Origin of the sequence: Achromobacter pestifer (genome assembly GCF_013267355.1) — a bacterium.
GTDB classification, from domain to species: Bacteria; Pseudomonadota; Gammaproteobacteria; order Burkholderiales; family Burkholderiaceae_B; genus Achromobacter; species Achromobacter pestifer_A.
Genome location: NZ_CP053985.1, coordinates 2,422,068 through 2,476,560, shown reverse-complemented (window position 1 = coordinate 2,476,560; position 54,493 = coordinate 2,422,068). Strand labels below are relative to the sequence as shown.

Here is a 54,493-nt window from a genome sequence, read left to right as displayed (position 1 = left end):
TCGCAGGCGCTGCGCGACCATTGCGAGATGGCTATGCCCTCGCCCAGCGCGGCGGCGCGCGCCAGCGTCGCGGTGGAACTGGACAGGGTGCGGAAGACGGAGAAATCGGCCGGGGCCGAAGCGACGGTAGCCATATGAGTGGAATGCTACTGCGATCTCGCGCGCGACGCGCTCGCGCGAGGAAGAAAACCGCAAGAACCGGCAATCGTCGCAGACCGGAACCGCGCACACTGGGCTCCCTGGCGGTTTTCTGGACCGCCGTCCCGTGTCCCTGTTTCAGCCCTGTCGCGCATCGCATCGTGAATCTCTTTTTGTATTTCCTCACTGTCGTTATCTGGGGCACCACCTGGATCGCCATCAAGCTGCAGCTGGGCGTGGTGGCGATCCCCGTCTCCATCTTCTACCGGTTCGCGCTGGCCGGCCTGATCCTGTTCGCGGCCCTGGCGCTGACCCGCAAGCTGCAGAAAATGGACCGGCGTGGCCATTGGCTGTGCGTGGGTCAGGGCCTGTGTCTCTTCTGCCTGAACTTTCTGTGCTTCTACACGGCGACTCAGTGGATCCCCAGCGGCCTGGTGTCGGTGGTGTTCTCGGCGGCGACGCTGTGGAATGCGCTGAACGCCCGCCTGTGGTTCGGCACCCGCGTCGCGCCGCGCGTGATGATGGCGGGCGCGCTGGGTTTTTCCGGCTTGGTGCTGCTGTTCTGGCCAGAACTGGCGGGGCAGGAGGCCAGCCATGAAACCCTGCTGGGCCTGGGCTTCGCCCTGCTGGGCACGTTCTGCTTTTCGACCGGGAATATGCTGTCGTCGCTACAGCAGCGCGCCGGCATCCGGCCCTTGACCGGCAACGCCTACAGCATGCTCTATGGCGCAGCCATCCTGCTGGCGGGCTGTCTGGCGGCGGGCCTGCCGTTCGAATTCGATGCCTCGGCCTCGTACGTGGGCGCCCTGCTCTACCTGGCCATTCCCGGATCCGTGGTTGGCTTCACCGCCTATCTGACGCTGGTGGGGCGCATGGGGCCGGCGCGCGCCGCCTACTGCACGGTGCTGTTCCCGGTGGTGGCCCTGAGCGTGTCCACCTTTGCCGAAGGCTATCAATGGACGGCGCCGGCCCTGTTGGGCCTGGCGCTGGTGATGCTGGGCAACTTGCTGGTCTTCACGAAGTGGACGCCGTTCGCGCGGCGCGCGGCGGCTTGAGGGCGGCCAGGGGGCGGTTCACACAAAAAGGATGCTTGCGCAGGCCAGCTATCGGGCCAGGGCGCGCAGCCCTTCGAGCAGGCGGTCGATTTCCGCGTCGCTGGTCAGATAGCTGACCGAGGCCCGCGCAATCTGCGTCAGGCCGCGCGCCTGCATGTCCAGCGGGGTATAGGGCACGCCATTACTGCCGATGGTGATGCCCTGCGCCACCATGGCGCGTTGCACGGATACGGCGTCCTGGCCGGCCAGGTTGAAGGACACCAGACCCGAGCGTTCGCGGCCCTGGTCCAGCACCGTGATGCCGGGGATGGCCGCGAGCTCAGCCCGCAGGGCTTGGGCCAAGGCGTCGATGCGCGCGCGGATGGCCGGCAGGCCGATGTCCAGGGCTTCCTGCAAGGCGTTGGCCAGGCCGCAGCGCAGCGCCAGCGAGGCCTCGGCCGATTCCAGGCGGGCGGCGTCCTGACGCAGCATGGGCTCGCCGTCCACGCCCAGGGGCGCGGAATGGGTGTCGACGAAGGCGGGCGTGAGCTGGTCCAGGAAGCCGCGCCGCACATACAGCAGGCCGGTGCCGCGCGGACCGCGCAAGGCCTTGCGTCCAGCCCCGCTCAACACGTCGCAGCCGATCTGCGCCACGTCCACCGGCAACTGGCCGATGGCCTGCGCCGCATCCACGAAATACGGGATGCCGTGGCGGCGCGCCACGCTGCCGACGGCGGCGGCGGGATTGATCAGGCCGCCATTGGCTGGCAGCCAGGTCAGCGCAATCAGGCGCACCCGTTCGTCCAGCATGGCCTCCAGCGCCTGCGCATCGACGCAGCCGCTATCGTCCGAAGGAATGGTCTCCAGGGTGGCGCCGGCACGCTGCGCCCTGAGCCGCATGGTGGCCAGATTGCCGCCCCATTCGTGGCGGCCCACCAGGATGCGGTCGCCGGCGCGCCATGGTTCCAGCGCCGCGAAAGCCGCGCCCCAGCCGGGGGAATTGCCGCCAGTCAGCGCGATTTCCCCAACGTCTGCGTTGAGCAGCCGTGCCGCAAGCACGCGCGCCTGCTCGGTCAGCTCGCGCGAAGCCACGCCGGCTTCCATCGGGCCTTGCGTGGCCTCGCGTTGCAGATGCGCGTGGATGGCTTGCAGCGTGGAGGCCGAGGGCAGCGATGAGCCGGCATGATTGAAGTGGACGGTGGTTTGCGCGCCGGGAGTCTGGGCGCGCAGCGCTTCCACGGCGCTCGGGGTCAAGGAGGCGGACATGGCTGCTCCGGCAGGGATCAGGCTTGCGTGAGCGCGATGACGGCTTCGATCTCCACCGCCACGCCCTGCGGCAGGGACGCCACGCCGACGGCGCTGCGCGCATGGCGGCCGGCGTCGCCGAAGACCTCGACCATCAGGTCCGAGGCGCCGTTGGCGATGGCGCTCTGGCGGTTGAATTCCGGGGTGCTGGCCACGAACACGCCCAGTCGCACCACGCGGGCCACGCGGTCCAGCTTGTCGCCGGTGGCGGCGGCGATCTGCGACAGCAGGCCCAGCGCCGACAGGCGCGCCGCTTCCACCCCATCGGCGTCCGAAACCTGGTCGCCCAGGCGGCCCAGATAGGCGGCCTTGCCGTCCTTGCGGGAAATCTGGCCGGAGATGTACAGCAGATTGCCTTCCTGCACGAAGGGCACGTAGTTGGCGGCGGGCGCGGCCGCGGCTTCGAGGGTCAGGCCAAGTTCGGCCACGCGGCCGGAGATCGAGCGGGTCATGAGGGACTCCAGATTTGGAAAAGAAGGTCAAGCCTCATGCTATCGGCCGCTGCCGGCCCTGACCAATCAATTTTCGCGCAGTACACATGAGTAAAACTAATGTGTGTCGTCTTGGGTCTGGGCTTCGTGCAGCAGCCAATCATGGAAGCGTTGCGCGGCCGCGCCGAGCGTGCCGCGCGGCGTCACGAACCACCAGCCGATACGGGGAGCCTCCAGCGCGGCGTCTGGCAAGGCTTCGACCAGCGCGCCGCTGGCGAGCTGGGCGCCGATCAGGCGGTGGCGGCCCATCGCCATGCCCTGCCCGGCCAACGCAGCCTCCACCACGATGTTGTAGTCGTGCAGGCGCACGGGCTGCACGCCGCCCAGGTCCACGCCATGATGCCGCGCCCAGGCATCCCACTCGAAGGGATGGCGGGCATGCGAGGCCAGCAATGGGAATCGCAGCAGATCCTGCGGTGTGCGTGGGCGTTTCCTGCCCGCGATCAGCGCGGGCGCGCAGACGACCGACAGCCGCTCCGCCATGATCAGCCGCGCCCGCACGCCGGGCCAGACGCCGCGTCCGTAGCGGATGGCGACGTCGACCTCGCCGCCCGCAACGTCCGCCAAGCCGATGTCGGGCTGCAATTGGAGATCGATGTCGGGATGCGCCGCGGCAAACGCCGCCAGGCGCGGCGCCAGCCAGCGCGTGGCGAACGAGGCCAGCAGCCCCACACGCAGTGTCTGCCGCGCTGTTTCGGGCGCACGGATCTCATCGGTGCCTAGGCGCAGCAGCTCGAAGGCCGCGTGTACGCGGTCGTAATAGGCCTGGCCCGCCGCAGTCAGCGCCACGGCGCGGGTGCGCCGCTCGAACAGCGCCAGGCCCAGTTCGGCTTCCAGGCGCTGGATATGGTGGCTGATGGCGCTCTGCGTCACGAAGAGCTCCTGCGCCGCCAGGGAAAAGCTCATGCGCCGCGCGGCCGCTTCAAAAGCGCGCAGGGAAACCAGGGCAGGCAGGGATCGCGCGGAACGCATGGAGACAGGCGAAGTCGTGATGAGGGAATGCGCATCATCGTACGCCGCGCGCGGCCCGGCAAACAGGCCGTGTGCGCCGCGTCCAAATGCAAAAGGCCCGCAACAAGTTGCGGGCCCTTCAGTACTGCATTCTTTGGCTCCCCGAGCTGGGCTCGAACCAGCGACCTGCGGATTAACAGTCCGTCGCTCTACCGACTGAGCTATCGGGGAACAGGTAGAGGGGGCGAATTATGCACAAAAAAACGGAAGAATGCAAAACGGGGTGGGCGTGGCAGTTCCGCGTGCTGGATATCTGCCTGTCATGCCAGGACGCGCGTGTGCGTACACCGGCTGCTTGCTGTACTGAATTGCTATCCAAGCAGGGTCAGGCAGGCGCCATTCTTTGCAGTGCAGACGGCGGGCCGGCTTCCTCGATGGCTCCTTGCCGGATACCCGTGCTTCCACTGGTAATGGCGCGCAATCCGTAGTCCGTAAGCGTCAGCTCCCGGACCTCCATTACCGCGCCGGGCTTTGAAATGAGCCGGGATCCCTTGAAAAAGGTTTCGGGCAACTTTCTGGGAGCAGTGTTCATATCAATACCTTTTCGTGACAAAGTCGCTGATGGCCTTGGCGCCGGCGCCTACGATTTCCGCGACGTCGTTGCGTTCGAAAAGTGCACGATCGCTCGAGTCCAGGTAGATCACGCCTATGGGATGCTGGCCTGAACGGTCCAGGACGGGCACGGCCATAGCCGAATAGCGCCCAGGTCCGAGCCGGCGGGCCTGGGCCGCGGTACAGCCCCATTCACGCACCAGCTCCGAACGGAGTTGATCTTCCGTTCTGTGCTGGCTGGACATCACCAGCGGTGCCTTGCTCCGGACAGCCCTACCCGCGATGCCAATGTGCACGGGAAACGTTCGTCCTGCGCCCTCGCCGCCGGAGCCCGCGTAGTTGATGATCTGCTCGATTTCTTGCGGTTCATGGATGGGAGGAACGACCCGGTGGAAGGTGGTGCGTAGGTCGGTTCCACACTTGCGCTTGTCGCACCATTCGGCAAGCATGGTGTGCATCGTGGAGACCGCTGCATCGAGACCTTCGTGGACGGTGTCCGGTCCATCCATGTCGTCTTCGGCGCGTGCAGCAGCCACGCGAACCAGCGCAGCCAGAATCAGCCAGACGCTCGTGGCGGCCGTCAGGCCGAACATCCAGGGTTCAAAGAGCGGTTCGCGCCAGCTCTTCACAGCGGCGGTTCCGGCGACGAGGAGAGGCGGGCCGTTGAACAGGACTTCTCTAGGCCACCTCTTTTGCCAGAGGCGCTTTTGCCGCACTCCGGGGAGATGATTTGTCTGCATGGGGAACCGCGCCTCCTGAGGCCAGAACTTGGCGCGATTGTAGGCAGCGAGTTCGCGGAAAGGCCGGTTTTCGGGATACGGGACCGCGTAAATAGGACAAAGCGCAATGGGCTGGCTCGGCCCCAGGCTTTCCGTTCCTGAAGCAGGCAATAAAAAACCCGCGCCGTCATAGTCGGAGCGGGTTTTCAGACCGTCCGTGGACGGATCTGCATTTGGAATCTGGTGCCGGTGAAAGGAATCGAACCCTCGACCTTCTCATTACAAGTGAGCTGCTCTACCAACTGAGCTACACCGGCGCTGCGTGCCGGGGCACGCGCAGGGTCTGCATTGTAATGAAAAAAATGCAGACCTTGCGTGGGCGCCTTATTTGACGATGGTCAGGCGCGGACGCTTGGGTTCGTCGTCGTCTCCGCCGTCGTCGCCGGGGGCGGCGTCAGCGTCGGAGCCTTCGGGCGCGGCGGTGACCGTCGCGCTCTGGGCGCCCGCTTCCGGCGGCTCGTAGGGCTGCACTTCGAAGCCCATGCCGGCGCCGGTTTCGCGCGCGTAGATGGCACTGACGGCGCCTACCGGAACGTAGACGTTTTCGGTCACGCCGCTGAAGCGGGCCTGGAATTCGATGAATTCGTTGCCCAGCGTCAGGCGGTTGGTGGCCAGCGTGCCCACGTTCAGCGTGATCTGGCCATCGCGCACATGGGCGACGGGCACCATGGTGTGCTCGTCGACCTGCACGGTGATGTAGGGCGTGTAGCCGTTATCGGTGCACCATTCGTGCAGCGCGCGGATCAGGTACGGTTTGGTCGAAGTTTCACCCATCACGCAACAGCCTTAGCGACGCATCACTTTTTCCGAAGGCGTCAGCGCTTCGATGTAGGCCGGACGCGAGAAGATGCGTTCGGCGTACTTTTGCAGCGGAGCCGCATTCTTGGGCAGTTCGATGCCGTAGTGGTCCAGGCGCCACAGCAGCGGAGCCACGGCCACGTCGAGCATGGAGAATTCCTCGCCCAGCATGTACTTGTTCTTCAGCAGCATGGGGGCCAACTGGGCCAGGCGGTCGCGGATGTTCTGGCGGGCGTTGGCCAGCTTCTTCTCGTCGGGCTTGGCGCTGCGGTCTTCCAGCGTCGAGACGTGAACGAACAGTTCCTTCTCGAAGTTGTAGAGGAACAGGCGGGGGCGGGCGCGCATGACCGGGTCGGCGGGCATCAGCTGCGGGTGCGGGAAGCGCTCGTCGATGTACTCGTTGATGATGTTCGACTCGTACAGGACCAGGTCGCGTTCGACCAGAATGGGCACTTGACCGTACGGGTTCATCACCGAGATGTCTTCGGGCTTGTTGTACAGGTCGATGTCGCGGATCTCGAAATCCATGCCTTTTTCGAACAACACGAAGCGGCAGCGTTGCGAAAACGGACACGTGGTTCCGGAATAGAGCACCATCATGGCGGTAAGTCCTTTATTGAAAAACGAAAGGCCAGCGCCTTAATCTAGCAGGCGCTGGCCCCAATTGCCAGGCGGGATAGGCGTACAGCCCTATCCGCCGATTCCGTCCCTATTTTTAATAAGGGACGGATAAACCTGGCGGGGCGTTGCGGTTAGCGCACGTGTTTCCAGTACGAGGCATTGAGGCGCCAGGTAACCAGGAAGAACAGCAGCAGGAACAACATGACACCGACGCCGAGACGGACGCGGAATGTCTGGACGGGCTCGGCCATCCAGGACATGAACGCGGTCAGGTCGGCGACGTCGTTGTCGTATGTTGCGACTTGGGCCGGGTTGGCGGCCTTGAATTTGGCATCGAAGGTGGCATGGCCGTGGTAGTTGGCTACCGGTTCGGCCTTGACCGTGGAAAAACCCTGTGCATCGTACACCGTGGTGACGCGTTCCCAGGTTTTGGGGGCGTCGCCCTTGCTTTCGACCTCGTGCATGGCGACGGTCGTGAGCTCGCGCGGACCCTGCACTTCCCAGAGGGCGTGGGGCATGCCCACGGCCGGGAAGACCAGGTTGTTCCAGCCCGTTGCGCGCGACGTGTCGCGGTAGAAGGTGCGCAGGTAGGTGTAGATGTAGTCGGCGCCCGAGGGGCCGGCGTTCACGGATTTGGCGCGCGCGATCACGGACAAGTCCGGGGGCGTCGTGCCAAACCACTGCTTGGCGTCCTTCGGGGTCATGGCGACATTCATCATGTCGCCGACCTTTTCGCCGGTGAACAGCAGGCTTTCCTTGATCTGCTGGTCGGTCAGCCCGATGTCCTTGAGCTTGTTGTAGCGCATCGAGGATGCGCTATGGCAGTTCAGACAGTAGTTGACGAACAGCTTGGCTCCGTTCTGCAGCGACGACATGTCGTTGACGCGGTACGGGGCCTTGTCCAGGGGATAGCCGCCTCCGGCGGCAAGGGTAACGGTACACGTGAGCATCAAGGCCACGGCACCAATCAGCTTCTTGATCATGGTTAATCCGTTATCTGGTGGGCTCAGTGGGCGTGGAACGTGACGCGCTCGGGCACTTTCTTGAAGGTGCCCAGGCGGCTCCATACCGGCATCAGGAAGAAGAATGCCAGGTACAGCAGCGTGCCGATTTGCGACGTGATGTTCAACGGCGGACTGGGCGGCTGCGTACCGATGTAGCCGAGCACCAGGAAGTTGACCATGAAGATGCCGTAGATCCATTTGTGCCAGGTGGGGCGGTAGCGGATCGACTTGACCGGCGAATGGTCCAGCCACGGCAGGAAGAACAGGATGACGACCGTGCCGCCCATGGCGACCACGCCCCAGAACTTGGCGTCGATCGCGCGCAGCAGCACGGCCACGACGATCAGGATGCCGGGGACGGCGATGCGCATGAAGCCCTTCAGGTTGCTCTTGACGAGCAGCGCGATGGCGCCCAGCACGGACGCGCCCGCCAGCACCCAGGTGAACTCGTCGGTGGTGGCGCGCAGCATCGAGTAGAACGGCGTGAAGTACCAGACCGGGGCGATGTGCGGAGGCGTCTTCAGCGAGTCAGCAGGGATGAAGTTGTTGAACTCGAGGAAGTAGCCGCCCATTTCCGGCGCGAAGAACACGATGAACGCGAACACCAGCAGGAAGCCAGCCACGCCCATCAGGTCATGCACGGAGTAGAACGGGTGGAACGGGATACCGTCCTTCGGGCGGCCGTACTTGTCCTTCGGGCCTTGCTTGATCTCGATGCCGTCCGGGTTGTTCGAGCCGACTTCGTGCAGCGCCACCAGGTGGGCCGCGACCAGGCCGACCAGCACCAGCGGGATGGCGATGACGTGGAAGGCGAAGAAGCGGTTCAGCGTGGCGTCCGACACGACGTAGTCGCCGCGGATCCAGATGGACAGCTCAGGGCCGATGAAGGGAATGGCCGCGAACAGGTTCACGATCACCTGCGCGCCCCAGTAGGACATCTGGCCCCAGGGCAGCAGGTAGCCGAAGAAGGCTTCCGCCATCAGACAGAGGAAGATCGCGACGCCGAAGATCCACACCAGTTCGCGCGGCTTGCGGTAGGAACCGTAGAGCAGCCCGCGCAGCATGTGCAGGTACACGACGACGAAGAACATCGACGCGCCGGTGGAGTGCATGTAGCGCACCAGCCAGCCCCATGGGACTTCGCGCATGATGTATTCGACGGACTGGAACGCGCGTTCGGCGTCCGGCTTGTAGTGCATGACCAGGAAGATGCCGGTCACGATCTGCAGCACCAGCACCAATAGGGCCAGTGAGCCAAAGAAGTACCAGAAGTTGAAGTTCTTCGGTGCGTAGTACTCGGACAGATGGGCTTTCCAGGTGGAGGTCACCGGGAAGCGCCGGTCCAGCCAGCCCAACAGGCCTGTCGTCTCGACGGTTTTCTCGCCAGCCATGTAACGGCTCCTTCTCTCACGTGGCGTAATGCGGATTTACTTACGTAATTCGGGAAAAAAGCGCGACGCGCGCGTCAGGCCTTGTTGTCTTCATCGACGCCCACGATGATGCGGGTGTCGCTGAGATATTGGTACGGCGGGACTTCGAGGTTGTCGGGCGCGGGTTTGTTCTTGTAGACACGGCCGGCCAGATCGAAGGTGGAGCCGTGGCAAGGACAGAGGAAGCCGCCCTGCCAGTCGGCGCCCAGGCCGCCACCGCCGCCCGTCTCGAAGTGCGAGGTGGGCGAGCAGCCAAGGTGGGTACAGATGCCGACGCAGACGAAGAGCTCGGGCTTGCGCGAGCGGCCTTCGTTTTCGGCGTATTTGGGCGTGAAGCCAGGGCGCTTGGAATCAGGATCGGCCAGCAGGGCGTCCTGGGTCTTGAGACCGGCAAGCTGTTCAGGAGACCGGTGGATGATCCAGACCGGTTTTCCGCGCCATTCAACCGTCTTCATGGTGCCGACGGGAATATCGCCGACGTCCACTTCAACGGGAGCTCCGGCCGCGCGGGCTTTTTCGGAGGGAGAAAACGTGCTCACAAGCGGCACTGCCGTTGCGACACCTGCTACGCCACCCACAGCACAGGCGGTGGTAACCCAGAAACGTCGCGAAGGATCGGGTGGCAGGTTGGGATCAACCGCACCGTCATCGTCGTGCACCAGCGTATCCTGACTCATCTTCCTATCCTTGTTGATGCGCCCGCTCTACGAGTAGCATCACTTCTGCGGCATCGGGTTCGCGGGAATATGTAACAACATAGCAACCGCGTATTATAGCGCCAGCCCACTCACGGGCGTATCACGAAGGGAGTGCTTTTATGAGCAAAGCGACGGGTTTCGTCAAAGAATTTCGAGATTTCGCTGTTAAAGGCAACGCAGTGGACCTGGCGGTCGGTGTCATCATCGGCGCGGCGTTCGGCAAGATCGTCGATTCGCTGGTCAGGGACATCGTCATGCCGCTGGTCAACTTCATACTCGGCGGCTCGGTCGATTTTTCGAACAAGTTCCTGGTCCTGTCGATGCCGGCCGGCTACAACGGTCCGATGACTTTCGCGGAACTGACGAAGGCGGGCGCCAACGTATTTGCGTGGGGCAACTTCGTCACCATCATCATCAACTTCGTGTTGCTGGCGTTTGTGATCTTCTGGATGGTCAAGGCCATCTACAAGGCCCGCACCAAGGCCGAGGAAGCGCCGGCACCCGCCGCGACGCCGGAAGACGTGGCGCTGCTGCGCGAAATCCGCGATCTGCTCAAGAAGCCCTGATCCGACGCTGCCGCAGGCCCGGGATTCGCGCAAGCGCGGATCGGGGCCGCGGCTGGCGGACGTTCCCGCCGGCGCATGCCGGCCTGCGCTGAACGATCCGCCGCTGTTCTCCCCCTTGTTCTATTCCGCGGCCATTTGCCGCTGCACGCGGCGCGCAAACATGGCGAAGCTTGCACGCACGATGCTGGGCTTCAACAGGAAGTCGTGCGATTCGGCGGCCAGCGCATCATTCACCGGTTTCACTTCGCCGTACGCGGCCGCCGCCTGCAGCTGATTGCGGGCCGCGCGTTCGATCAGCACCGACAGGTACAGCGCTTCCTCGATGCACGAGCCCGCCGCCAGAAAACCGTGGTTGGCCAGCAGGATGCTGCGCTTGTCGCCCAGCGCCGCCGAGATGATTTCGCCTTCCTGGTCGGCGATGGGCAGGCCGGGCCATTCCTTCAGATGGGCACAGTCGTTGTGGAACGGCGTCGCGTCCATGTGCGCGACGACCAGCGGCTGCCCCGTCATGGACAGCGTCGAGACATGGGGCGGGTGCGTGTGGATGATGCACTGCACATCGGGACGCTGGCGGTAGACCCAGAAATGGAAGCGCACGGCCGGGTTGGGCGTGCCCGGGCCGTCGAGCACCTCCATGTCTTCGTTGATGCGGATGACCGAGGCCGGGACGATCTCGTCGAATGCCTGGGCCAAGGGCGTCGTCAGGAATGTGCCGTCGTCCTGGCGCACCGTGATCTGGCCCGCCAAAGTCTCCGAATGGCCTTCGCTGGCGAGAATGCGGCAGCTCAGCGCCACCTTTTCCTCTTCGCTCCAGTTCCCGAAGTCGAGCTTGTTCGCGGAGCGCGCAAAGAAGGCGTCGGCATGGGCTTGTTTTTCCAGCATGGGGTCTCCTTGGGGATAATGGCTCCATTACACGCCCGCCTCTGCCGCCTGCGATTGACCGATCACGAACGCGGGTTGACTCAATGCGACAGGAAGGCAGGCGCTTTTCGGCCAGTGTTGGCCGGCCCGATAGAGTGTTCCGAGCATGCCACGCGCCAGCCAGACAGTGAATCCATCCGCCCGGCCCGCCTGTTCCGAGGCGGATCTCAACTTCGCGCCCCAGTTCCGCCCGTTCTACGCCCAGGAGATCGCCGGCTACGAGCGCGAGCTGGACAAGCTGGTGCTGCCGGGTGAGTTCCGGGCGTTGACTGAACAGCCCAGGCTGCAACTACAGGCCTGTAGGTTGCGCGCGGGCGGGTTGGTGGTGAGCCTGGAGTCCACGCCGATCAGCGTGCATCACCGCGCGGAGCATGCGGCGGATCTGGAGCATGCGGAGTTCCTGGCGAGCTTCGTGATCGCCGGGCACGGCGTCATCGTGCAGAACGAGGCCACGCTGCCGCTGGAGCCGGGCGACATCATCTTCCGCACGACCGCGCTGCCGTCCGAGATCCGCATGTACACCGATTCGCGCATCGTGGTGGTCAAGGGGCCGCTGTCGCGCCTGCTGGGCGCGCACAGCCTGGCGATGTCGCAGTTCACCGCGCAGCGCGGCGTGGCCGCCCTGCCCATGGTGCAGACCGCCCATCGCTGTCTGCATCATGTGTTCTTCGACAAGGCGGAATCGAATCCCACGTCCTCGCTGTTTGCCGAGCAGGCGTTGCTGGCGCTGCTGGCTTCGATCTATACCAGCCAGGCGCTGGAGAAGATACCGGGCGATGCGCGCGCGCCCGCCGACAACTGGCAGGTGCTGGCCAGCTACATCGATGCCCACATCACCGATCCAGAACTGTCGGTGCAGGCGGTGGCTGACGTGCTGCGCGTCACCACGCGCTGGGTGCACCGGCTGTTCAAGATGCGCTCGCTGCAATACACCAGCTATGTGCGCGAACGCCGTTTGCAGCTGGCCAGGGAAGCGCTGGAGGATCCACGGCGCGCGCACGTCGAGGTCAAGGAGATCGCCGCGTCTTGTGGCTTTCAGCACGCCAGCCACTTCATCCGCCGTTTCCACGAACGCTTTGGCATGTCGCCGGCCCTGTACCGCAAGACCGCCAGAAGCGGCAACGGCGGCGCGTAGCGCCGCGCCGCCTGCATGTGCCGCTCTTGCGCGTCAGCCGCGGCGCAGGTCCTGCGGCGTGGGCTTCATGAGAAACGCCGAGGCGCCGGCGACGATGCCGAGGAAGGCCAGATAGATGCCAACGGGAAGAATGCTGTCGAACTTCTGCACCAGCGTGGCCGAGATCAGCGGCGCGAGCCCGCCGCCTATCGCCGCCGAGAACTGGACTCCGATCGACAGCCCGGAGTAGCGCAGCTCCGGCGGGAACTGCGCGCTGTAGAGGCTGGATTGGGGCGCGATCATGATGGCGTAGTTGAAGGCCATGGCGACGAAGACGGCAAGGCTGTATGCCATCAGAGAACCGCTGCCCACCGCGAGAAAGATCGGGACGGCCATGAGCGCCAGGAACATGCCGCCCCAGCCACAGACGCGACGCGCGCCGATGCGGTCGGCCAGCACGCCGAACAGCGGAATGGTGAATATCAACAGGCCGGCCCCGTAGAGCAAGGCATGCAGCGCGTCGGCGCGGCTGAAACCCAGCTTGGACACGGCATAGGACACCGAGAACACCAGGAAGGTGTAGATCAAAGTGACCTCGGCGATCTTGCAGCCTATGCACAGCAGCAGCGATTTGCCGTGTTTGCGTAGCAGTTCCCCCAGGGGCATCTGGTCTTGCAGGGGCTGCCTGGCCCGCGCCTTCTCGCGCTTGACCTCTTCGAACTCCGGCGACTCGTCGATGCCGTGGCGGATGAACAGGCCGACCACGATGAGCACGGCGCTGGCGAGGAACGGCAGGCGCCAGCCCCAGGACAGGAAGTCCTCTTCCGGCAGCCGCGTCACCAGCGCGAAGGAACCCACCGACAGCAGGATGCCCAGGGGCGCGCCCACCAGCGGCAGGCTGCCGAAGAAGGCCTTCCATTTCGGCGGCGCGTGTTCGACCGCCATCAGCATGGCGCCGCCCATCTCGCCGCCGAACGACAGCCCCTGGCCGATGCGCAGCACCACCAGCAGCACGGCCGCCGAGATACCGATCTGTTCATAGGTCGGCAGCAGCCCGATGAGCACGGTGCATATGCCCATCAGCAGCAGGCTGAGCGTCAGCATGGATTTACGGCCGACGCGGTCGCCGAAATGGCCGAAGAGAATGCCGCCAATGGGCCGCGCCAGCATGCCGCTGGCGAAGGCGCCGAAGGCTGCCAGCGTGCCGGTCACCGGATCGAACTGCGGGAAGAAGATCTTGTTGAACACCAGCGCCGCCGCGGTGCCGTAGGCAAGGAAGTCGAAGGCTTCCACCGCGGTACCGATGACCGTCGCGACGGCGACGCGGAACAGGTTCGGTTTCTTGTGTGATTGGGCAATAGGCTGCGCGGCCTGGATGGCGTCCATGTCGTTCCCTCTTGTCTTGTAATAGTGGTTTTTGTCGTTGTGCGCGGGGCTCAGGGGCCCGGCGGCACATACCCCGGCAACTGCTGTATGCGCTTGCGCCACGCCGCGATGGCGGGATGGGCGGCGATGTCGATGGCGGCTTCCTCGGCCAGCGCCAGGTAGCCGTAGCAGGCGATGTCGGCCACGGTTGGTGCATCGCCGCCCGCCAGCCATGCGTGGTCCGCAAGACGCTTTTCCAGGCGCAGCAGCACGCGGTCGGTGCGGGCCTGCATGGCGGGCACGTCGAGCAAGGCTTCGCTCACGCCCAGGTGGTGCGCGGCCTCGGCGTTGCTGACCACGCGCGTCAGGCGCAGCGGCTGCAGGCTGTTGGCGATCTCGTTGGCGGATACCGATATCCAGGCGTGCATGGCGCCGATGCGAGGCAGCGGCGCCAGCCATTCGGGGGCGTAGTGATGCGCCAGATGCAGCAGGATGGCGTGGCTGTCCCAGATGGCGGTGTCGCCGTCGGTCAGCGCGGGGATCTGCTGGAAGGCGCTGACGCGCTCGAATTCCGCGGTCTGGTTCTTGCGGGCCAGCACGTCGACGAACCTGCTTTGGTAGTCCCGGCCGATGAGCGCGAGAAAGAGGCGCACCTTGTAGCAGTTGCCGGAGCGCGGGTGGTCGTAGAGGGTCAGCATTCGATGGCTCCGTGTGTGGGAGGCCCGGCCGGAAAGGGCCGGCAGCGGGCGGCTGCATGGAATGCTAGGGCTGTGGACTGCACCCGGAATTGACAGGGAGAGAACCACGATTGACCAGATGCGACGCACAGGCGCCGCCTTGATCTCGCCCTCTGGTTTTCCCCTAGCCTAGTCCTGCCGAATCGGACGCTGGTGGCGCGTGGCCGCCGTTGGCGCCGTGCAATGAAAACGCCCCCTTGCGGGGGCGGTGTTGCGGAGGGCGCAGCCGTTTATGCCGGGTTGTCGATGTCGACGAATTCGACCTTGATGCCGAAGCGTTCCGCCACCGCCTGGCCCAGGGCCTGCGCGCCGTAGCGTTCGGTGGCATGGTGGCCCGCCGCGATGAAGCCCACGCCGGTTTCGCGCGCCTGGTGCACCGTGGATTCGGAGACTTCGCCCGTGATGTAAGCGCTGGCGCCCGCGTCAGCGGCGTCGCCCAGCATGCCTTGCGCGCCGCCCGTGCACCAGGCCACGCGGGCCAGCGGCATGTCCGGGTTGCCCACTACCAAGGGCTGGCGGCCCAGGCGCTCGGCCACGCGCGCGCCTAGTTGGCCCAGCGTCGTCACGCCTTGCGCGGCGCCCAGCCAGACCAGGTTGTCGGGGCCACAGGTTTGTGGCGCGCCGTCGTCGCGCAGCGCGGGCGTCAGGCCCAGCACGCGCGCCAGCTGCGCGTTATTGCCCAGCGTGGGGTGCGCGTCCAGCGGCAGGTGGTAGGCGTACAGGTTCAGGTCGTTTTTCAGGGCCAGCGCCATGCGCGCGCGGCGCGTACCGATGACGCGGCGGTCTTCGTTGCGCCAGAGCCAGCCGTGGTGCACCAGCACCGCGTCCGCGCCGCGCTCGACCGCCACGCGCAGCAGGGCTTCGCTGGCCGTGACTCCGGTGATAATGTGTGCGATTTCGGATCGGCCTTCCACCTGCAGCCCGTTGGGGCAATAGTCCTTGAAGCGCGCTGCTTGCAGGGTGTCGTCCAGCCAATTGGCCAGGACGTGGGAGTCCACTTTACTCATAGCTAGTCCTATCAGAATCATGCGCCGATATTGGCTGATCTTTGCTCAGGCCGTCACGGTCTGCCTGGGTATTCTATTCGTGGTGACGACCTTGCGGCCCGACCTGCTGCGGCTGGCCGGGCCGGCGGCAGGGCCTCAGCCCGCTGCGGCGGCTGCAAGACCGCCGGCTGCGCGCGCCGAGGCCACGGCATCCTATGCCGACGGCGTGGCCCGCGCGGCGCCCTCCGTGGTCAACGTATACACCACCAAGCACGTGAATGTGCCGTTGATTCCGCTGCCCGACGATCCGGTGCTGCGCCAGTTCTTCGGCCAGGTGCCGGGTGTGACGCGGCGCCAGGCGTCCACCAGCCTGGGATCCGGCGTGATCGTGAACCAGGACGGCTACGTGCTGACCAATTACCACGTGGTGCAGGCCGCGGACGCGATCGAGGTCGCGCTGGCGGACGGCCGCCGCGATGCGGCAAAGGTGGTGGGCGCGGATCCGGATACCGATCTGGCCGTGCTGAAGCTGGCTACCCTGCGCGCCTTGCCCGCGGCCACGCTGGCCCCCGACCGGGGCCTGCGCGTGGGCGACGTGGTGCTGGCTATCGGCAATCCGTTCGGCGTGGGGCAAACGACCACGCTGGGCATCGTATCGGCGCTGGGCCGCAACGGACTGGGCCTGAACACCTACGAGAACTTCATCCAGACCGACGCGGCGATCAATCCCGGCAATTCGGGTGGCGCGCTGGTCGATGCCACGGGCAATCTGGTCGGCATCAATACCGCGATCTATTCCGAATCGGGAGGGTCCATGGGCATAGGCTTCGCCACCCCCATCGAGATCGCGCGCAAGGTCATGGACGAGATCGTCAAGACCGGCGGGGTCAAGCGCGGCTGGCTGGGCGTGGAACCGCAGGACGTGACGCCGGAGCTGGCGCGCGCGTTCGGGCTGGATCGGGACACCGTGGGCGTGATCATCGCCGGCGTGATGCGTGACGGGCCGGCGGCGCGCGGCGGCTTGCGGGTCGGGGACATTGTGCAGTCGGTCAACGGCAAGCGCATGGCCGACACCACCAGCCTGCTGTCGGAGATCGCGCAGCTGCCGCCGGGCCAGAGCGCCAAGCTGGGCATATTGCGCGGCGGCAAGCCCGCCGAGCTGGCGGTGGTGGTGGGTACGCGCCCGGGCAAGCCGCGCTAGAAGGGGGCGGACTCCGGGGGCGACGGGCAATCAGGTCGCGGCGGGGTCTTTGGCCATCAGGCGCACCGCCGACAGGATGGCCTTCTTGGTGCTTTCGGATTGATTGCGCAGCAGCGTCCAGATTTCCGTGCAATAGCCGTCCGGGCCGTCGTCCGGCGGGGACGCGCCGTTGTGTGGTGCATCCCCGCCCGGCCCCACGCCGTCGGTCAGCCACGGCACGCTGGTGTCCAGGGCGCGCGCCAGCCGCAGCAAGGTGGCGCGAGACGGCGAATAGCAGTCTTCGCGCATGAGGATTCGATGGATGCAGGACTGCGGCACGCCGGAAATGCGCGCCAGCTGGTTCTGGCTTTTGATGCCGCGCCATCGCATCAGGGTGTGCAGTCTTTGGGCGAGTGACATGAAGGCAATGTAGAGTCGCCGTGGGCCGCCCACAAGGTGAAACGGTCCTGCTTTGTGGGCAGGACCGTCCGAGGGGATCAGTGGCGCTCGGTCAGCGAGTCCGAGTCGACCTCGCTTTGCGCATCCGGTTTTGGCGTGACCAGGCGGGCGCAGATCAGTCCGACCTCATAGAGCAGGCACAGCGGCACGGCCAACATGAACTGGCTGACCACGTCGGGCGGCGTGACCACGGCGGCAATGATGAAGGCGCCCACCACCACGTAGCCGCGGGCGGCCTTCAGCTTGGACAGCTCGACCACGCCCATCTTCACCAGCAGCACCACGGCCACGGGCACTTCGAAGGTGATGCCGAAGGCCATGAACATCGTCATGACGAAGCTCAGGTAGGCCTCGATGTCAGGCGCGGGCGTGATGGACTGCGGCGCGAACGTGGCAATGAAGTGGAATACCGTGCGGAACACCACGAAATAGCAGAACGCCATGCCCGCGATGAACAGAAAGGTGCTGGAAACGATGAGGGGCAGCGCCAGGCGCTTCTCGTGCCGGTACAGACCGGGCGCGACAAAGGCCCAGGCCTGATACAGCACCACGGGCAGCGCCACGATGAACGCGGCCATCATCGTGACCTTGACCGGCACCATGAACGGCGTGATGACGCCGGTGGCGATCATGCGCGTGCCTTCCGGCAGCGAAGCCAGCATGGGCTGGGCCAGGATGTCATAGATGGCCGACGCGCCCGGGTAAATGAACAGCACGATGAACACGACGACCACGGCGCCTACGGCGCGCAGCAGGCGGGTGCGCAATTCGACCAGGTGGGAGATGAAAGTCTCCTGCTGGCCCTCTTCTTGGGTGGCGTCCTGGGTCACGTCGGTGTTCCGGAGGGCGCGACGGGCTTGGCGGCGGGCGCGGCGTCGTCGGCCTTGGGCGCGCTGGGCGCCGGTGGTTGAGTTGCGGCGGGAGCGGGCACGGCCATCGGCGGCAGGTCCAGGTCCAGGCTGTGGTTCTGGCCGGGCGGAGGCGCGATGCTGCGCTCGGGCTCGGCGGGCGCGTCGCCGGCGGCGGCCGGTTCGCCCTTGATGCTGGCTTCGCGCGCGACTTCGTCGAGTTCCGCGCGGAACTGCTGGACGGGTTCCTGCAGCGAGGCCTGGGTTTCGTTCAGCGACTGCTGCACGCCCTGCGCGGCATCTTCCATTTCGCTCTTGAACTTGCGCAGTTCGTCGAGCTCGATTTCGCGCTGGATATCGGATTTCACGTCATTGACGTAACGCTGCGCGCGCCCGAGCAGGTGGCCGACGGTGCGGGCAACCTTGGGCAGGCGTTCGGGGCCGATGACGATCAGGGCGATGACGCCGATCACCATCAGTTCAGTGAAGCTGACATCAAACATTCGACGGCCGCTCGGGAGAGGATGCAATAAGGGCCGGCCTGTTCAGGACGGCCCGGGAGCCGAGCAGGCGCTCAGGAGTTGGATTTTTCCTTGGCCTGCACGTCGATGGTTTCGCCGGAGACGCGCTGCTGCGCGATCGGTTCGGCCGGCTTGTCGCCGTTGGCGTCCTTCATGCCTTCCTTGAAGCCCTTGACCGCGCCGCCCAGGTCCGAGCCGATGTTGCGCAGCTTCTTGGTGCCGAAAATCAGCGCCACGATGACCAGGACAACCAACCAATGCCAGATGCTGAAACTACCCATGATGTTTCTCCGAATTACGCGGTGGGAGCCACGCGCCCTTTCCAGGGTCGCGAGCCGCCGATGATGTGGAAATGCAGATGCGGGACTTCCTGGCCGCCTTCGACGCCAGAATTGATCATGATGCGAAATCCACCATCAGGGCCCGGACGGCAACCGTTTTCAGCGGCTAACCGCGGCGCCAATGACATCATTCTACCCAACCATTCTGCGTCCTCCCCCTTAATATCCTGCATGGATGTGACATGACGTCGAGGGATCAGCAATAAATGTACCGGCGCGGCCGGATTGATGTCGTGGAACGCAACAAAGTCCTCGTCCTCGTAGACCTTCTTGGACGGGATCTCGCCAGCGGCGATCTTGCAGAAGAGACAGTTGTCGCTCATTTTTCCGGGTTCCGGGTTCAGTCTTGCGGGCGGCTCGCCTTTTCCGCCAGGCCGGACAGGCCTTCGCGGCGAGCCAGTTCGGCCAGTACGTCCTCGGGCCGCAGCTTGAAATGCGTCAGGGCCACCAGGCAATGGAACCACAGGTCGGCGGTTTCGCTGACGATGCGGTCGGGCACGCCGTCCTTGGCGGCCATGACCAGTTCGGTGGCTTCCTCGCCGATCTTCTTGAGAAAGGCGTCGGGGCCCTTGGCCAGCAGCTTGGCGGAATAGGAGGCAGAGGGATCGCCGCCGTTTTCGGGGCGGCGGGTTTCCAGGGTATCGGCGATGCGCGCCAGGATGTCGGCGGCGCTTGCGGCTTGAGCGGTCATTTGTAGATCAGTTCGGGGTCTTTCAGCACGGGGTCCACCGTGATCCAGGAAGCCTGGTCGGTCTGGCCTTCCAGGCGGCGGTAGAAGCAGCTGGCGCGTCCGGTATGGCAGGCGATGCCGCCCTGCTGATGGATCTTGAGCAGGATCACGTCGCCGTCGCAGTCCAGGCGCAGTTCGTGCACTTCCTGCGAATGGCCGGACTCTTCGCCCTTGCGCCACAGGCGCTGGCGGGAACGCGACCAGTAGACGGCGCGCCCGGTGGCGGCCGTTTCGGCGAGCGATTCGCGGTTCATCCAGGCCACCATCATGATCTGGCCGTTTTCGGCGTCCTGCGCGATGGCGGGTATCAGGCCGTTTTCGTCGAAGACGACATCGGCCATCCAGGCGGGTTCGTTGCTCATCTCATTCATCCGTTGTCCTCGCGCGGCGGCTTGCTGGCCGCCACTGGCGCGTGGGGACTCATCATCTTACGGCAATACCTTGTTGCACGCCTGAGAGGGGCTTCCCGAAGCGCCGCAGGCGCTTCGGGGGTGGGTCATACCCTTACGGGGATGCCCTGCTCGGCCATGAACCGTTTGCACTCGCCCACCGTATGCTGGCCGAAGTGGAAGATGCTGGCGGCCAGGACCGCGCTGGCGCGGCCGGCGGTGACGCCGTCGGCCAGATGCTGCAGGTTGCCCACGCCGCCGGAGGCGATGACAGGCACCGGCACGGCGTCCGAGACGGTGCGCGTGAGTTCCAGGTCGAAGCCGGACTTGGTGCCGTCGCGGTCCATGCTGGTCAACAGGATTTCGCCAGCGCCGTAGGCGGCCATGCGGCGCGCCCAGGCGACGGCATCCAGTCCGGTGGCCTTGCGGCCGCCGTGGGTGAAGACTTCCCAGCGGGCGGGTTCGCCTGCGGCCGACACGCGGCGCGCGTCGATCGCCACCACCACGCATTGCGAGCCGTGGTAGTCCGAGGCGGCCCGGACCAGTTCCGGATTGGCCACGGCGGCGCTGTTGATGCTGATCTTGTCGGCGCCGGCATTCAGCAGGCGCTGGATGTCGGATACCTGGCGCACGCCGCCGCCCACTGTCAGCGGAATGAAGACCTGCGAGGCCACCTGCTCGATGATGGGCAGGATCAGGTCGCGGCCATCGCTGGTGGCGGTGATGTCGAGGAAGGTGAGTTCGTCGGCGCCCTGCTCGTTGTAGCGGCGGGCGATTTCCACGGGGTCGCCGGCATCGAGCAGGTTGACGAAGTTCACGCCCTTGACGACGCGGCCCGCAGTGACGTCGAGGCAGGGAATGATGCGGCGGGTCAGCGCGCTCTGAGCGGGCGCGCCGGCCGCGGGGGTGCTGCTGGAAGTGGTCATTTTGCCAGTTCGTCGGCGCGTGCCTGCGCCGCTTGGAAGTCGAGCGTGCCTTCGTAGATGCTGCGGCCCAGGATGGCGCCTTCGACGCCTTCTTCCTCGACGGCGCAGAGGGCTTCGATGTCCTGGATGCCGGCGATGCCGCCCGATGCGTAGACCGGGATGCGCACGTGCTGGGCCAAGCGGACCGTGGCTTCGACGTTGACGCCGGACAGCATGCCGTCGCGGCCGATGTCCGTGTAGATGATGGCTTCGCAGCCGTAGTCTTCGAACTTCTTGGCCAGGTCGAGCACGTCGTGGCGGGTCAGCTTGCTCCAGCCGTCGGTGGCGATCTTGCCGTCGCGGGCGTCCAGGCCGACGATGATCTGGCCCGGGAAGGCGCCGCAGGCGTCTTGCAGGAAGCCGGGGTTCTTGACCGCGGCGGTGCCGATAATCACGTAGGAGATGCCGGCGTCGAGGTAGCGTTCGATGGTGTCGAGGTCGCGGATGCCGCCGCCGATCTGTACGGGGATGTCGTCGCCGACAGCGTCCAGGATCGCCTTGATGGGGGCTTCGTTCTTGGGTTTGCCGGCGATGGCGCCGTTCAGGTCGACCAGATGCAGGCGGCGAGCGCCTTGGTCGAGCCAACGTGTGGCCATGGCGGCAGGGTCTTCAGAGAACACCGTTGCATCGTCCAGGTCTCCCTGGCGCAGGCGCACACAGCGCCCGTCTTTGAGATCGATGGCGGGGATCAGCAGCATGGTGGGCAGCGAAAAATATATGGGTTGAAAGGGCTGGCGGGCGTGGGCACGGGGCCTACGGCTGCCAGTCTACAAAATTGCGATACAGGCGCAAACCGTGCTCGGCGCTCTTTTCGGGGTGAAACTGCACCGCGAAAATGTTAGCCGCCGCCACCGCGCAGGTAAAGGCGAGGCCATACTCGGTTTCACCAACTGTCAGGTCCGGATCTTCCGGGTCGGCGTAGTAGCTATGGACGAAATAGAAGTGCGTTTCGTCCGGAATGCCGGCCCAGATAGGATGAGAGCGCGTCTGGCGCACTTTGTTCCATCCCATGTGCGGGACCTTGAGGCGTTCGGGGCGGGTGTCGGCCAGTCCGGCGGCGCCGGCATCGGCCAGGCAGGCTACGTCGTCGCCGCTGACCGGTTCCGCGAAACCCGGGCCCGAGAAGCGGCGCACCACGCCGCGGAACAGGCCCAGGCAGGCGGTGCCGCCTTCCTCGCTGGAATCGAACAGCATCTGTTCACCCACGCAGACGCCCAGCAGGGGCTTCTCGCGCGCGGCGCGCACGACGGCCTCGCGCAGGCCGGATTCGTTCAGGGTGCGCATGCAGTCCGCCATGGCGCCCTGGCCGGGAAACACGACGCGGTCGGCCGCGGCGATCTCCTGGGGCTGGCTGCAGATGCGGATGTCGGCATCGGGGGCGGCGTATTTCAGGGCGCGGGCGACGGAATGGAAATTGCCCATTCCGTAGTCGACGATGGCGATAGTGGTCACTTCTCTCTGCCTGCTGCGGGGTGGATGGACGTTACAGCACGCCCTTGGTGGAGGGCACGACGTCGCCCATGCGCGGATCGACTTCCATGGCCATGCGCAGGGCGCGGCCACAGGCCTTGAAGACCGTTTCCGCCTGGTGGTGGGCATTGACGCCGCGCAGGTTGTCGATGTGCAGCGTGATCAGGGCGTGGTTGACCAGGCCCTGGAAGAATTCGCGCGTCAGATCCACGTCGAAGTCGCCGATGCGGGCGCGGGTGAAGGGGATGTGGTATTCCAGGCCCGGGCGGCCGGAGAAGTCCACCACCACGCGCGACAGCGCTTCGTCCAGCGGCACGTAGGCGTGGCCGTAGCGGCGCAGGCCGGCCTTGGTGCCGACTGCTTTGGCGATGGCCATGCCCAGCGTGATGCCCACGTCTTCCACCGTGTGGTGCGCGTCGATGTGCAGGTCGCCTTCCGCCTTGATGTCGAGGTCGATCAGGCCGTGGCGCGCGATCTGGTCCAGCATATGGTCCAGGAACGGCACGCCAGTGTCGATCGTCTGCTTGCCGGTGCCGTCGATATTGACGGCCACGCGGATGCGGGTTTCGTTGGTGTTGCGGGTGATCTCAGCGGTACGCATGTTAAGCACTCAAAATCTCTTGCAGGGCGGATAGCAAGGCGGCGTTTTCAGCCGGGGCGCCCACCGAGATGCGCAGGCAGTTGGCCAGTAGCGGATGGGCGTTGGAGAAGTTGCGAATCAATATTTTGCGCGTTTTCAGGGCAAGATGCACGGCGTTGCCGTCCAGCTTGCCGGAAAAGCGGGCAAGAACGAAGTTTCCGGCGGAAGGGAATACCCGCACTCCGGGCAGTTGGGCCAGGGCGGCGGCCAGCGGCTCGCGGTCCGCGCGCAGGCGGGCGGCCTGTGCGTCCAGCACCGGCTTGTGGCGCAGCACGGCCGACAGCGTGGCCTGGGTCAGCACGTCCAGGTTGTAGGGCGGGCGGACCTTGTTCAGTTCCGCGATCCAGGCCGGGTGGCCGGCCAGGTAGCCGAAGCGCAGGCCCGCCAGGCCGATCTTGGAGACCGTGCGCATGACGACCACGTTGGGCGCGTCCAGCACTTGTGGCATCCAGGTGCGGTCGGCGAAGGGCTGGTAGGCCTCGTCCAGCACCACCAGGCCGGGGGCGGCGGCGATGATGGCCGCTACGTCCTCATCGGACCAGAGGCCGCCGGTGGGATTGTTGGGCACGGCCAGGAACACCACCTTGGGCTGGTGTTCGCGGATGGCGGCCAGCATGGCCGGCAAATCCAGGGTCAGGTCGGCCGTCAGCGGCACGCCGACGAAGCGGGCGTGGTCGAAGCGCGCGGCCATGTCGAAATAGACGAACGACGGCCAGGGCGACAGCACCGCGTCGCCCGGATTGCAGCAGGCCTGCACCACGATGTGGATGAGTTCGTCCGAGCCGTTGCCGAACAGCACGTCCGCTGCATCCGGCACGCCGAAGGCCGTTTTCACGGCCGCTTGCAGCGCCGACAAGTCGGCCGCGGGATAGCGGTTCAGCGGCGTGTCGCGCACGGCGCGGGCGATGTCCTCGCGCACCGCCTCGGGCAGCTCGTAGGGACATTCCATGGCGTCGAGCTTGATGCAGCCCTCGGCGTTGGCCACGGGGTAGGCGGCCAGTTCGCGGATGTCCGCCCGGACCGTGCCGGCGATGCGGCCCAGCAGGCTCATGGCTGGTCGATCCGGTACTGGGCGCTGGCGGCATGCGCCTGCAGGCCCTCGCCCAGCGCCAGTTCGGCGGCGATGCGGCCCAGCTTCTGGGCGCCCTGGTGCGAAACCTGGATCAGGCTGGAGCGTTTCTGGAAGTCATAGACGCCCAGCGGCGAGGAAAAGCGGGCCGTGCGCGAGGTCGGCAGCACGTGGTTGGGGCCGGCGCAGTAGTCACCCAGCGATTCGGAGCTGAAGCGGCCCATGAAGATCGCGCCGGCGTGGCGGATCTGCGCGGTCCATTTCTCGGGGTGCTCGGTGGAGATCTCGAGGTGCTCGGGCGCGATGTCGTTGGCGATCCGGCAGGCTTCTTCGAGGTCTCGGACCAGGATCAGCGCGCCGCGGTTGGCCAGGCTGACGCGCAGGATGTCGGCGCGCGGCATGGTGGGCAGCAGGCGCTCGATCGAGGCCTGCACTTCTTCGATGAAGGCGGCGTCCGGGCACAGCAGGATGGATTGGGCGAGCTCGTCGTGCTCGGCCTGTGAGAACAGGTCCATGGCGATCCAGTCGGCCGGCGTCTTGCCGTCGCAGATGACCAGGATTTCGCTGGGGCCGGCGATCATGTCGATGCCGACCACGCCGAACACGCGGCGCTTGGCGGCGGCGACGTAGGCGTTGCCCGGGCCGACGATCTTGTCCACGGCCGGCACGGTGGCGGTGCCGTAGGCCAGCGCGCCCACGGCCTGCGCGCCGCCGATGGCGAAGACGCGGTCGACGCCGGCAATCGCCGCGGCGGCCAGCACGATGGGGTTGCGCACGCCGTCGGGCGTGGGCGTGACCATGATCAGTTCCTGCACGCCCGCGACCTTGGCCGGGATGGCGTTCATCAGCACCGAGGACGGATAGGCGGCCTTGCCGCCGGGCACGTACAGGCCCACGCGGTCCAGTGGGGTCACCTGCTGGCCCAGCATGGTGCCGTCGGCGTCCGTATAGGTCCAGGTCTCGGCGCGCTGGCGTTCGTGGTAGCTGCGCACGCGGTCGGCGGCGGCTTCCAGGGCATTGCGCTGGGCGGCGGGCAGCGCGGCCAGGGCCGCCTGCCAGTCAGCCTTGGGGATCTCCAGCGTCTGCGCCGATGCGCCGGGGATGCGGTCAAAGCGCTGCGTGTATTCCACCAGCGCGGCGTCGCCGCGGGCGCGCACGTCGGCCAGGATGCCGGCCGCGGCGCGGTCGATGGATTCGTCCTCGGCGGCTTCGAAGGCCAGCAGCGTGGACAGGGCGGATTTGAATCCGGGGTCGCGGGAGTCGAGACGATTGATCAGGGCCATGGCGTCATGCAGCAAGCAGGTAACGGCCGCCGCGGCGTCGCGGCGGGCGAGGGTCAGGCGTTGCGGGAGGCGGCTCTCTCGAAGGCGTCCAGCAGCGGTTGCAGGCGGGCGCCGCGGGTTTTCAGCGCGGCCTGGTTGACGATCAGGCGCGAGGAAATCGGCATGATGTCTTCCACCGCGACCAGGTCGTTGGCGCGCAGGGTGCCGCCGGTGGACACCAGGTCCACGATGCAGTCGGCCAGGCCCACCAGCGGCGCCAGTTCCATCGAACCATACAGCTTGATGATGTCCACGTACACACCCTTGGCCGCGAAGTGTTCACGGGCTGACTGCACGTACTTGGTCGCCACGCGCAGGCGCGCGCCCTGGTGGACCGCGCCTTCGTAGTCGAAGCCCTTGCGCACGGCCACGGCCAGGCGGCATTTGGCGATGTTCAGGTCGATCGGCTGGTACAGGCCGCCGGGCTGTTCCTTGGCGTGCTCGATGAGCACGTCCTTGCCCGCGATGCCGAGGTCGGCCGCGCCGTACTGCACGTAGGTGGGCACGTCCGAGGCGCGCACGATGATCAGCCGCAGGCCGGGATCGCTGGTGGGCAGGATCAGCTTGCGCGAGCTTTCGGGATTCTCGGGGACCTCGATGCCGGCCTCGGCCAGCAGGGGCATGGTCTCTTCGAAGATGCGCCCTTTGGACAGTGCGAGGGTCAAGGGGGGGGCGACGGTGGCATCGTTCATGCCTGTTCCTTGGTGACGCGTTGGATGTTCGCGCCCAGGGCGCGCAGTTTCACTTCCATCTGGTCGTAGCCGCGGTCCAGGTGGTAGATGCGGTCGACCAGGGTTTCGCCTTCGGCCGCGAGGCCGGCGATGACCAGGCTGGCCGAGGCGCGCAGATCGGTGGCCATGACGGTGGCGCCCGACAGCTTCGGCACGCCGCGCACGATGGCGGTGTGGCCGTCGATGTCGATGTCCGCGCCCATGCGGCGCAGTTCCTGCACGTGCATGTAGCGGTTTTCAAAGATGGTTTCGACGACGACCGAGGTGCCTTCGGCCACGGCGTTCAGCGCCATGACCTGGGCCTGCATGTCGGTGGCGAAGCCCGGGTATTCCAGGGTGCGAAAGCCCACGGCGCGCGGGCGCGAGGACATGGCGCAGCGGATCCAGTCGGGGCCGGTCTCGATGGTGAGGCCGGCTTCGGTCAGCTTGCCCAGGGTGGCGCCGAGGATGTCCGCGTCCGTATTGTGCAGGACGATGTCGCCGCCCGCCGCGCCGACGGCGCACAGGAAGGTGCCGGCTTCGATGCGGTCGGAGATGACGCGGTGTTCGGCGCCGTGCAGGCGCTCCACGCCGTCGATCACGATGCGGCTGGTGCCGTGGCCCTGGATGCGCGCGCCCATCTTGATGAGCAGTTCGGCCAGGTCCACCACTTCGGGTTCGCAGGCGGCGTTTTCCAGCACGGTCCGGCCGTCGGCCAGCACCGCGGCCATCAGCAGGTTTTCGGTGCCGGTGACGGTGACCATGTCGGTGCGCACGGAGGCGCCCTTCAGGCGCTTGGCGCGCGCCACCACGAAGCCGTGTTCGATGCTGATTTCGGCGCCCAGCGCGGCCAGGCCCTTGATGTGCTGGTCCACCGGGCGCTGGCCGATGCTGCAGCCGCCAGGCAGGCTGACGCGGGCTTCGCCGAAGCGCGCCAGCAGCGGGCCCAGCACCAGGATGGAGGCCCGCATGGTCTTGACCAGTTCGTATGGAGCTTCCAGCTTGTCGACCTGGTTGGCCTGCAGCGTGACCGTGCCGTCCGCGTCACGCTCGGCGCGCACGCCCATGCGGCCCAGCAGGCGCAGCATGGTGGCCGTGTCGTTCAGGTGCGGCACGTTGCTGAGGGTCAGCGCGTCGGCGGTCAGCAGGCCGGCGCACAGGATGGGCAGGGCCGAGTTCTTGGCGCCGGAGATGGAGATTTCGCCTTGCAGGCGCGAACCTCCGGTGATGCGTAGCTTGTCCATTACTTGCCTGCTTGCTGGTATTCGGCGGGAGTCAGCGTGCGCATGGACAGCGCATGGATTTCGGCCTTCATGCGGTCGCCGAGCGCGGCATAGACCAGTTGGTGGCGCTGGATCAGGCGCTTGCCTTCGAAGGCGGTGCTGACGATGACCGCGTCGAAATGCGAGCCGTCGCCTTGCACGTCGAGATGTTCACAGGGCAGGCCGTCCGCGATGTATTGGCGGACTTGCGCGGGAGTGGGAAGCATGGACGTCAGTTCCTGAGTTTGTAGCCGCTGGCCAGTAGCCGCAGCGCATAGAGCGATAGCGCGAGGAACACCCCCGTCACCACCGCCAGGCTGCGCCAGGGGGAGACGTCCGACACCGAGAAGAATCCGTAGCGGAAGCCGTCGATGGTGTAGAAGATGGGGTTCCAGTGGGACACGCTCTGCCAGAAGGCGGGGAGCGTATGGATGGAATAGAACACGCCGGACAGGAAGGTGGCCGGCATGATGAGGAAGTTCTGGAAGGCCGCGAGCTGGTCGAATTTCTCGGACCAGAGGCCGGCGATCAGGCCCAGCACGCCCATGATGCCGCAGGCCAGCACGGCGAAGACGGCCAGCCACAGCGGGTGGGCCGGGATCAGCGACACGAAGAACAGCGCCACCACCCACACGCACAGTCCGACCGCGAGGCCGCGCACGATCGCCGCCAGCACGTAGGCGGCGAAGATGTCGCGGTGCGACAGCGGCGGCAGCAGCATGAAGACCAGGTTGCCCGTGATGCGGCTCTGGATGAGCGAGGACGAGGGATTGGCGAAGGCGTTCTGCAGCATGCTCATCATCATGAGCCCGGGAATCAGGAACGCCGTGTAGGGCACGCTGCCGTACACCATGACGCGGCCTTCCAGCACATGGGCGAAGACCAGCAGGTACAGCAGCGCGGTGATGACCGGGGCGGCGATGGTCTGGAAGCTGACCTTCCAGAAGCGCAGCAATTCCTTGCGCAGCAAGGTCGGGAAGCCGGAGCCCGCATCCAGGCGGGGCTGCACCAGCGGCTGGCTGGCGGTCGCGGCGGGCTGGGTCATGACGAGATCTCTTCGGGTTGCAGGGCGGGCGCGGGTTGTTCGTCGCCTGCGTGCATGATGCGCACGAAGGCGTCTTCCAGGTCGACGCCGCCGACGCGGGCCATCAGGGCCTGGGTGGTGTCCAGCGCCACGATGCGGCCGCGCTTGAGCATGGCGATGCGGCCGCACAGGGCTTCCGCTTCTTCCAGGTAGTGGGTGGTCAGCATGATGGTGTGGCCGGCCTTGTTCAGGCGCGAAATGAATTCCCACAGCGTGCGGCGCAGGTCCACGTCCACGCCGGCGGTGGGTTCGTCCAGCACGATCACGGGCGGACGGTGCACCAGCGCCTGGGCCACTAGCACGCGGCGCTTCATGCCGCCGGACAGAGCCCGCATATTGGAGTTGGCCTTGTCGGCCAGCCCCAGGTTGAACAAGATTTCGTCGATCCAGTCGTCGTTCTTGCGCAGGCCGAAATAGCCGGACTGGATGCGCAGGGTTTCGCGCACCGTGAAGAACGGGTCATAGACCAGTTCTTGCGGCACTACGCCCAAGGCCCGCCGCGCCGACTTGTAGTCGGCCACGACGTCGTATCCACAGACCGTGGCGCGGCCCGAACTGGCGTGCGCCAGGCCGGCCAGGATCGAGATCAGCGTGGTCTTGCCGGCGCCATTGGGGCCGAGCAGGCCGAAGAACTCGCCGTGCTCGATGTTCAGGCTGACATTGTCCAGCGCCTGGAAGCCGGCGGCGGGCGGGCGTCCGAGCAGCTTCTGCCAGCCGCGCTGGCGCGGGGAGTAGACCTTGGAGACGTTTTCTAGACTGACGGCGGACATGACGGCGGGAGATGGCCCGAAAAGAGCGAATTGATCATTATATAAGCGCGTCGCTGCCGTCCCGGCCGGTAGCCCTGGCATCCCCCCGGGTATCCGGATGGTCTGTCCCTAAAACAAGCGGCCCGGCGGGCCACAAGGGCGCGCCGGGCCGCGACAGCCGCAAGGCCGGTCATTGGTTGCGTTGGTTCAACGCCTTGATCAGGCCGTCGATGCCGTCGCGGTTGATCTGCTGCGCGAACTGGTTGCGGTAGTTCTCGATGAGCCAGATGCCTTCGACGTTCATGTCGTAGATCTTCCAGCCCTGGGCAGTCTTTTCCAGGCGGTAGTCGACGCCCACGGGCTGGTCGTTGCCCTGGGAGATCAAGGTGCGCACGACCACGTCGTCGGCCTTGGGATCGCCGCGGAACGGCAGCGCGCGGACCGTGGTGCTGGACGTGACGCGGGTCAGCGCGCCGCTGTAGGTGCGCACCAAGGTGCCGCGGAAGGCTTCGGCCAGTTCCTTTTTCTGCACATCGTTGGCCTGGCGCCAGTAGCGGCCGGCGGCCAGCCGCGTGGTTTTCTGGAAGTTGACGTAGGGCAGGATGTGTTCGTTGACGACCTGATTGATGCGGGCGGGGTTGCCGGCCTTGACGGAGCCGTCGGCCTTCAGCACGTCCAGGGCCTCATTGGCGGTGGCCAGCACGAACTGGTCGGGAGAACCGTTGGGGTCGGGTTTGGCCTGCGCGCCGGCGGTCAGGCCCAGGGCCAGCAGGCCCATGAAAGCCAGACGCTGCAGCAGGGAAACAAAGGGTACTCGCATCAAAACTCCTTACTTGTACTGATGGCGCAGCGCTGCGGCTTACTTGGCTGCAGGTTGCGCGGCGGGTTGCGCAGCGGGCTGTGCCGCCGGCTGCGCGGCGGGGGCAGCGTCGTCCTCGTCGTCTTCGTAGTTGGGCAGCGAGGACTCGTCGTCCACCTTCTGGCCCAGCACCATGGCGGCGCGGCGCTGCAGATAGGCGTCGCGCACGAAGCTGTAGGGGTCGAGCGCAACGCGGTCGATGGTGTCGGTGGCGCTCAGCAGGCTGGCGCGCGTATCGACCACGCGCAGGCCCCACAGCGAATTGCGCAGGCGGACGTTGTCGATGGAATCGACGCCCATGTAGCCGTAGGTGGTGCCGGCGTAGTCGCCGATCAGGCCTGCGCCGTCGCGCACGGAAGACGAGCCGAAGAACGGCAGCACCAGGTACGGGCCCTGGCTGAAGCCCCACACGCCCAGCGTGGTGCCGAAGTCGTTCGGGATGCGGCGCGCGCCGTTGGCCGAGGCGACGTCGAAGCAGCCGCCCACGCCCATGGTGGTGTTGAACAGGAAGCGGCCCAGCGTGTTGACGAAGTCGTGGCCGCGGCCTTGCAGGAAGCTGTTGGTGCCGGACCAGAGTTCGCCGACGTTGCTGAAGATGTTGTGCACGCAGCTGCGCACCGGCTGCGGCGTGACGAAGGTGTAGGCCTGCGCCACCGGCTTGAAGACGGCGCGGTCGACGGTGTCGTTGAATTTATAGACGCCCCGGTTGAAGCCTTCCCAGGGATCGCGGGGATCCGGGTTCTGCGGCGCGGCGCAGCCTGCCATCAGAGCGCCCGCGGCGGCGACGGTGGCAATCCTGCAAATAGTTTTCTTGTTCATGATCAGGGCATCCCTATCAACGATTCTTATGATATTGCGTACCTTGGACGCGCTGCTGTTACCGCGTCTGTCGCATTGTCTTTAATTTGGTGTTTTCGCGGCGGGTTCCGGCGCGCTCGAGCCTTGCTTCTCCGCCGACCCGTACAGGAACTGGCTGATCAGTTGTTCAAGCACCACAGCGCTTTGCGTGTAGCGGATCTTGCCGCCGTCGGCAAAGTTTTCCTCTTCGCTGCCCGCGCTCAGGCCCAGGTATTGCTCGCCCAGCAGGCCCGAGGTCAGGATGGACGCCGAAGTGTCCTTGGGGAACTGATAGGCCGTTTCCAGGTTGACCGAGACGACCGCCTGGAAGGTCTTGTCGTCGAACGAGATGCCGGCAACCCGGCCCACGACGACCCCCGCGCTCTTGACGGGCGCGCGCACCTTGAGGCCGCCTACGTTATCGAAGTTGGCCGTCAGCGTATAGGTCGGGGCGAAAGAAAAGGTGCTCAAGTTGCCGGCGCGCAACGCCAGGAACGCCAGCGCGACCGCGCCCAGTAATACAAACAGGCCTACCCAGAAGTCGGTTTTTTCGCGAGACATGATCGATCCGTATCAATTTCCAAACATCAAGGCGGTGAGCAGGAAGTCCAGCCCAAGTACCGCCAGGGAGCCCACCACCACGGTGCGCGTGGTCGCGCGGGCAACGCCTTCAGGGGTGGGCTTGGCCTGCCAGCCCTCGTAGAGCGCGACCAGCGTCACGGTGACGCCGAAGACCAGGCTCTTGATGACGCCGTTGGCCACGTCTTTCCAGACGTCGACGCCGTTCTGCATTTGCGACCAGAACGCGCCGGCATCCACGCCGATCAGCAGCACGCCCACGACCCAGCCGCCCAGGATGCCCACCATGGAGAACACCGCCGCCAGGATGGGCATGGCGATGATGCCGCCCCACAGGCGCGGCACCAGCACGCGGCGTATGGGGTCGACGGCCATGACTTCCATGGCCGCCAGTTGTTCGCCGGCCTTCATCAGGCCGATTTCCGCGGTGAGCGAGGTGCCCGCGCGGCCCGCGAACAGCAGCGCCGTGACCACGGGCCCGAGTTCCCGCACCAGCGACAGGGCCACCAGCAGGCCCAGCGCCTCTTCGGAGCCGTAGCGGTTCAGCGTGTAATAGCCCTGCAGTCCCAGCACGAAGCCCACGAACATGCCGGACACGGCAATGATCAGCAGCGAGTAGTTGCCGATGAAATGGACCTGCTGTGACACCAGGCGCGGACGCGACAGCGCAATGCCGCTGCGCCCCAGCATGGCGCCGAAGAAGCGGGTGAAGTAGCCGATGCCGGCAACGCGGGTGCGTACCCAGCCGCCCAGCGCGCCGATGGCGTTGTTGGATCCGCTCATGCGCGGCGCCCCTCCTGTTGGGAAAGCCACTTCTTGAAAGCGGGCGTTTCGGGATACTGGAACGCGACGGGGCCGTCGGGCTCCCCTTTGAGGAACTGCTGCACGTAGGGGTCTTGCGAGGCCGAGAGCATTTCGGGGGTGCCGGCGGCGGCAAGCTTGCCCTGTCCGACCAGGTACACCTGGTCCGCGATGGCAAACGATTCATGCACGTCGTGCGTGATCAACACCGAGGCACAGCCGAGCCGGTCGGCCAGGTTGCGGATCAGGCGGGCGGTAATGCCCAGCGAGATCGGGTCCAGTCCGGCAAACGGCTCGTCGTACAGAATGAGTTCGGGCTCCAGCACCACGGCGCGGGCCAGCGCCACGCGCCGGGCCATGCCGCCGGAGATTTCCGCCACCTTCAGATGCGCGGCCGCGCGCAGGCCGACGGCGTCGAGCTTGTCCAGCACGCGTTCGGTGACTTCGGGCTCCGCCAGTTTGGTGTGCTCGCGCAGCGGGAAGGCCACGTTCTCGAACACATTCAGGTCAGTGAAAAGCGCACCCTGCTGAAATAGGACGCCCATGCGCGTGCGCAGCGATTGCAGTTCGGCGCGGCTGACGTGGGCCATGTCCTGGCCGAAGGCCAGCACCCGGCCGCGTTGCGCGGTGAGCTGGCCGGTGGCCGCGCGCAACAGCGTGGTCTTGCCCGATCCCGAGCCGCCCATGATGGCGACCACCTGGCCGGCGCGCACGTCCATGGAAATGTCGCGCAAGACGGTGAAATCACCATAGCCTAGCGCCACACCTTCCAGGCGCAGGGCGAATTCCGGGGTCTTGCTGGTTTGAGCGGGCATGGGCAACGAAAGGGTGTTTCGGCGGCGGAGCTTGCCCTGCTGTCCGGTCGATGCGACCGGCAATATTCATAGCCGGCGCGGCGAAGACAGGCGGCGTCGGGAAGCGCCCTGTTACTCATATGCCGGGGGCGAGGTCGGGCCTGGGCTCCCGGCGGCGAGGCGCCATTGTAGCCCGACGCTTTGTAATCACAACGCGAGAGCCCGCGCGTGGAACAGTGTTTTCGATTCAGGGAACAATATATTCAGCGGCGCGCCTGCGCTGCCGCGGTCTCCCGGGCCAGCCGCGCCACCAGGTCGGAGGTGCTCTCGCGCCGTGCGAGCGGGGCCCCCTGGCCGGCCCACAGGGACAGTACGTCGGTATTGCCGGCCTTGCCGCCCGCCGTGCGCATGGGGCGCGTCAGTGCGTTCTGCAGGGGATACGGCAGGATGTCGGCCGCAATCGCGTCGGCTTCGCGCATGAAGGCGTTTTCGATGCCGCGGGCCGGCCGTCCGGAAAACGCGCGCGTCACGCGCGACTGTTCTGCCCGGGAGGCGGGCAGCAGCGCCTTGTAGGCTTCATTGATGCCGGATTCCTCGGTGGTCAGAAAGGCCGTCCCCATTTGTGCCAGATCGGCGCCCAAGGCCAGCGCGGCGGCGATGCCGCGGCCGTCCATGATGCCGCCGGACGCAATAACAGGGACAGAGACTGCATCGGCCACCTGGGGCACCAGCGCCATGGTGCCGATCAGCGATTCCTCGAAACCACCCAGGAAGGTGCCGCGGTGGCCGCCGGCCTCGGCGCCCTGCGCCACGATGGCGTCCACGCCGTCCGCTTCAAGGGCGACCGCTTCGCGCACGGTGGTCGCGGTGCCCACGGTCAGGATGCCCAGCTCGCGGCAGCGCGCGATGGCCGCGGCCGGCATGCGGCCGAAGGTGAAGCTGAAGACGGCCGGACGCACCCTCAGGATGGCCTCGATCTGTTGCGGCAGCGGGTCGGCTTGAGGGCCGGGCGCGGCGGGCGCCGGCAGGCCCAACTGCTGGTGATAGCGCGTCATCAGCGCCAGCATGCGGTCGGCGTCGCCCCGCATGGGTTCTTCCGGCACCGATGCGAACAGGTTGATGGCGAACGGCAGCGGCGTGCGCGCACGGATGTCGCGCGCTGCCGCCTCGATCTGCTCGGGGCTCATATAGGCCGCCCCGAGCGAACCCAGGACGCCCGCCTTCGATGCTTCGGAAACCAGCTCCACCGTCGTGGCGCCGCCGGCCATGGGGGCCTGGACGATGGGATGGTGCAGCTTGAGCAGATCAGTCAGACGGGTAGCCATGGCATTACTCCTGGAAGGTTACTGAAGCTGGATGTTCCCAGCCTTGATGACGTGGGCCCACTTCTCGGTTTCGCTCTTGATGAAGGCGCCGAATTCCTCGGGCGTGCCGCCGCCGGCCTGACTGCCGGTGTCGGCGATGGCCTTCTGCACGTCCGGCTCCTTCAGGATGCGGTTGAACTCGGCGTTGAGCTTGGCGATGATGGGCGCGGGCGTGCCGGCCGGGGCGACGATGCCCTGCCAGTTGTAGGACTCGAAGCCCGGCAGGCCGGATTCGGCCATGGTCGGCACGTCGGGCAGCACGGCCAGGCGCTTGGCCGACGTGACCGCGATGGGGTGGATCTTGGCGCCCTGGATCGCGGGCAGCGCGGAATAGCCCATTTCGAACATCATCGAGATGTGGCCGCCCATCAGGTCGGTCGCGGCCAGGCTGCCGCCCTTGTAGGGCACGTGGACGATGTCGATCTTGGCCTGTTCGCGGAACATTTCACCGGACAGGTGATGCGCGCCGCCCACGCCGGACGAACCGAAGGACAGCTTGCCGGGCTGCTTCTTGGCCAGCGCGATCAGGTCCGCCAGCGTCTTCACCGGCAGTTCGTTGTTCACGCTCAGCACCAGCGGGCTGTTTTCGATCAGGATGATCGGGGCCAAATCTTTCTGCGGGTTGTACGGCATGTCCTTCATCAGCGTCGGATTGACCGCCATGGGCGCCAGATTGCCCGTGCCGATGGTGTAGCCGTCCGGCGCGGCGCGCGCGATCAGGTTGGTGCCGACCACGCCGCCCGCGCCCGCCTTGTTTTCGACCACGATGGGCTGGCCCAGCGAATCACCCAGCTTGCGCGCCAAAAGGCGCACGCGGGTGTCGGCGAAGCCGCCCGGCGCATAAGGCACGATCATGGTGATGGGCTTGGCTGGCCAGTCGGCGGTCTGGGCCTGGGCGGCGCCGCTGAAGGCGGCGGTGGCTGCCAGGGCGGCAATAAGGGGACGCAACGATTTCATAGAGATGACTCCTGGTTTTGTTTTTTTAATGTGAACGGGCCCGCGGGCCGATCGCATTATGCCCAGCGCCAACGTCATCTGTCGTGATCTTTCCCAAACGCCACGCGGACAGCGCCAGCAGCGCTGCGCTGGCCGCCAACACTTGCGGCAGGCCCGCGCCCCAATGCGCCGACCAGGACGCCAGCAGCGGTCCCAGGATCTGCCCGGCGGCGAAAGCCGCGGTCATGAGGGCTGCCGCGCGCGGCGCAGCGGCGCCGGCCGAACGCCTCGCAGCCAGCATGCCCGCCTGTGTGATCACCATGAAAGTCCCGCCCACCAGCACGGCGGCTACGATCACGGCCGCGATGTGGTGCCAGGCCGCCACGGCCAGCATGCCCAGCGCCATGAGCGCCTGGGCGGCGCGCCAGACCTGCACGCTGTCGCGGCCTCGCGCCAGCCGCGGCACCAGCAGGCAGGACACGGCCGCCGCCAGGCCGAAGAGGGGCCAGGCCCAGCCGAATATGGCCGGGTCGGGAATGATTTCCTTGGCCATCGCCGGCAGGAAGGTGGCGGGAATGATGTAGCCCACGCCGAACGCGCCATAGTGCAGCGCCAGTCGCGGGATATCGCGTGGCAGCCGGGCGGCGGGCGCCGCGCTGGCCGCGCGCGGAGCAGCCGGCGTCGCCTGGCGGCGCAATCCCGGCCAGGCGAGCGCGGACAGCGCCAACGCCAGGCCGCCCAGCGCGATCCAGACCGTGTCGGCGCGCGCGTCCCACGCCGCCAGGGCCAGGCAGGCCAGTCCTGTCAATGCGATGCCCGCACCCACGCCGGCATAGGTCACCGCCGAGGCGTGGGCTTCGCGCGCATCGCCCGCGGGCACCGCGCGCCAGGCCGCCACGCAGATGAAGGCGCTGGCGCTGGCGTAGCCGGCGGCCAGCCGCAGCGCGCACCATATCGCCATGCCGTGCCAGAGCGGCATGGCCAGGGTCAGCAGCGCCACCGCCAGCAGGCTGGCCGCCAGCGTGCCGCGCAGCCGGCGGATGGGCCAAGCGACGGCGGCCAGCGCGCCCAGTAGATAGCCCGCATAGTTGGCCGAGGCCAGCCAGCCGCCCTGCGCCAGCGACAGGCCGGCCTCCTGCGCCATCAGGGGCCATACCGGGGTGAAGGCGAACCGGCCTATCCCCATGGCGGCCGCCAAGGCCAGCGCGGCCGGCCATGCCAGGGCGGCGGCGCTGCGCTGCGGGGACACGGAAGGGTAAATGGGCGTTGACATGGCCCCTACTCTACGGCTGTACTAATATCATTAATAGTGAATTATTAAGATAGCGAGTTCTCAAAATGAGAAATTTGGACCTCGATGCGCTGCAGATCTTCAAGGCGGTCGCCGACCAGGGCGGCGTGGCGCGCGCGGCAGCGCACCTGAACCGCGTGCAGTCCAATGTGTCGACGCGCCTGAAGCAGCTGGAAGCCTCGCTGGAGGCGCCGCTGTTCCGGCGCCAGAACCGCCGGCTGGTGCTGTCGGACCAGGGGCGCGTGCTGCTGTCCTACGCCGACCGCCTGCTGCGCCTGGCCGACGAGGCCCAGGCCGCGGTGCGCGACGGCTCGCCGCAGGGCGTGCTGCGCATCGGCACCATGGAAAGCACGGCGGCCGCGCGCCTGCCGCCGATCCTGGCCGCCTATCACGCGGCCTGGCCGCAGGTGCGGATCGAACTGGTGACAGGCACGTCGGCGGCGCTGGCGGCCAAGGTGCGCAACTACGAGATCGAGGCCGCGTTCGTGGCGCAGCCCTTTCCGGCCGAGGGCCTGGCTACGATGGATGCGTTCAAGGAAGAACTGGCGCTGATTTCGCCGCTGGCCTGGGACCCGATCGAAAGCCCCAAGGATCTGGGCGACCGTAGCGTGATTGCGTTCGCGGCGGGCTGCTCGTACCGGCGCATCCTGGAGTCCTGGTTGAACCAGGCAGGCATCGCGCCGGGCAAGGTGATGGAGTTCGCCTCGTACCACGCCATCGTCGCCTGCGTGGCGGCCGGGTCGGGCGTGGCCATCGTGCCGCGCTCGGTGCTGGCGGTGCTGGGGGCGGAGCACACGGTGCGCGTTGGCGCCCTGTCCGGCTCGCACGGCCGGGCCCTGACCCAGCTGGTCTGGCGCGCCGACGACGATACGCCGGCGTTGCAGGCCCTGCGGCACAAGCTGGAGGCGCCGCAAGGCTAAGGAAAGCCGCGCGCGGTGCGCGGTCCTTTTGCTTTTAGAAGCGGTAACCGACGCCGATCGTCGCGACCCAGGGATCGATGCGCGCGGTGCCGATGTGCTGGCCGTCCAGTTTCACCTTGGAGCGGATGTCGATGTAGCGGATGTCCGCGTTCATGAACCAGCGCTCGTTGATCTTGAAGTCGGCGCCCAGTTGCGCGGCCACGCCCCAGGAATCGCCCAGCTTCAGGTCCGAGCCCTTCAGCGCGCCTTCCGCCTGGGTGTCGAAGAAATGGGTGTAGTTGATGCCCACGCCGATGTAGGGCTGGATCATGCTGTCGGGCAGGATGTGCCATTGCAGGCTCAGCGTGGGGGGCAATTGCTTGGTCGAGCCGATCTTGCCCAAGCCGCTGCCGCTGACGTCATGCTGGAAGGGCCAGGCGCCCAGCAGTTCGATGCCGATGTTGCGCGTGGCCATGTAGGTCAGGGTGAAGCTCGGGCGCACGTTGTTGTTCACGTCGAGTCCGACGCTGCCGTTGAGCACGGTGCCGTTGTTGGACGAGGGGCGGACCTGCGTCACGCCGACCTTGAACAGCACGTCGCCGGCTTCGTGGGCGTGCGCGGGGGCGGCGAACGTGCCAGCGGCGAGCAGGCCGGCGATGGCGGTGGCGCGGATACGGCCGTTCAGCGAAAACATTCTCTTCTCCGATCTTTCCATTGGGTGAGACGACAGGTTCTCAAACCTGGCGTCCGGCCCGCTTGATGTGTGTCAAATCGTGAAAAGACCGCAATCGAAAAGTGGTTATGTTGCAACAGGCGGGGGCGCAGGCAAAAAAATCGCCGCCGGCGCAATGCGCTCGGCGGCGATCTGGCCAGGCCTGATCGTGGCGATCAGAGTGGCAGTTCGCTGCTGCCCATGAGGTAGGCGTCCACCGAACGCGCGCACTGGCGGCCTTCGCGGATGGCCCAGACCACCAAAGACTGGCCGCGGCGCATGTCGCCTGCCGTGAAGACCTTTTCGACGTTGGTGCGGTAGTCGTTGGTATTGGCGCGCACGTTGCCGCGCGCATCGCGGTCCACCCCGAAGGCGTCCAGCACCGTCTGCACCGGCGACACGAAGCCCATGGCCAGCAGCACCAGGTCGGCCTTGATCTCGAATTCCGAACCTTCGGCCTCGCGCATCTTCATCTGGCCGGTGGCTTCGTCCTTGAACCACTCGACGCGCGCGCCGACCAGCTTCTCGACCTTGCCATTGCTGCCCTGAAGCAACTTGGTGGTCACGGACCAGTCGCGCTCGCAGCCTTCCTCGTGCGAGGAGGACGTGCGCATCTTGAGCGGCCAGTACGGCCAGGTCATGGTCTTGTTCTCGCTTTCCGGCGGCTGGGGCATCAGCTCGAACTGCGTGACCGAGGCCGCGCCGTGGCGGTTGCTGGTGCCGACGCAGTCAGAACCCGTGTCGCCGCCGCCGATCACCACCACGTGCTTGCCCTTGGCCAGCGTCTGGTTGGTGAGCCGGTCGCCCGCGACCGCCTTGTTCTGCTGGCGCAGGAAATCCATGGCGTAGTACACGCCCGACAGCTCGCGGCCGGGCACCGGCAGGTCGCGCGGGGTTTCCGAACCGCCGCTCATCACCACCGCGTCGAACTCGGCCAATAGCGAGTCCGGCGTGCGCACCGTCAGGCCGTCGGCCACGGGGTCGCTGGGATTGCCGATGTAGGTCGACGGCGCGAACTCCACGCCTTCGGCTTCCATCTGCGAGATGCGGCGGTCGATCTGGTGCTTTTCCAGCTTGAAGTCGGGGATGCCGTAGCGCAGCAGGCCGCCGATGCGGTCGCTTTTCTCGAACAGCGTCACTGAATGGCCGGCGCGGGCCAACTGCTGCGCGCATGCCATGCCGGCGGGGCCGGAACCCACCACCGCGACCTTCTTGCCGGTCTTGCGCGCGGGCACTTGCGGAGAGACCCAGCCCTCGGCCCAGCCCTTGTCGATGATGGCATGCTCGATGGACTTGATGCCGACAGCGTCGCTGTTGATGTTCAAGGTACAGGCGGCTTCACACGGCGCCGGGCAGATGCGGCCGGTGAACTCGGGGAAGTTGTTGGTGGAGTGCAGCACGTCCAGCGCGCGCTTCCAGTCCTGGCGGTACACCAGGTCATTCCAGTCCGGGATGATGTTGTTGACCGGGCAGCCGTTGTTGCAGAACGGGATGCCGCAGTCCATGCAGCGCGCTGCTTGCTGCTTGGCCTGGTCGTCGCTCAGGTGCAGCACGAATTCGCGCCAGTTCTTCAGCCGCTTCTGCGGGGCCTCGGAGGCCTCCTGCAGACGCTGAAATTCCATAAAGCCAGTAATCTTTCCCATGGTATCCCTCACGCAGCCAGTTGTTGCGGGTTGGCTGCACGCCACATTTCACCCAATGCGCGGCGGTAGTCCGTCGGCATGATTTTCACGAATTTGCCGCGCGAGGCTTCCCAGTCGCCCAGGATTTCGCGGGCGCGGAAGCTGCCGGTGTAGCGGAAGTGGTCTTCCACCAGGCGGCGCAGGATGGCTTCGTCCGTTTCGCGTTCACCGCCGCGCTGGGCGCTGTGCCAGACGTCGATGTTGTTCTGCGCAAGCTGCTCCGCGTGCGGCACGATGCTTTCCAGTTCGACCATGGACAGGTTGGCGCGCTGCTTGAGCGTGCGTTCCGGATCCCACACGTAGGCCACGCCGCCCGACATGCCGGCCGCGAAGTTGCGGCCCGTGGCGCCCAGCACCACGACGGTGCCGCCGGTCATGTATTCGCAGCCGTGGTCGCCGGTACCTTCCACGACGGTGGCGGCGCCCGAGTTGCGCACCGCGAAGCGTTCGCCGGCCACGCCGTTGAAGAACGCTTCGCCCGCCAGCGCGCCGTACAGCACGGTGTTGCCGGCGATGATGTGGTCGGGGCCGAAGCCGCGGAAGTCGTTGGGCGAGCGCACGATGATGCGGCCGCCGGACAGGCCCTTGCCGACGTAGTCGTTGCCTTCGCCCACCAGGTCCATCGTGATGCCGTGGGCCAGGAACGCGCCGAAGCTCTGGCCGGCGGTGCCGTTGCACTGGATGTGGATGGTGTCGTCCGGCAGGCCATCATGGCCGTAGCGCGCGGCCACCGCGCCCGACAGCATGGCGCCGATGGTGCGGTTGCGGTTGCGCACCGGGACGATGAAGGACACCTTCTCGCCGCGTTCCAGCGCGGGCTTGCTGCGTTCGATCAGCTGATGGTCCAGCGCGCCGGCCAGGCCGTGGTCCTGCTCTTCGGTCTGGCGCACGTCGGCGTCGGACTGGGTTTGATGGAACACGCGGGCGAAGTCCAGGCCCTGGGCCTTCCAGTGTTCCACGCCCGAACGCATGTCCAGCAGATCGGCGCGGCCGATCAGGTCGTCGAACTTGCGGATGCCCAGCTGGGCCATGATTTCGCGGACTTCCTCGGCGATGAAGAAGAAGAAGTTCACGACGTGCTCGGGCTTGCCCTGGAATTTCTTGCGCAGGACCGGGTCTTGCGTGGCCACGCCCACCGGGCAGGTGTTCAGGTGGCACTTGCGCATCATGATGCAGCCTTCCACGACCAGCGGCGCGGTCGCGAAGCCGAATTCGTCGGCGCCCAGCAGCGCGCCGATGACGACGTCGCGGCCGGTCTTCATCTGGCCGTCGGCCTGCACGCGGATACGGCTGCGCAGGCGGTTGAGCACCAGCGTCTGCTGCGTTTCGGCCAGGCCCAGTTCCCAAGGCGTGCCGACGTGCTTGATGGACGACACCGGGGATGCGCCCGTGCCGCCGTCATGGCCGGCAATCACGACGTGGTCGGCCTTGGCCTTGGCCACGCCCGCGGCCACCGTGCCCACGCCCACTTCGGACACCAGCTTGACCGACACCGAAGCCTTGGAATTCACGTTCTTCAGGTCGTGGATCAGTTGGGCCAGGTCTTCGATCGAGTAGATGTCGTGGTGCGGCGGGGGCGAGATCAGGCCGACGCCAGGCACCGAGTAGCGCAGCTTGGCGATGTACTCGGACACCTTGTGGCCGGGCAGCTGGCCGCCTTCGCCGGGCTTGGCGCCTTGCGCCATCTTGATCTGGATCTGGTCGGCCGACGACAGGTATTCGGCGCTCACGCCGAAACGGCCCGACGCCACTTGCTTGATCTTCGAACGCAGCGAGTCGCCCTTCTTCAGTTCGACGTCCGCTTCGATGCGGTCCGTGCCCAGCACCGAGGCCAGCGTGTCGCCGTCCTTGATGGTGCTCTTGCCTTCGCGCATCTCGGCGCGGTAGCGCAGTTCGTCTTCGCCGCCTTCGCCGGTGTTGGACTTGCCGCCGATGCGGTTCATGGCCACGGCCAGCACCGAGTGCGCCTCGGTGGAGATCGAGCCCAGCGACATGGCGCCGGTGGCGAAACGCTTGACGATGTCCTTGGCGGATTCGACGTCGTCCAGCGGAATGGCGCGCGACGGGTCGAAGCGGAACTCGAACAGGCCGCGCAGCGTCATGTGGCGACGGCTCTGGTCGTTGATGATCTGCGCGTACTCCTTGTACGTGCGGTAGTTGTTGGCGCGCGAAGCGTGCTGCAGCTTGGCGATGGAATCCGGCGTCCACATGTGTTCTTCGCCGCGCACGCGATAGGCGTACTCGCCGCCCGCGTCCAGGTCGTTGGCCAGGACCGGATCGGTGCTGAAGGCGGCGCGGTGCTGGCGCAGCGCTTCCTCGGCCACCTGGAAGATGCCGATGCCTTCGATGTTGGAGGCGGTGCCGGTGAAGTACTTGTTGACCAGGGCGGTCTGCAGGCCCACGGCTTCGAAGATCTGCGCGCCGGTGTAGGACATGTACGTGGAAATGCCCATCTTGGACATGACCTTGTTCAGGCCCTTGCCGATGGCCTTGATGAAGTTCTTGACCGCCTTTTCGGGGTCGTTCATCTTGCCCAGCGATTCCAGCGCCAGGTAGGGGTGGATGGCTTCCGCGCCGTAGCCGCCCAAGAGCGCGAAGTGGTGCACTTCGCGCGCCGAGCCGGTTTCCACGACCAGGCCGGTGTTGGTGCGCAGGCCGGCGCGGATCAGGTGCTGGTGGACCGCGGACGTCGCCAGCAGCGCGGGGATGGCCACGCGCTCGCTGTCGACCAGGCGGTCGGACACGATCAGGATGTTGTAGCCGCTGCGCACCGCGTCGACGGCGCGCGCGCACAGCGCGGCCACGCGGGCTTCGATGCCCTCGGGGCCCCAGGCGGCGGGATAGGTGATGTCCAGCTCAAAGCTGCGGAACTTCTTGCCCGTGACCTGCTCGATGTCGCGGATCTGCGCCATGGCGGCGAAATCCAGCACCGGCTGGGACACTTCCAGGCGCAGCGGCGGGTTGACGTTGTTGATGTCCAGCAGGTTGGGCTTGGGGCCGATGAAGGACACCAGCGACATCACCAGCTGTTCGCGGATGGGGTCGATCGGCGGGTTCGTGACCTGCGCGAACAACTGGCGGAAGTAGTTGTAGAACGGCTTGGCGCGGTCGGACAGCACGGCCAGGGGGGCGTCGTTGCCCATCGAGCCGATGACTTCCTCGCCCGTCGAGGCCATGGGCTCCAGGATGAACTTGTAGTCTTCCTGGGTCCAGCCGAAGGCCTGCTGGCGGTCCAGCAGCGACACGGACGACTGCGTGGCGACGGCAGCCTGGCGCGGCGCCGGCAGCGATTCCAGCTTGATCTGCAGGCGTTCGATCCACTGGCGGTACGGCCGGTTGTTGGCCAGCTGCAGCTTGATCTCGGCGTCGTCGATGATGCGGCCCTGTTCCAGGTCGATCAGGAACATCTTGCCCGGCTGCAGGCGCCACTTCTTGACGATGCGGTTTTCGGGGATGGACAGCGTGCCGGCTTCCGAAGCCAGGATGACCATGTCGTCATCGGTGACCAGGTAGCGGGCCGGGCGCAGGCCGTTGCGGTCCAGCGTGGCGCCGATCTGGCGGCCATCGGTGAACGCGACCGCGGCGGGGCCGTCCCACGGCTCCATCATGGCGGCGTGGTATTCGTAGAAAGCGCGGCGGCTTTCGTCCATCTGCGTGTGCTGTTCCCAGGCTTCCGGGATCATCATCATCATGGCGTGGGCCAGCGAGTAGCCCGAATTCACCAGCAGTTCCAGGCAGTTGTCGAACGTGGCGGTGTCCGACTGGCCTTCGTAGACGATGGGGTACAGCTTCTTCAGGTCGTCGCCCAGCACGGCCGACTGCATCATGCCTTCGCGCGCGCGCAGCCAGTTGAAGTTGCCCTTGACCGTGTTGATTTCGCCGTTGTGGGCGATCATGCGGTACGGGTGGGCCAGCGGCCAGGCGGGGAAGGTGTTGGTCGAGAAGCGCTGGTGCACCAGCGCCAGCGCCGACACCGTGCGGGTATCGGCCAGGTCGCGGTAGTAGCGGCCGACCTGGTCGGCCAACAGCAGGCCCTTGTAGACCACGGTGCGTACCGAGGCCGAGGGCACGAAGTATTCCTTGCCGTGCGCCAGATGCATGTTCTGGATGGCGTGGCTGGCGGTCTTGCGGATCACGTACAGCTTGCGCTCCAGCGCGTCCGGCACCATTACGTCGGCGCCGCGGCCGATGAACAGCTGGCGGATCACGGGCTCGCAGTCGCGCACGGTGGGCGACATGGGCATGTCGACGTCCACCGGCACGTCGCGCCAGCCCAGGACGACCTGGCCTTCGGCGCGCACCGAGCGCTCCAGTTCCTGTTCGCAAGCCAGGCGCGAGGCCGTTTCCTTGGGCAGGAACACCATGGCCACGCCGTACTCGCCAGGAGGCGGCAGCGTGATGCCTTGATGGCCGAGTTCGTCGCGGTAGAGCGTGTCGGGGATCTGGATCAGGATGCCGGCGCCGTCGCCCATCAGCTTGTCCGCGCCGACCGCGCCGCGGTGGTCCAGGTTTTCCAGGATCTTCAGACCCTGCTGGATGATGGCGTGGCTTTTCTTGCCCTTGATGTGGGCCACGAAGCCGACGCCGCAGGCGTCATGCTCGTTCTTGGGGTTGTACAGGCCCTGGGCGGCAGGCAGTCCGATGCGGCTGGCATCGATGGGGGTCGCCTTGGGCGGGGGACAGGAGTCGATCGGGGTAATTTGGGGCATGGCGCGCTCCGCAGTGGGCCTGCGTCGTAATGTTGCAGTGCAGGAGACGGACAATACCCCCGCCATGAGTAGGGTGCAATATAAATAAATAGGGTGTGTCCCCTTTTATATATAAGGCTTGTCATTCTGCATTAATTCGGTGACGCATCAAGAGCCGCGCCACGCGGGGTTTACCAGAGGGGTGTGCACCAGGAGGGTGCGCCCGCATCCGGGAAATGAGCATTTTTCTCTTTATATGTCCCTAATTTAATCGGGAATCTGGCAGGCCTGAAGCGATGCTTGGCGTTGCGGAAATGCAAATGCATCCGCCGACCTGCGTCGCCGCGGTCGGAAAAAATGAAGAACCCGCCGTACAGGCGGGTCCGCAATCAGGAAGAGGTCGACGTAGGCGTCGTGGTGGGAGGCGCGGAACTTGGCTCTGCATCGGACGATGCAGCGGCCGGCTTCTTGCGCGGACGTCCGCGCTGGCCGGGGGCGACCCGGCGGCTGGCGGTATGGGCCAGGCTGGCGATGAAAGCGGGACCGCCCAGCGCCCATTGTCCGGAGACGGCCTGGTCGATGCGCTGGGTTTCTTCGCGCGACAGGCCGTCCTGCAAGCGCTTGCGGTAATTGGCCTGGCGGTCGAACGGGGTATTGCCGCAGGCCCAGTAGTCCGCGTGGTCCGACTGCCATTGCGCGGGAGCGGCGGTGGTGTTGCCGGTATGGCTGGACGCGGAGGACCAGGGCCAGGAATCGGGATCCTGCGAGGCGCCGCTACGCACTGGATAGGTTTCGAGCCAGACCAGCGACGGCAGTACCCAGGCGCCCGGCTCCAGCAAGGCGGACCGGTAGCGGCCTGCAAAGACCCGGCCGCCGCGCAGGCGCGCCGCGAGGTTGCGGCCCAGCGTCTGCATCAGGCGCGGCAGGCCTTCCTCGTCCGCGGGCGTGGCCAGCAGCAGGATGCGGTCGTTGGCAAGCAGCCAGCCGTGAACCGAGACGCGGTGGCGTTGGGCGGATTCGCCCAGCCACGTAGCCAGTTGGTTCAGGATGTCGGCCGGCGCGGGTTGCGACGGCGCCGCCAGCGGCTGGATGAAGTTGGCCTGCACCAGTTGGGGCAGCCCAGGGGCGTACAGACGGGGCAGACGGGCCATAGTGTCAGGACTTGCGTATTTGGAAGAACGGGTTGTCTTCGCTCACGGTATATAAATAGTGCCACGGTGGGCGCTGGTCAAGTCCCGTGATCATGGTCAGGGCAGGAAATCGCTTTTTTTTCTGTCGTTCGTACCCCATAAAGCCCAGGTTAACATTCGGCGACGGAACGTCGTACCGTGGATATCCCCTAATCCGCGGGACGTTTTTGCCCATCATTTCGACCGGAGGAAAGCAATGGCAGTCGCCCTGGAACTCATTTCGCAGCATCGCTGCTTCGGCGGCTGGCAGCGCTATTACCGCCACGCGTCCGCGGAGATCGGCCTGCCCATGCGTTTCTCCGTCTACATTCCGCCGCAGGCCGAACAAGGCCCGGTGCCGGTGCTGTTCTATCTGGCGGGCCTGACCTGCACGGAAGAGACCTTCATGATCAAGGCGGGCGCCCAGCGCCTGGCCGCCGAGCTCGGCGTCATGCTGGTCGCCCCGGACACCAGCCCGCGTGGCGCCAACGTGGCGGGCGAGGACGAAAGCTGGGACTTGGGCACCGGCGCGGGCTTCTATGTGGACGCCACCACCCCCGCGTGGCGCGGCCACTACCGCATGTACAGCTACGTGACGCAGGAATTGCACGGCATTGTCACGGGCGACGCCCTGCCCGGCGACGCGTCGCGTACCGGCATCTTTGGCCACTCCATGGGCGGCCACGGCGCGCTCGTGCTGGCGCTGCGCAACCCCGGCAAGTTCCGCTCGGTTTCCGCGTTTGCGCCCATCGCCGCGCCCAGCCAGTGCCCCTGGGGCAAGAAGGCGTTCGGCGCCTATCTGGGCGACAAGGTCGAGGACTGGGCCGCCTATGACGCCTCGGCGCTGATGCGCAGCGCCGTGCAGCCGTTTCCCGCCGGCATCCTGATCGATCAGGGCGAGTCGGATCAGTTCCTGGCCGAACAGTTGTATCCCGAGGTATTCGAGGCGGCCTGCGCCGCTGCCGGCCAGCCGCTGGAGCTGCGGCGCCAGCCGGGCTACGACCACGGCTACTACTTCATCTCGACGTTCATCGAGGATCACATCCGGTTTCACGTCGAGCGGCTTGGAAAACCGGCGCCCTGAAGGCGCGCTTCTATACTGGCGGGCCTGCCGCGGCAGGCTGCCTGCGCGCCCCGGCGCGCCGCCTGCGGTCTGTGCTCAATAGGAACGCCTGATTTGGTCAACGGAATCGCTCCCTTCGCCTGGATACTGCTGGGCGCCGTCGTGGTCCTGCTGCCCGGCATCGTCATGCTGCTGGGCCGCGGCGGCCCGCGCGACGAGCGCGGCCGCCGGATGTTCCAGTTCCGCCCGGTGCGTCGCCTGTTCGGCCTGATGCTGGTGCTGCTGGGATGCGTGTCGGGCCTGCTGGCGCTGTCGTTGGTGCAGTTCTTCCGCCTGACGACCGACGAGCCGGTCGCTCGCATCGAAGTGCGCCAGGTGGCCGACGGCCAGTTCCAGGTCAACGCCAGCGCGCCCGGCACCGGGAGCAAGCAGTACGTCCTTTATGGGGACCAGTGGCAGATCGATGCTCGCGTTGTGCGCTGGCGCCTGCCGGCGCTGATGGCCGGTGTGCCGCCGCTGTACCGGCTGGAACGCCTGTCTGGCCGCTATAGCGATGCGGCGCGCGAGGCCTCCGCCACGCGCTCGGTCCACGCGCTGGATGATTGGCCGGCGCCGGACCTGGCATCGCTGAAGAAGAATTTCCCGAACTGGTTCCCGTTCGTCGATGTCCAATTCGGCAGCGCCGCATATATGCCGCTGTTCGACGGCGCCCGCTATCAGGTGCTGCTGGATCCGCGCGGAGCGCTGTTCGTGCGGCCCGACGGCGAGGCCACGGCCGAGGGCCTGAAGCGCCTGGGCTGGTAGGGCAAGTCGCAGCCGCGCCCGAATGCAGGGGCTGGCCATCCGCCAGCAGCGTGCGCTTGTCCCCAAAGCGGCGCCCCGCTCCAAAAAAATAAACGGGGACATATATCGCCGAAGGAAACTTTGACGCGCCGCAATAGTCGAATTAGCACTCCCAATACTAGAGTGCTAACATCGAATCCATGTCGTTATCCCTTCGCCATCCGGAGATCCCCGCTATGAAGCAACCCAGTACCTCGTTGGCCGCTTCCGGCAACGCCCTGGCGTTGGCCATTGCCAATCCGGGCGCACTTGGCACGATCGACGCTTATATCTCCTCGGTCAACCGCCTGCCGGTCCTGTCCGCGGAACGTGAAACCGAGCTTGGTCGCCGCCTGCGCGACCAGGAAGACCTGGGCGCCGCGCGCGAACTGATTCTGTCGCACCTGCGCCTGGTGGTGTCGGTGGCCCGCCAGTACCTGGGCTACGGATTGCCGCATGCCGATCTCATTCAGGAAGGCAACGTCGGCCTGATGAAGGCCGTCAAGCGCTTCGACCCCGAGCGCGGCGTGCGCCTGGTGTCGTTCGCCGTGCACTGGATCAAGGCCGAAATCCACGAGTACATCATCCGCAACTGGCGTCTGGTGAAGGTCGCGACCACCAAGGCCCAGCGCAAGCTGTTCTTCAATCTGCGCAGCATGCGTCCCGACGGCCAGACGCTGGATCCGGACCAGGTCGACCACATCGCGCGCGAACTGAACGTGCGCCGCGAAGACGTGAGCGAAATGGAAGTACGCCTGTCCGGCCGCGACATGTCGCTGGAAAACCAGGACGATGACGATGACAGCTACGCGCCCATCGCCTACCTGTCCGACGAAGGCCGCCAGGAACCCACCCGGGTGCTGGAGCGCGCCGCGCGCGACCAGCTGCAAAGCGCCGGCCTGACCGACGCGCTGCAAGCGCTGGATCCGCGTTCGCGCCGCATCGTCGAGGCCCGCTGGCTGCAGGACGACGGCGGCGCCACGCTGCACGAACTGGCGCAGGAGTTCGGCGTGTCGGCCGAGCGCATCCGTCAGATCGAAGCGGCCGCCTTGAAGAAGATGCGCGGCAACCTCGCGTCTTGAGGCGCCTCGATGGACCACGAAAGGGCCGCTGGATAGCGGCCCTTTTGCTTTTCCGGCGCACGGCGGCGGCGCGTGAATAAATTGATACAAATTCGAGCGGAAAATTTGCGCGGCGCAAGAAACTTAATGAGGATCGCACCGCCTAACTTCATGTAGACCGCGAACTTCGGTTAGCAGTCTTGTCATCCGTCTCGGCTTCTCCTCTTTCCCCTCCCCTATGAGACGGATGCTTGCGGGGCACCATGCATACCTGGTGCCCCGTTTTTTATGCGCGCGCGCTTTGCGCTGGCAGAGGGAGGGCTCGGCGAACGCCGTTCGCCGCCAGGGCGAAGAACGGCCTGCCTAGGCCGCCTGGGCGTTGTCGGCAGCCGTCCTGGCCCCATGCCACAGCGCGTCCTGCACGCGCCGCACGCCCGTCGCCATCGAACCGTCCTGGTATAGCTTGATCCAGCGGTAGCCGGGCGCCATGTTGTCCACCACGTGCTTGCCGTCGCGGATGCTGAACTGGAAGCAGGTCGACGGCGTGGCCAGCAGGCGCAGGTTGTGGCGGCGGCGGTCGAACTCATGGTGCACATGGCCCCACAGCAGCACGCGGACCTGCGGCCAGCGCGTCAGCAGCTTGAACAGGGCCTGCGGGTTGTCGATCATCATCGAATCGTGCCAGTGGCTGTCGATCTGCATGGGGTTGTGATGCATGGCGATCAGCGTGTGGCGGCCCGGGGTCTCGGCCAGCGCGGCCTCCAGCAGATCGAGCTGGCTCGCGGGCAGATGGCCGGCATTGGAGCCGGGCACGGTGGTGTCCAGCGCCACCACGCGCCAGGCGCCCACGTCGGTCACCGGAACCGACCATTGCGGCAATTCCTGGCGCATCACGGCCGGCAGGTCATGGTTGCCCGGCAGGCAGCGGATGCTGGCCCGTTCCAGCGCGGGCGCCTCGGACAGGACGCGCGCCAGCCGGCGATAGGCCTCGGCCTCGCCGTCCTGGGACATGTCGCCAGTAGCCAGCAGCAGATCGGGGTGCTTGCCGTCCGCCTCGATCTGGCGCAGCACCGCGCGCAGGCTGGCGTCCGTGTTGACGCCCAGCATCGAGGTTTCCGGCTCGCCGAACAGATGGCTGTCAGTCAGCTGGACCAGCATGGCGGGCGCGTCGTCGCGCCGGGTCAGGGAGTGGATCCGGGCCAAGTGCCGCTCCTGCAAAGTTTGTGCGATTCCACATTACCCAAAAAACGTGGCGCGGCGCGTATCGCATGTCCGCATTGGGGTAACGAAACGTGCATTCTCCACGATTCCTGATGGTTTCCGCCCCGGACCTGAAGGAAAAAGCCGCTATTCTTGTGGAACTTCACACAAGCTCCGCCCACAGAACATGGATGTAGGTTTTCTCGTATTCGGCCTGGCAGGTCTGCTGACGCTGGTCTGTTTCATGCCGCCCCTGGCCGGACGCCTCAAGCTGCCCTACTCGGTGCTGCTGGCCATCGTCGGCTGTCTGCTCGGCATCATCGTGCACGTGCACGGCTGGGCGCCCAGCTGGATCGGCGACTTCCTGGATTCGCTGGAACGCTTCGAGATTTCCTCCGAAACCTTCCTGATGGTGTTCCTGCCGGTGCTCTTGTTCGAGACCGCGCTGTCCATGAACGTGCGGCGCCTGATGGACGACATCGGCCCCATCCTCATGATGGCCATCGTGGCCGTGGTGGTCTGCACCGTGGTGGTCGGGGTCACGCTGGACGCCATCTCGCCCTACGGCCTGGTGGTCTGCCTGCTGCTGGGCGCCATCGTCGCCACCACCGATCCCGTGGCGGTGGTGGGCATCTTCCGCGAAGTGGGCGCGCCCAAGCGCCTGACCACGCTGGTCGAAGGCGAAAGCCTGTTCAACGACGCAGCCTCCATCGCCTTGTACTCGGTGCTGCTGGCCGTGCTGGGCGGCCACGGCGAACTCACCGCCAGCGGCGTTTTCAACGACTTCGTCGTGCACTTCATCGGCGGCGGCGTGGCCGGCTTCGCCATGGGCCGGCTGGCCTGCTTCCTGTTCGCCTGGCTGCGCGGCTTTCCCACCGCGGAAATCACGCTGACGTTGACGCTGGCCTATCTGTCCTTCTTCATTTCCGAGCACTATCTGAACGTGTCGGGCGTGGTTGCCACGGTGATCGCCGGCCTGGTGGTGGGATCCACCGGCCGCACGCGCATGTCGCCCACCACCTTCGAGTACCTGTCCAGCGCCTGGGAGCAGTTCGGGTTCTGGGCCAACTCGCTGATTTTCCTGTTCGCGGCCATGCTGATCCCCAAGCTGATGGCGGCCGCCGATTGGCAGGAGCTGGTGCTGGTCGCCGTGGTGTTCGTGGCCACGCTGGTCGCGCGCGCCATCGTCGTCTTCGGCCTGTTGCCCTTGCTGGGGCTGACCCGGCTGGGGACCAAGGTCAGCAACCCCTACAAGGTGGTCATGCTGTGGGGCGGCCTGCGCGGCGCCGTGTCGCTGGCGCTGGCGCTGGCGGTCACGGAGCAGACCGGGGTGGCCGAAGAGGCGCGCCAGTTCATCGCGGTGGCCACCACCAGCTACGTGCTGCTGACCCTGTTCATCAACGGCATCAGCCTGCGCCCGCTGATCCGCATGCTGGGCCTGAACCAGTTGTCGCCGGTGGAGCGCACCATCCGCAACCAGGCCCTGGCCGTGGCGCTGGAAGACCTGCAGGGCAAGACCGAAGAGGTCGCCCGGTCCGAGCATATCGGCACCGAGGTCCGCGACCGCATCCGCTCCGTGTTTGACGCCAGCCTGGCCAGCGTGCACGACGGCCAGGTCAGCCAGATGACGGACGACCAGCGCGTGGGGGTGGGCCTGGCCATCGTGGCCCAGCGCGAAGAGGAAATGTTCTTCGACATCCTGAAGGCGCAGATCGTGGACTGGCGCATGGCGGAAACCCTGCTGGCGCGGGCGGAACGGCTGGAGGACGCGATCCGGCTGGGCGGCATCCCGGGCTTCGAACGCGCCATCGTCGCCGACGTGCGCTATTCCACAGGGTTCCGATTGGCCCTGCGCGTGCATTACGTGTTCGGCTTCCAGAGCTGGCTGGCGCGCGAACTGGGCCAGCGCTTCGCCAACCTGATGAGCAAGCGGTCGGTGGCGCAGCGCCTGATTGCCTTCGCGCGCGAACAGATCACGCCCCTGCTGGGCGAGGAAGCCACGCAGCGCATCGTGTCGCTGCACCAGCGCCGCCTGGACCTGATCGAAAACGCCATGCAGGCCCTGAACCTGCAATATCCGTCCTACGCCCAGTGGCTGCAGGAAAGCTACCTGGGCCGTGTGGCCCGCGAAATGGAGCGCATCCGCTACCGCGACATGCTTGAGCAGTTCCTGATCAGCGGCGAGGTCTACGCGGACCTGATGGCGCAGTTGGAGAGCCGCTGGGCCCACATCGACAAGCACCCGCCGCTGGACATCGAAATGAGCGCGGCCGAGCTGATCAAGCGCGTGCCGCTGTTCGAAGGCCTGTCCGCCGATTCCCTGCGGGCCATCAGCAAGCTGCTCAAGCCGCGCCTGGCGCTGCCGGATCAGCGCGTGCTGACCAAGGGCCGCCATGGGGAAGAGATGTGTTTCGTGGCCTCGGGCGCCGTGGCCGTGCATCTCCCCGATAACACCATGATCGAACTGGGCAGCGGCGAATTCTTTGGCGAGCTTGGTCTGTTGGGTGAAGAGCAGTTGATGCCGGAGGTGACGTCGCTGGGTTACAGCAAGCTGCTGATGCTGTCTTCGCGCGATTTCCACGCCCTGCTGGCGCGCGACGAGCATCTGCGCGAACGCATCCAGGTCGTGGCCAAGCAACGCCTGCGCGCGATCGAAGTGTGGAAGCAGTTTTCACAGGCCAATGCCGCGCCTGCGCCGGTCCCCGCGCCGGCGTCGGCGCCGAGTCCGGCCCAGGCCGCTGAAGCCGCGGAAGCGGCGGGTGCATCGTCCGGCACCGATGCCCCGGCGGCCCGCGAGGCGCGGGAAGCGGACGCGCCGGCCGCAAGCGATGCGGCGGGCAATCCCGCAGATAGTCCCGCGGACGGCCCCACTCTGGGCGAGCCCGGCATCGTTCCGCGTTAGCCCTGGATCCCGTGGATGCCTCCGCATCCGCGGGACGGAATACTAGGCCGGGATTTCGCCGGCCGCGCGGCGTTGCATGATGTCTTCGATGATCACCAGCGCCGCCTCCAGCGTGAATTCGCCTTCCGCGACCTGGCGCACCGCCGTGGCCGCGTCGATGGTGGCGATCTCCATCACCTCGCCATCCCGGTTGGCAGGACGCGCATCAGCCGCCAGCACGCAGGTGCTGGTCAGGACATCCTCGACCTGATAGCCCTCGGGCAGCCGGCGGTGGATGCGCAGAATGGTGCGCAGGGGCGAGCGCCGCGTCAGGTCGGGCTCGTCCAGCCCTGCTTCTTCGCCGCACTCGCGCACCAGCGCCAGTTCCAGGTCTTCGCGGCTGCCGGCCAGGCCGCCGACCAAGGTGTCCCACATACCGGGATCGGTGGACTTGCTGAGCGCGCGGCGCGCGACCCACAAGCGGCCGTCCGGCGTCCATGCGTTCAGGTGCACGGCCTTGGTGAGCAAGCCCAGCGGTCGCACTGCCGCGCGCTCGATCACGCCCAGCGGCTCGTCGCCATCCAGAACGTCCAGCAATTCGTCGCGCCAACCGCGCAAGCAGTTGGCTTGGCGCAACAGTTGCGCGGCTTGTTCGAGCACGCTGTTCAGGCTCGCGCCCGGTTGCAGGTCCATGCCGATGCGCAGGCTCTCGCCATCCGCCGCGATGCCGGGCGCGTCGCGCAAGGCGTCGCACGCCGCGTGCGTGGCCCAGCCGCAGCGACGCCCCGCTATATAAAGAGCGCGCGCGCCTTGCGGGGCGGGCTCTTGCGCGCGGGCGCACAGGTCGGCGTACAAGTCGGACAACTGCTTGGGCATCGTGGAACCGTGGTGATGATGTTGCCGACGATTTTATGCCACCCTGTTTACGGCGCGTGGTCAAGGGGGCGCGGCCAGATGGGGGCAGGCTGGATGAATTCAAGGGCGCTAACTTACATCTGTTTGCGCGTCCGCTATAATCCGCCAGTTTCTTTGTGATTTCGAGTGGGAACGACAGGGGCCGCTCTATCTCCCCGTCACGCCCTACCATCTAATAATTGCGCGTTGCCCGGTTCCGGCGACTTCCGCCACTAGCGAACGGACCTTCGCGCCGTGTTTCGAGGTAAGCATGAAGAAGTGGAGAGGGATACTGGGGGCTTGTGCGATGCTGATTGGCAGCGTGGCAGGTGCTCAGGTGCAAGACATGCCCGGCGGCCCGAAGGTCAATCAGCTCAACCTGCATGAAGGTGTCACGGCGATCTCGCGCGACATCATGTGGTTGCATTGGATGTTGCTCACGATCTGTATCGTGATTTTCATCGGCGTCTTCGGAGTGATGTTCTACTCCATCTGGGCGCACCGCAAATCGCGTGGTCACAAGGCCGCGACCTTCCATGAACATCTAGGCGTGGAAGTTGCCTGGACCGTCATCCCGTTCATCATCGTCATCGCCATGGCGTTGCCCGCCACCAAGACGGTGGTCGCGATGAAAGACACCTCCAGCGCCGACCTCACCGTGAAGGTCACCGG

The 54,493-nt window shown here is 66.2% G+C and carries 57 protein-coding genes and 2 tRNA genes (2 of these 59 only partly in view); 10 read left to right on the top strand and 49 right to left on the bottom strand.

Annotation, left to right across the window (positions count from 1 at the left end):
- Positions 1-134: the 5' end (the start) of a helix-turn-helix domain-containing protein gene (locus tag FOC84_RS12015; protein ID WP_173144611.1), read on the bottom strand. It extends 757 nt beyond the left edge of the window; 134 of the gene's 891 nt are visible here — the first part of the coding sequence; the start codon lies at positions 132-134; the stop codon falls past the left edge of the window.
- 165 nt (positions 135-299) lie between these two features.
- On the opposite strand from FOC84_RS12015, the gene FOC84_RS12010 reads away from it, so the two are divergent.
- Positions 300-1,193 carry a DMT family transporter gene (locus tag FOC84_RS12010; RefSeq protein WP_173144610.1) on the top strand — a complete coding sequence of 298 codons (894 nt, stop codon included), beginning with the start codon at positions 300-302 and terminating at the stop codon, positions 1,191-1,193.
- Positions 1,194-1,241: 48 nt separating this feature from the next.
- Here the strand turns inward: FOC84_RS12010 and FOC84_RS12005 are convergent, their stop codons facing one another.
- The 12 genes from FOC84_RS12005 to petA form a co-directional block, all read right to left on the bottom strand.
- Positions 1,242-2,438 (bottom strand): aminotransferase class V-fold PLP-dependent enzyme, encoded by a 1,197-nt coding sequence (locus tag FOC84_RS12005; RefSeq protein WP_173144609.1) that lies wholly within the window; start codon positions 2,436-2,438, stop codon positions 1,242-1,244.
- Between the two features lie 17 nt (positions 2,439-2,455).
- A complete protein-coding gene (locus FOC84_RS12000) occupies positions 2,456-2,929 on the bottom strand; it encodes a RidA family protein (protein ID WP_173144608.1) in 474 nt (157 codons plus the stop codon).
- Positions 2,930-3,025: 96 nt separating this feature from the next.
- Entirely contained in the window at positions 3,026-3,874 is an 849-nt protein-coding gene (locus FOC84_RS11995) for a LysR substrate-binding domain-containing protein (RefSeq protein ID WP_254241962.1), read from the bottom strand.
- A gap of 200 nt (positions 3,875-4,074) precedes the next feature.
- A tRNA-Asn gene (locus tag FOC84_RS11990) sits at positions 4,075-4,150 on the bottom strand.
- 154 nt (positions 4,151-4,304) lie between these two features.
- Positions 4,305-4,511 (bottom strand): sulfatase, encoded by a 207-nt coding sequence (locus FOC84_RS11985; protein WP_173144606.1) that lies wholly within the window; start codon positions 4,509-4,511, stop codon positions 4,305-4,307.
- A gap of 1 nt (position 4,512) precedes the next feature.
- Positions 4,513-5,271 (bottom strand): GAF domain-containing protein, encoded by a 759-nt coding sequence (locus tag FOC84_RS11980; RefSeq protein ID WP_173144605.1) that lies wholly within the window; start codon positions 5,269-5,271, stop codon positions 4,513-4,515.
- Positions 5,272-5,491: 220 nt separating this feature from the next.
- Positions 5,492-5,567, bottom strand: a tRNA-Thr gene (locus FOC84_RS11975).
- 67 nt (positions 5,568-5,634) lie between these two features.
- On the bottom strand, positions 5,635-6,084 hold the full coding sequence (locus tag FOC84_RS11970) for a ClpXP protease specificity-enhancing factor (RefSeq protein ID WP_173144604.1): 450 nt from the start codon (positions 6,082-6,084) through the stop codon (positions 5,635-5,637).
- Between the two features lie 12 nt (positions 6,085-6,096).
- Positions 6,097-6,708 (bottom strand): glutathione S-transferase N-terminal domain-containing protein, encoded by a 612-nt coding sequence (locus FOC84_RS11965; RefSeq protein WP_173144603.1) that lies wholly within the window; start codon positions 6,706-6,708, stop codon positions 6,097-6,099.
- A gap of 152 nt (positions 6,709-6,860) precedes the next feature.
- Complete coding sequence (locus FOC84_RS11960; RefSeq protein WP_013390929.1) at positions 6,861-7,712, bottom strand: cytochrome c1; 852 nt, start codon at positions 7,710-7,712, stop codon at positions 6,861-6,863.
- Between the two features lie 23 nt (positions 7,713-7,735).
- Positions 7,736-9,124: a cytochrome b gene (locus FOC84_RS11955; protein ID WP_062684339.1), complete on the bottom strand. Its 1,389-nt coding sequence runs from the start codon at positions 9,122-9,124 to the stop codon at positions 7,736-7,738.
- A gap of 74 nt (positions 9,125-9,198) precedes the next feature.
- Positions 9,199-9,840 (bottom strand): ubiquinol-cytochrome c reductase iron-sulfur subunit, encoded by a 642-nt coding sequence (gene petA / locus FOC84_RS11950; protein WP_088143693.1) that lies wholly within the window; start codon positions 9,838-9,840, stop codon positions 9,199-9,201.
- 140 nt (positions 9,841-9,980) lie between these two features.
- On the opposite strand from petA, the gene mscL reads away from it, so the two are divergent.
- The gene (mscL, locus tag FOC84_RS11945; protein WP_088143694.1) at positions 9,981-10,427 is read left to right on the top strand and encodes a large conductance mechanosensitive channel protein MscL; all 447 of its coding nucleotides are present in this window, start codon (positions 9,981-9,983) and stop codon (positions 10,425-10,427) included.
- Positions 10,428-10,547: 120 nt separating this feature from the next.
- Here mscL and FOC84_RS11940 read toward each other — a convergent pair whose 3' ends face one another.
- Positions 10,548-11,309 (bottom strand): aldolase, encoded by a 762-nt coding sequence (locus FOC84_RS11940; RefSeq protein WP_173144602.1) that lies wholly within the window; start codon positions 11,307-11,309, stop codon positions 10,548-10,550.
- Between the two features lie 145 nt (positions 11,310-11,454).
- Here FOC84_RS11940 and FOC84_RS11935 point away from each other — a divergent pair, with 145 nt between their 5' ends.
- Positions 11,455-12,483 (top strand): AraC family transcriptional regulator, encoded by a 1,029-nt coding sequence (locus tag FOC84_RS11935; RefSeq protein ID WP_173144601.1) that lies wholly within the window; start codon positions 11,455-11,457, stop codon positions 12,481-12,483.
- A 33-nt stretch (positions 12,484-12,516) separates the two neighbouring features.
- On the opposite strand, the gene FOC84_RS11930 is transcribed toward FOC84_RS11935, so the two are convergent.
- The 3 genes from FOC84_RS11930 to FOC84_RS11920 form a co-directional block, all read right to left on the bottom strand.
- Positions 12,517-13,848, bottom strand: coding sequence for an MFS transporter (locus FOC84_RS11930; RefSeq protein WP_173144600.1), 1,332 nt, complete (start codon positions 13,846-13,848; stop codon positions 12,517-12,519).
- Between the two features lie 50 nt (positions 13,849-13,898).
- On the bottom strand, positions 13,899-14,525 hold the full coding sequence (locus tag FOC84_RS11925; RefSeq protein ID WP_173144599.1) for a glutathione S-transferase family protein: 627 nt from the start codon (positions 14,523-14,525) through the stop codon (positions 13,899-13,901).
- A gap of 269 nt (positions 14,526-14,794) precedes the next feature.
- The gene (locus FOC84_RS11920; protein WP_173144598.1) at positions 14,795-15,571 is read right to left on the bottom strand and encodes a Nif3-like dinuclear metal center hexameric protein; all 777 of its coding nucleotides are present in this window, start codon (positions 15,569-15,571) and stop codon (positions 14,795-14,797) included.
- 19 nt (positions 15,572-15,590) lie between these two features.
- Here FOC84_RS11920 and FOC84_RS11915 point away from each other — a divergent pair, with 19 nt between their 5' ends.
- Entirely contained in the window at positions 15,591-16,751 is a 1,161-nt protein-coding gene (locus FOC84_RS11915) for a trypsin-like peptidase domain-containing protein (protein WP_173144597.1), read from the top strand.
- Positions 16,752-16,781: 30 nt separating this feature from the next.
- On the opposite strand, the gene FOC84_RS11910 is transcribed toward FOC84_RS11915, so the two are convergent.
- From FOC84_RS11910 to FOC84_RS11785, 26 genes are all read right to left on the bottom strand, one after another.
- Positions 16,782-17,150: a helix-turn-helix domain-containing protein gene (locus FOC84_RS11910; RefSeq protein WP_173144596.1), complete on the bottom strand. Its 369-nt coding sequence runs from the start codon at positions 17,148-17,150 to the stop codon at positions 16,782-16,784.
- 77 nt (positions 17,151-17,227) lie between these two features.
- On the bottom strand, positions 17,228-18,019 hold the full coding sequence (gene tatC, locus FOC84_RS11905; protein ID WP_173144595.1) for a twin-arginine translocase subunit TatC: 792 nt from the start codon (positions 18,017-18,019) through the stop codon (positions 17,228-17,230).
- Positions 18,016-18,540, bottom strand: coding sequence for a Sec-independent protein translocase protein TatB (gene tatB, locus FOC84_RS11900; RefSeq protein ID WP_173144594.1), 525 nt, complete (start codon positions 18,538-18,540; stop codon positions 18,016-18,018). Before tatB ends, tatC begins: the two co-directional genes overlap by 4 nt.
- Positions 18,541-18,611: 71 nt before the next feature.
- Positions 18,612-18,839 carry a Sec-independent protein translocase subunit TatA gene (gene tatA / locus FOC84_RS11895; RefSeq protein ID WP_042795712.1) on the bottom strand — a complete coding sequence of 76 codons (228 nt, stop codon included), beginning with the start codon at positions 18,837-18,839 and terminating at the stop codon, positions 18,612-18,614.
- A 14-nt stretch (positions 18,840-18,853) separates the two neighbouring features.
- The gene (locus tag FOC84_RS11890) at positions 18,854-19,222 is read right to left on the bottom strand and encodes a histidine triad nucleotide-binding protein (RefSeq protein ID WP_173144593.1); all 369 of its coding nucleotides are present in this window, start codon (positions 19,220-19,222) and stop codon (positions 18,854-18,856) included.
- Between the two features lie 17 nt (positions 19,223-19,239).
- On the bottom strand, positions 19,240-19,590 hold the full coding sequence (locus tag FOC84_RS11885; protein WP_173144592.1) for a phosphoribosyl-ATP diphosphatase: 351 nt from the start codon (positions 19,588-19,590) through the stop codon (positions 19,240-19,242).
- On the bottom strand, positions 19,587-19,991 hold the full coding sequence (gene hisI / locus FOC84_RS11880; protein WP_173144591.1) for a phosphoribosyl-AMP cyclohydrolase: 405 nt from the start codon (positions 19,989-19,991) through the stop codon (positions 19,587-19,589). The genes FOC84_RS11885 and hisI overlap by 4 nt, the downstream gene beginning before the upstream one ends.
- Positions 19,992-20,125: 134 nt before the next feature.
- Entirely contained in the window at positions 20,126-20,944 is an 819-nt protein-coding gene (hisF, locus tag FOC84_RS11875) for an imidazole glycerol phosphate synthase subunit HisF (protein ID WP_173144590.1), read from the bottom strand.
- Positions 20,941-21,681 (bottom strand): 1-(5-phosphoribosyl)-5-[(5-phosphoribosylamino)methylideneamino]imidazole-4-carboxamide isomerase, encoded by a 741-nt coding sequence (gene hisA, locus FOC84_RS11870; RefSeq protein WP_173144589.1) that lies wholly within the window; start codon positions 21,679-21,681, stop codon positions 20,941-20,943. The genes hisF and hisA overlap by 4 nt, the downstream gene beginning before the upstream one ends.
- A gap of 55 nt (positions 21,682-21,736) precedes the next feature.
- On the bottom strand, positions 21,737-22,435 hold the full coding sequence (hisH, locus tag FOC84_RS11865; RefSeq protein ID WP_173144588.1) for an imidazole glycerol phosphate synthase subunit HisH: 699 nt from the start codon (positions 22,433-22,435) through the stop codon (positions 21,737-21,739).
- Between the two features lie 31 nt (positions 22,436-22,466).
- Positions 22,467-23,054, bottom strand: a complete 588-nt coding sequence (gene hisB, locus FOC84_RS11860) for an imidazoleglycerol-phosphate dehydratase HisB (RefSeq protein ID WP_013390948.1) — start codon at positions 23,052-23,054, stop codon at positions 22,467-22,469.
- Position 23,055: 1 nt separating this feature from the next.
- Positions 23,056-24,144: a histidinol-phosphate transaminase gene (gene hisC, locus FOC84_RS11855; RefSeq protein WP_173144587.1), complete on the bottom strand. Its 1,089-nt coding sequence runs from the start codon at positions 24,142-24,144 to the stop codon at positions 23,056-23,058.
- The gene (gene hisD / locus FOC84_RS11850) at positions 24,141-25,445 is read right to left on the bottom strand and encodes a histidinol dehydrogenase (protein ID WP_173144586.1); all 1,305 of its coding nucleotides are present in this window, start codon (positions 25,443-25,445) and stop codon (positions 24,141-24,143) included. The genes hisC and hisD overlap by 4 nt, the downstream gene beginning before the upstream one ends.
- A gap of 53 nt (positions 25,446-25,498) precedes the next feature.
- Positions 25,499-26,176 carry an ATP phosphoribosyltransferase gene (hisG, locus tag FOC84_RS11845; protein WP_173144585.1) on the bottom strand — a complete coding sequence of 226 codons (678 nt, stop codon included), beginning with the start codon at positions 26,174-26,176 and terminating at the stop codon, positions 25,499-25,501.
- On the bottom strand, positions 26,173-27,438 hold the full coding sequence (gene murA / locus FOC84_RS11840; protein ID WP_173144584.1) for a UDP-N-acetylglucosamine 1-carboxyvinyltransferase: 1,266 nt from the start codon (positions 27,436-27,438) through the stop codon (positions 26,173-26,175). The genes hisG and murA overlap by 4 nt, the downstream gene beginning before the upstream one ends.
- Entirely contained in the window at positions 27,438-27,683 is a 246-nt protein-coding gene (locus FOC84_RS11835; RefSeq protein WP_013390953.1) for a BolA family protein, read from the bottom strand. Before FOC84_RS11835 ends, murA begins: the two co-directional genes overlap by 1 nt.
- A 5-nt stretch (positions 27,684-27,688) precedes the next feature.
- The gene (locus tag FOC84_RS11830) at positions 27,689-28,501 is read right to left on the bottom strand and encodes an ABC transporter permease (RefSeq protein WP_013390954.1); all 813 of its coding nucleotides are present in this window, start codon (positions 28,499-28,501) and stop codon (positions 27,689-27,691) included.
- A complete protein-coding gene (locus tag FOC84_RS11825; RefSeq protein WP_173144583.1) occupies positions 28,498-29,310 on the bottom strand; it encodes an ABC transporter ATP-binding protein in 813 nt (270 codons plus the stop codon). Before FOC84_RS11825 ends, FOC84_RS11830 begins: the two co-directional genes overlap by 4 nt.
- 169 nt (positions 29,311-29,479) lie before the next feature.
- Positions 29,480-30,109, bottom strand: coding sequence for an MlaC/ttg2D family ABC transporter substrate-binding protein (locus FOC84_RS11820; RefSeq protein WP_173144582.1), 630 nt, complete (start codon positions 30,107-30,109; stop codon positions 29,480-29,482).
- Positions 30,110-30,148: 39 nt separating this feature from the next.
- On the bottom strand, positions 30,149-30,967 hold the full coding sequence (locus FOC84_RS11815; RefSeq protein ID WP_173144581.1) for an MlaA family lipoprotein: 819 nt from the start codon (positions 30,965-30,967) through the stop codon (positions 30,149-30,151).
- An 81-nt stretch (positions 30,968-31,048) separates the two neighbouring features.
- The gene (mlaD, locus tag FOC84_RS11810) at positions 31,049-31,546 is read right to left on the bottom strand and encodes an outer membrane lipid asymmetry maintenance protein MlaD (RefSeq protein ID WP_173144580.1); all 498 of its coding nucleotides are present in this window, start codon (positions 31,544-31,546) and stop codon (positions 31,049-31,051) included.
- 12 nt (positions 31,547-31,558) lie between these two features.
- Positions 31,559-32,347, bottom strand: a complete 789-nt coding sequence (mlaE, locus tag FOC84_RS11805; RefSeq protein ID WP_173144579.1) for a lipid asymmetry maintenance ABC transporter permease subunit MlaE — start codon at positions 32,345-32,347, stop codon at positions 31,559-31,561.
- Positions 32,344-33,180: an ABC transporter ATP-binding protein gene (locus FOC84_RS11800; protein WP_088143853.1), complete on the bottom strand. Its 837-nt coding sequence runs from the start codon at positions 33,178-33,180 to the stop codon at positions 32,344-32,346. Before FOC84_RS11800 ends, mlaE begins: the two co-directional genes overlap by 4 nt.
- A 242-nt stretch (positions 33,181-33,422) precedes the next feature.
- Positions 33,423-34,484: an NAD(P)H-dependent flavin oxidoreductase gene (locus FOC84_RS11795; RefSeq protein ID WP_173144578.1), complete on the bottom strand. Its 1,062-nt coding sequence runs from the start codon at positions 34,482-34,484 to the stop codon at positions 33,423-33,425.
- A gap of 18 nt (positions 34,485-34,502) precedes the next feature.
- The gene (locus FOC84_RS11790) at positions 34,503-35,480 is read right to left on the bottom strand and encodes a Bug family tripartite tricarboxylate transporter substrate binding protein (RefSeq protein ID WP_173144577.1); all 978 of its coding nucleotides are present in this window, start codon (positions 35,478-35,480) and stop codon (positions 34,503-34,505) included.
- A gap of 25 nt (positions 35,481-35,505) precedes the next feature.
- Complete coding sequence (locus FOC84_RS11785; RefSeq protein ID WP_173144576.1) at positions 35,506-36,732, bottom strand: YbfB/YjiJ family MFS transporter; 1,227 nt, start codon at positions 36,730-36,732, stop codon at positions 35,506-35,508.
- 65 nt (positions 36,733-36,797) lie between these two features.
- On the opposite strand from FOC84_RS11785, the gene FOC84_RS11780 reads away from it, so the two are divergent.
- Complete coding sequence (locus tag FOC84_RS11780; protein ID WP_173144575.1) at positions 36,798-37,670, top strand: LysR family transcriptional regulator; 873 nt, start codon at positions 36,798-36,800, stop codon at positions 37,668-37,670.
- Between the two features lie 34 nt (positions 37,671-37,704).
- Here FOC84_RS11780 and FOC84_RS11775 read toward each other — a convergent pair whose 3' ends face one another.
- The 4 genes from FOC84_RS11775 to FOC84_RS11760 form a co-directional block, all read right to left on the bottom strand.
- A complete protein-coding gene (locus tag FOC84_RS11775) occupies positions 37,705-38,343 on the bottom strand; it encodes an OmpW/AlkL family protein (protein ID WP_173144574.1) in 639 nt (212 codons plus the stop codon).
- A 194-nt stretch (positions 38,344-38,537) separates the two neighbouring features.
- The gene (locus FOC84_RS11770) at positions 38,538-40,004 is read right to left on the bottom strand and encodes a glutamate synthase subunit beta (protein ID WP_173144573.1); all 1,467 of its coding nucleotides are present in this window, start codon (positions 40,002-40,004) and stop codon (positions 38,538-38,540) included.
- 8 nt (positions 40,005-40,012) lie between these two features.
- Positions 40,013-44,752, bottom strand: a complete 4,740-nt coding sequence (locus FOC84_RS11765) for a glutamate synthase-related protein (RefSeq protein ID WP_173144572.1) — start codon at positions 44,750-44,752, stop codon at positions 40,013-40,015.
- Between the two features lie 368 nt (positions 44,753-45,120).
- A complete protein-coding gene (locus FOC84_RS11760; RefSeq protein ID WP_119449865.1) occupies positions 45,121-45,882 on the bottom strand; it encodes a hypothetical protein in 762 nt (253 codons plus the stop codon).
- Positions 45,883-46,117: 235 nt separating this feature from the next.
- Between FOC84_RS11760 and fghA the strand changes: the two genes are divergently transcribed.
- From fghA to rpoH, 3 genes are all read left to right on the top strand, one after another.
- Positions 46,118-46,984, top strand: a complete 867-nt coding sequence (gene fghA, locus FOC84_RS11755) for an S-formylglutathione hydrolase (protein ID WP_173144571.1) — start codon at positions 46,118-46,120, stop codon at positions 46,982-46,984.
- A gap of 93 nt (positions 46,985-47,077) precedes the next feature.
- Positions 47,078-47,767 (top strand): hypothetical protein, encoded by a 690-nt coding sequence (locus FOC84_RS11750; RefSeq protein WP_173144570.1) that lies wholly within the window; start codon positions 47,078-47,080, stop codon positions 47,765-47,767.
- A gap of 215 nt (positions 47,768-47,982) precedes the next feature.
- Positions 47,983-48,867 carry an RNA polymerase sigma factor RpoH gene (gene rpoH / locus FOC84_RS11745; RefSeq protein WP_173144569.1) on the top strand — a complete coding sequence of 295 codons (885 nt, stop codon included), beginning with the start codon at positions 47,983-47,985 and terminating at the stop codon, positions 48,865-48,867.
- Between the two features lie 342 nt (positions 48,868-49,209).
- Here the strand turns inward: rpoH and cpdA are convergent, their stop codons facing one another.
- A complete protein-coding gene (gene cpdA, locus FOC84_RS11740; RefSeq protein WP_173144568.1) occupies positions 49,210-50,049 on the bottom strand; it encodes a 3',5'-cyclic-AMP phosphodiesterase in 840 nt (279 codons plus the stop codon).
- Between the two features lie 184 nt (positions 50,050-50,233).
- Here cpdA and FOC84_RS11735 point away from each other — a divergent pair, with 184 nt between their 5' ends.
- Positions 50,234-52,948: a cation:proton antiporter gene (locus FOC84_RS11735; protein WP_173144567.1), complete on the top strand. Its 2,715-nt coding sequence runs from the start codon at positions 50,234-50,236 to the stop codon at positions 52,946-52,948.
- 42 nt (positions 52,949-52,990) lie between these two features.
- Here the strand turns inward: FOC84_RS11735 and FOC84_RS11730 are convergent, their stop codons facing one another.
- Complete coding sequence (locus FOC84_RS11730; RefSeq protein WP_173144566.1) at positions 52,991-53,803, bottom strand: NUDIX hydrolase; 813 nt, start codon at positions 53,801-53,803, stop codon at positions 52,991-52,993.
- A gap of 289 nt (positions 53,804-54,092) precedes the next feature.
- Here FOC84_RS11730 and coxB point away from each other — a divergent pair, with 289 nt between their 5' ends.
- On the top strand, positions 54,093-54,493 hold the 5' portion of the coding sequence (gene coxB / locus FOC84_RS11725) for a cytochrome c oxidase subunit II (protein ID WP_173144565.1). Its footprint extends 757 nt past the window's final position; 401 of the gene's 1,158 nt are visible here — the first part of the coding sequence; its start codon is at positions 54,093-54,095; the stop codon falls past the right edge of the window.

What these genes read in the sequence shown, in the direction of transcription:
- FOC84_RS11775 (WP_173144574.1), bottom strand. Translation starts at nt 38,343, where the DNA reads ATGTTTTCGCTGAACGGCCGTATCCGCGCCACCGCCATCGCCGGCCTG.
- petA (WP_088143693.1), bottom strand. Translation starts at nt 9,840, where the DNA reads ATGAGTCAGGATACGCTGGTGCACGACGATGACGGTGCGGTTGATCCC.
- FOC84_RS11820 (WP_173144582.1), bottom strand. Translation starts at nt 30,109, where the DNA reads ATGCGAGTACCCTTTGTTTCCCTGCTGCAGCGTCTGGCTTTCATGGGC.
- mlaD (WP_173144580.1), bottom strand. Translation starts at nt 31,546, where the DNA reads ATGTCTCGCGAAAAAACCGACTTCTGGGTAGGCCTGTTTGTATTACTG.
- FOC84_RS11765 (WP_173144572.1), bottom strand. Translation starts at nt 44,752, where the DNA reads ATGCCCCAAATTACCCCGATCGACTCCTGTCCCCCGCCCAAGGCGACC.
- FOC84_RS11940 (WP_173144602.1), bottom strand. Translation starts at nt 11,309, where the DNA reads ATGCTGGAAAAACAAGCCCATGCCGACGCCTTCTTTGCGCGCTCCGCG.
- FOC84_RS11920 (WP_173144598.1), bottom strand. Translation starts at nt 15,571, where the DNA reads ATGAGTAAAGTGGACTCCCACGTCCTGGCCAATTGGCTGGACGACACC.
- FOC84_RS11980 (WP_173144605.1), bottom strand. Translation starts at nt 5,271, where the DNA reads ATGCAGACAAATCATCTCCCCGGAGTGCGGCAAAAGCGCCTCTGGCAA.
- FOC84_RS11955 (WP_062684339.1), bottom strand. Translation starts at nt 9,124, where the DNA reads ATGGCTGGCGAGAAAACCGTCGAGACGACAGGCCTGTTGGGCTGGCTG.
- FOC84_RS12000 (WP_173144608.1), bottom strand. Translation starts at nt 2,929, where the DNA reads ATGACCCGCTCGATCTCCGGCCGCGTGGCCGAACTTGGCCTGACCCTC.
- FOC84_RS11785 (WP_173144576.1), bottom strand. Translation starts at nt 36,732, where the DNA reads ATGTCAACGCCCATTTACCCTTCCGTGTCCCCGCAGCGCAGCGCCGCC.
- FOC84_RS11985 (WP_173144606.1), bottom strand. Translation starts at nt 4,511, where the DNA reads ATGAACACTGCTCCCAGAAAGTTGCCCGAAACCTTTTTCAAGGGATCC.
- fghA (WP_173144571.1), top strand. Translation starts at nt 46,118, where the DNA reads ATGGCAGTCGCCCTGGAACTCATTTCGCAGCATCGCTGCTTCGGCGGC.
- tatA (WP_042795712.1), bottom strand. Translation starts at nt 18,839, where the DNA reads ATGGGTAGTTTCAGCATCTGGCATTGGTTGGTTGTCCTGGTCATCGTG.
- FOC84_RS11800 (WP_088143853.1), bottom strand. Translation starts at nt 33,180, where the DNA reads ATGCCCGCTCAAACCAGCAAGACCCCGGAATTCGCCCTGCGCCTGGAA.
- hisI (WP_173144591.1), bottom strand. Translation starts at nt 19,991, where the DNA reads ATGAGCAACGAACCCGCCTGGATGGCCGATGTCGTCTTCGACGAAAAC.
- hisC (WP_173144587.1), bottom strand. Translation starts at nt 24,144, where the DNA reads ATGAGCCTGCTGGGCCGCATCGCCGGCACGGTCCGGGCGGACATCCGC.
- FOC84_RS11760 (WP_119449865.1), bottom strand. Translation starts at nt 45,882, where the DNA reads ATGGCCCGTCTGCCCCGTCTGTACGCCCCTGGGCTGCCCCAACTGGTG.
- FOC84_RS11930 (WP_173144600.1), bottom strand. Translation starts at nt 13,848, where the DNA reads ATGGACGCCATCCAGGCCGCGCAGCCTATTGCCCAATCACACAAGAAA.
- FOC84_RS11730 (WP_173144566.1), bottom strand. Translation starts at nt 53,803, where the DNA reads ATGCCCAAGCAGTTGTCCGACTTGTACGCCGACCTGTGCGCCCGCGCG.
- FOC84_RS11825 (WP_173144583.1), bottom strand. Translation starts at nt 29,310, where the DNA reads ATGTCCGCCGTCAGTCTAGAAAACGTCTCCAAGGTCTACTCCCCGCGC.
- FOC84_RS11910 (WP_173144596.1), bottom strand. Translation starts at nt 17,150, where the DNA reads ATGTCACTCGCCCAAAGACTGCACACCCTGATGCGATGGCGCGGCATC.
- FOC84_RS11770 (WP_173144573.1), bottom strand. Translation starts at nt 40,004, where the DNA reads ATGGGAAAGATTACTGGCTTTATGGAATTTCAGCGTCTGCAGGAGGCC.
- FOC84_RS11925 (WP_173144599.1), bottom strand. Translation starts at nt 14,525, where the DNA reads ATGCTGACCCTCTACGACCACCCGCGCTCCGGCAACTGCTACAAGGTG.
- hisF (WP_173144590.1), bottom strand. Translation starts at nt 20,944, where the DNA reads ATGACCACTTCCAGCAGCACCCCCGCGGCCGGCGCGCCCGCTCAGAGC.
- FOC84_RS11815 (WP_173144581.1), bottom strand. Translation starts at nt 30,967, where the DNA reads ATGAACAAGAAAACTATTTGCAGGATTGCCACCGTCGCCGCCGCGGGC.
- FOC84_RS11790 (WP_173144577.1), bottom strand. Translation starts at nt 35,480, where the DNA reads ATGAAATCGTTGCGTCCCCTTATTGCCGCCCTGGCAGCCACCGCCGCC.
- rpoH (WP_173144569.1), top strand. Translation starts at nt 47,983, where the DNA reads ATGAAGCAACCCAGTACCTCGTTGGCCGCTTCCGGCAACGCCCTGGCG.
- mscL (WP_088143694.1), top strand. Translation starts at nt 9,981, where the DNA reads ATGAGCAAAGCGACGGGTTTCGTCAAAGAATTTCGAGATTTCGCTGTT.
- FOC84_RS11970 (WP_173144604.1), bottom strand. Translation starts at nt 6,084, where the DNA reads ATGGGTGAAACTTCGACCAAACCGTACCTGATCCGCGCGCTGCACGAA.
- FOC84_RS11795 (WP_173144578.1), bottom strand. Translation starts at nt 34,484, where the DNA reads ATGGCTACCCGTCTGACTGATCTGCTCAAGCTGCACCATCCCATCGTC.
- FOC84_RS11965 (WP_173144603.1), bottom strand. Translation starts at nt 6,708, where the DNA reads ATGATGGTGCTCTATTCCGGAACCACGTGTCCGTTTTCGCAACGCTGC.
- hisG (WP_173144585.1), bottom strand. Translation starts at nt 26,176, where the DNA reads ATGAACGATGCCACCGTCGCCCCCCCCTTGACCCTCGCACTGTCCAAA.
- mlaE (WP_173144579.1), bottom strand. Translation starts at nt 32,347, where the DNA reads ATGAGCGGATCCAACAACGCCATCGGCGCGCTGGGCGGCTGGGTACGC.
- hisB (WP_013390948.1), bottom strand. Translation starts at nt 23,054, where the DNA reads ATGCGTACCGCTGAGATCACCCGCAACACCAACGAAACCCGCATCCGC.
- FOC84_RS11735 (WP_173144567.1), top strand. Translation starts at nt 50,234, where the DNA reads ATGGATGTAGGTTTTCTCGTATTCGGCCTGGCAGGTCTGCTGACGCTG.
- FOC84_RS11835 (WP_013390953.1), bottom strand. Translation starts at nt 27,683, where the DNA reads ATGCTTCCCACTCCCGCGCAAGTCCGCCAATACATCGCGGACGGCCTG.
- FOC84_RS11890 (WP_173144593.1), bottom strand. Translation starts at nt 19,222, where the DNA reads ATGAGCGACAACTGTCTCTTCTGCAAGATCGCCGCTGGCGAGATCCCG.
- hisA (WP_173144589.1), bottom strand. Translation starts at nt 21,681, where the DNA reads ATGCTGCTGATCCCCGCCATCGATCTCAAAGACGGGCGCTGTGTGCGC.
- tatB (WP_173144594.1), bottom strand. Translation starts at nt 18,540, where the DNA reads ATGTTTGATGTCAGCTTCACTGAACTGATGGTGATCGGCGTCATCGCC.
- FOC84_RS11885 (WP_173144592.1), bottom strand. Translation starts at nt 19,590, where the DNA reads ATGACCGCTCAAGCCGCAAGCGCCGCCGACATCCTGGCGCGCATCGCC.
- FOC84_RS12005 (WP_173144609.1), bottom strand. Translation starts at nt 2,438, where the DNA reads ATGTCCGCCTCCTTGACCCCGAGCGCCGTGGAAGCGCTGCGCGCCCAG.
- FOC84_RS11995 (WP_254241962.1), bottom strand. Translation starts at nt 3,874, where the DNA reads ATGAGCTTTTCCCTGGCGGCGCAGGAGCTCTTCGTGACGCAGAGCGCC.
- FOC84_RS11960 (WP_013390929.1), bottom strand. Translation starts at nt 7,712, where the DNA reads ATGATCAAGAAGCTGATTGGTGCCGTGGCCTTGATGCTCACGTGTACC.
- hisD (WP_173144586.1), bottom strand. Translation starts at nt 25,445, where the DNA reads ATGGCCCTGATCAATCGTCTCGACTCCCGCGACCCCGGATTCAAATCC.
- FOC84_RS11915 (WP_173144597.1), top strand. Translation starts at nt 15,591, where the DNA reads ATGCGCCGATATTGGCTGATCTTTGCTCAGGCCGTCACGGTCTGCCTG.
- FOC84_RS11935 (WP_173144601.1), top strand. Translation starts at nt 11,455, where the DNA reads ATGCCACGCGCCAGCCAGACAGTGAATCCATCCGCCCGGCCCGCCTGT.
- FOC84_RS11830 (WP_013390954.1), bottom strand. Translation starts at nt 28,501, where the DNA reads ATGACCCAGCCCGCCGCGACCGCCAGCCAGCCGCTGGTGCAGCCCCGC.
- FOC84_RS11780 (WP_173144575.1), top strand. Translation starts at nt 36,798, where the DNA reads ATGAGAAATTTGGACCTCGATGCGCTGCAGATCTTCAAGGCGGTCGCC.
- murA (WP_173144584.1), bottom strand. Translation starts at nt 27,438, where the DNA reads ATGGACAAGCTACGCATCACCGGAGGTTCGCGCCTGCAAGGCGAAATC.